Source organism: Tistrella arctica (assembly GCF_039630945.1).
GTDB classification, from domain to species: domain Bacteria; phylum Pseudomonadota; class Alphaproteobacteria; order Tistrellales; family Tistrellaceae; genus Tistrella; species Tistrella bauzanensis.
Genome location: NZ_JBBKTV010000001.1, coordinates 630,072 through 687,742, shown reverse-complemented (window position 1 = coordinate 687,742; position 57,671 = coordinate 630,072). Strand labels below are relative to the sequence as shown.

Annotated in this window: 53 protein-coding genes (1 of these 53 only partly in view); 17 read left to right on the top strand and 36 right to left on the bottom strand. The window is 67.4% G+C overall.

Annotated elements, in window-relative coordinates; all coding sequences use genetic code 11:
* Positions 1 to 129: 129 nt before the first annotated feature.
* Positions 130 to 2,046 carry a peptidyl-prolyl cis-trans isomerase gene (locus tag WG924_RS03175; RefSeq protein ID WP_345931567.1) on the top strand — a complete coding sequence of 639 codons (1,917 nt, stop codon included), beginning with the start codon at positions 130 to 132 and terminating at the stop codon, positions 2,044 to 2,046.
* A 79-nt stretch (positions 2,047 to 2,125) separates the two neighbouring features.
* Positions 2,126 to 3,643 (top strand): anthranilate synthase component I, encoded by a 1,518-nt coding sequence (gene trpE, locus WG924_RS03170; protein ID WP_345931566.1) that lies wholly within the window; start codon positions 2,126 to 2,128, stop codon positions 3,641 to 3,643.
* 19 nt (positions 3,644 to 3,662) lie between these two features.
* On the opposite strand, the gene WG924_RS03165 is transcribed toward trpE, so the two are convergent.
* From WG924_RS03165 to WG924_RS03150, 4 genes are read right to left on the bottom strand one after another with little or no spacing between them, the layout of a single operon-like run.
* Complete coding sequence (locus tag WG924_RS03165) at positions 3,663 to 3,875, bottom strand: heavy-metal-associated domain-containing protein (RefSeq protein WP_345931565.1); 213 nt, start codon at positions 3,873 to 3,875, stop codon at positions 3,663 to 3,665.
* Positions 3,876 to 3,882: 7 nt separating this feature from the next.
* The gene (locus tag WG924_RS03160) at positions 3,883 to 5,640 is read right to left on the bottom strand and encodes a divergent polysaccharide deacetylase family protein (protein ID WP_345931564.1); all 1,758 of its coding nucleotides are present in this window, start codon (positions 5,638 to 5,640) and stop codon (positions 3,883 to 3,885) included.
* A gap of 54 nt (positions 5,641 to 5,694) precedes the next feature.
* Entirely contained in the window at positions 5,695 to 6,186 is a 492-nt protein-coding gene (locus tag WG924_RS03155) for a MerR family DNA-binding protein (protein ID WP_345931563.1), read from the bottom strand.
* Positions 6,183 to 8,489 carry a heavy metal translocating P-type ATPase gene (locus WG924_RS03150; RefSeq protein WP_345931562.1) on the bottom strand — a complete coding sequence of 769 codons (2,307 nt, stop codon included), beginning with the start codon at positions 8,487 to 8,489 and terminating at the stop codon, positions 6,183 to 6,185. Before WG924_RS03150 ends, WG924_RS03155 begins: the two co-directional genes overlap by 4 nt.
* 232 nt (positions 8,490 to 8,721) lie before the next feature.
* Here WG924_RS03150 and WG924_RS03145 point away from each other — a divergent pair, with 232 nt between their 5' ends.
* From WG924_RS03145 to lexA, 6 genes are all read left to right on the top strand, one after another.
* On the top strand, positions 8,722 to 9,333 hold the full coding sequence (locus tag WG924_RS03145) for an anthranilate synthase component II (RefSeq protein WP_345931561.1): 612 nt from the start codon (positions 8,722 to 8,724) through the stop codon (positions 9,331 to 9,333).
* Entirely contained in the window at positions 9,330 to 10,391 is a 1,062-nt protein-coding gene (trpD, locus tag WG924_RS03140) for an anthranilate phosphoribosyltransferase (protein ID WP_345931560.1), read from the top strand. The genes WG924_RS03145 and trpD overlap by 4 nt, the downstream gene beginning before the upstream one ends.
* A gap of 5 nt (positions 10,392 to 10,396) precedes the next feature.
* Positions 10,397 to 11,230 (top strand): indole-3-glycerol phosphate synthase TrpC, encoded by an 834-nt coding sequence (trpC, locus tag WG924_RS03135; RefSeq protein WP_345931559.1) that lies wholly within the window; start codon positions 10,397 to 10,399, stop codon positions 11,228 to 11,230.
* 7 nt (positions 11,231 to 11,237) lie between these two features.
* Positions 11,238 to 11,759, top strand: a complete 522-nt coding sequence (gene moaC, locus WG924_RS03130) for a cyclic pyranopterin monophosphate synthase MoaC (RefSeq protein WP_345931558.1) — start codon at positions 11,238 to 11,240, stop codon at positions 11,757 to 11,759.
* Positions 11,760 to 11,784: 25 nt separating this feature from the next.
* A complete protein-coding gene (locus WG924_RS03125) occupies positions 11,785 to 13,017 on the top strand; it encodes a molybdopterin molybdotransferase MoeA (RefSeq protein WP_345931557.1) in 1,233 nt (410 codons plus the stop codon).
* A gap of 251 nt (positions 13,018 to 13,268) precedes the next feature.
* Positions 13,269 to 14,132, top strand: a complete 864-nt coding sequence (gene lexA / locus WG924_RS03120; protein ID WP_345931556.1) for a transcriptional repressor LexA — start codon at positions 13,269 to 13,271, stop codon at positions 14,130 to 14,132.
* Between the two features lie 160 nt (positions 14,133 to 14,292).
* On the opposite strand, the gene WG924_RS03115 is transcribed toward lexA, so the two are convergent.
* Positions 14,293 to 16,515 (bottom strand): ComEC/Rec2 family competence protein, encoded by a 2,223-nt coding sequence (locus tag WG924_RS03115; RefSeq protein ID WP_345931555.1) that lies wholly within the window; start codon positions 16,513 to 16,515, stop codon positions 14,293 to 14,295.
* 117 nt (positions 16,516 to 16,632) lie between these two features.
* Between WG924_RS03115 and gltX the strand changes: the two genes are divergently transcribed.
* Entirely contained in the window at positions 16,633 to 18,030 is a 1,398-nt protein-coding gene (gene gltX / locus WG924_RS03110) for a glutamate--tRNA ligase (protein WP_345931554.1), read from the top strand.
* A 32-nt stretch (positions 18,031 to 18,062) separates the two neighbouring features.
* Here gltX and lpxB read toward each other — a convergent pair whose 3' ends face one another.
* The 25 genes from lpxB to rplM form a co-directional block, all read right to left on the bottom strand.
* Positions 18,063 to 19,274, bottom strand: a complete 1,212-nt coding sequence (gene lpxB, locus WG924_RS03105) for a lipid-A-disaccharide synthase (protein ID WP_345931553.1) — start codon at positions 19,272 to 19,274, stop codon at positions 18,063 to 18,065.
* Entirely contained in the window at positions 19,271 to 20,089 is an 819-nt protein-coding gene (locus tag WG924_RS03100) for an LpxI family protein (RefSeq protein WP_345931552.1), read from the bottom strand. Before WG924_RS03100 ends, lpxB begins: the two co-directional genes overlap by 4 nt.
* The gene (gene lpxA, locus WG924_RS03095; RefSeq protein ID WP_345931551.1) at positions 20,086 to 20,940 is read right to left on the bottom strand and encodes an acyl-ACP--UDP-N-acetylglucosamine O-acyltransferase; all 855 of its coding nucleotides are present in this window, start codon (positions 20,938 to 20,940) and stop codon (positions 20,086 to 20,088) included. Before lpxA ends, WG924_RS03100 begins: the two co-directional genes overlap by 4 nt.
* 11 nt (positions 20,941 to 20,951) lie before the next feature.
* Positions 20,952 to 21,464 (bottom strand): 3-hydroxyacyl-ACP dehydratase FabZ, encoded by a 513-nt coding sequence (gene fabZ / locus WG924_RS03090; RefSeq protein WP_372045124.1) that lies wholly within the window; start codon positions 21,462 to 21,464, stop codon positions 20,952 to 20,954.
* Positions 21,465 to 21,515: 51 nt separating this feature from the next.
* The gene (gene lpxD / locus WG924_RS03085) at positions 21,516 to 22,541 is read right to left on the bottom strand and encodes a UDP-3-O-(3-hydroxymyristoyl)glucosamine N-acyltransferase (RefSeq protein WP_345931550.1); all 1,026 of its coding nucleotides are present in this window, start codon (positions 22,539 to 22,541) and stop codon (positions 21,516 to 21,518) included.
* Between the two features lie 125 nt (positions 22,542 to 22,666).
* A complete protein-coding gene (locus WG924_RS03080; RefSeq protein ID WP_345931549.1) occupies positions 22,667 to 23,245 on the bottom strand; it encodes an OmpH/Skp family outer membrane protein in 579 nt (192 codons plus the stop codon).
* A 3-nt stretch (positions 23,246 to 23,248) separates the two neighbouring features.
* Positions 23,249 to 25,537: an outer membrane protein assembly factor BamA gene (gene bamA, locus WG924_RS03075; protein WP_345931548.1), complete on the bottom strand. Its 2,289-nt coding sequence runs from the start codon at positions 25,535 to 25,537 to the stop codon at positions 23,249 to 23,251.
* Between the two features lie 133 nt (positions 25,538 to 25,670).
* Positions 25,671 to 26,798, bottom strand: coding sequence for an RIP metalloprotease RseP (gene rseP / locus WG924_RS03070; protein ID WP_345931547.1), 1,128 nt, complete (start codon positions 26,796 to 26,798; stop codon positions 25,671 to 25,673).
* A gap of 144 nt (positions 26,799 to 26,942) precedes the next feature.
* Positions 26,943 to 28,124 carry a 1-deoxy-D-xylulose-5-phosphate reductoisomerase gene (locus tag WG924_RS03065; protein WP_345931546.1) on the bottom strand — a complete coding sequence of 394 codons (1,182 nt, stop codon included), beginning with the start codon at positions 28,122 to 28,124 and terminating at the stop codon, positions 26,943 to 26,945.
* Entirely contained in the window at positions 28,121 to 29,032 is a 912-nt protein-coding gene (locus WG924_RS03060) for a phosphatidate cytidylyltransferase (protein WP_345931545.1), read from the bottom strand. Before WG924_RS03060 ends, WG924_RS03065 begins: the two co-directional genes overlap by 4 nt.
* On the bottom strand, positions 29,010 to 29,732 hold the full coding sequence (gene uppS, locus WG924_RS03055; protein ID WP_345931544.1) for an undecaprenyl pyrophosphate synthase: 723 nt from the start codon (positions 29,730 to 29,732) through the stop codon (positions 29,010 to 29,012). Before uppS ends, WG924_RS03060 begins: the two co-directional genes overlap by 23 nt.
* Before the next feature lie 32 nt (positions 29,733 to 29,764).
* Positions 29,765 to 30,286, bottom strand: a complete 522-nt coding sequence (frr, locus tag WG924_RS03050; protein ID WP_345931543.1) for a ribosome recycling factor — start codon at positions 30,284 to 30,286, stop codon at positions 29,765 to 29,767.
* Positions 30,287 to 30,328: 42 nt separating this feature from the next.
* Entirely contained in the window at positions 30,329 to 31,057 is a 729-nt protein-coding gene (gene pyrH / locus WG924_RS03045; RefSeq protein ID WP_188575510.1) for a UMP kinase, read from the bottom strand.
* Positions 31,058 to 31,350: 293 nt separating this feature from the next.
* Complete coding sequence (gene tsf, locus WG924_RS03040) at positions 31,351 to 32,274, bottom strand: translation elongation factor Ts (protein ID WP_345931541.1); 924 nt, start codon at positions 32,272 to 32,274, stop codon at positions 31,351 to 31,353.
* A 255-nt stretch (positions 32,275 to 32,529) separates the two neighbouring features.
* Positions 32,530 to 33,363: a 30S ribosomal protein S2 gene (gene rpsB / locus WG924_RS03035; RefSeq protein ID WP_188575514.1), complete on the bottom strand. Its 834-nt coding sequence runs from the start codon at positions 33,361 to 33,363 to the stop codon at positions 32,530 to 32,532.
* Positions 33,364 to 33,610: 247 nt separating this feature from the next.
* Complete coding sequence (locus WG924_RS03030; RefSeq protein ID WP_345931540.1) at positions 33,611 to 34,615, bottom strand: LysR family transcriptional regulator; 1,005 nt, start codon at positions 34,613 to 34,615, stop codon at positions 33,611 to 33,613.
* A 257-nt stretch (positions 34,616 to 34,872) separates the two neighbouring features.
* Entirely contained in the window at positions 34,873 to 35,844 is a 972-nt protein-coding gene (locus tag WG924_RS03025) for a hypothetical protein (protein ID WP_345931539.1), read from the bottom strand.
* A gap of 216 nt (positions 35,845 to 36,060) precedes the next feature.
* Entirely contained in the window at positions 36,061 to 39,567 is a 3,507-nt protein-coding gene (gene dnaE / locus WG924_RS03020) for a DNA polymerase III subunit alpha (RefSeq protein WP_345931538.1), read from the bottom strand.
* Between the two features lie 100 nt (positions 39,568 to 39,667).
* Positions 39,668 to 41,095, bottom strand: coding sequence for an amidase (locus WG924_RS03015; RefSeq protein WP_345931537.1), 1,428 nt, complete (start codon positions 41,093 to 41,095; stop codon positions 39,668 to 39,670).
* Between the two features lie 88 nt (positions 41,096 to 41,183).
* Positions 41,184 to 42,218: a helix-turn-helix transcriptional regulator gene (locus WG924_RS03010; RefSeq protein ID WP_345931536.1), complete on the bottom strand. Its 1,035-nt coding sequence runs from the start codon at positions 42,216 to 42,218 to the stop codon at positions 41,184 to 41,186.
* Between the two features lie 94 nt (positions 42,219 to 42,312).
* The gene (locus tag WG924_RS03005) at positions 42,313 to 42,951 is read right to left on the bottom strand and encodes a DNA-3-methyladenine glycosylase I (protein WP_345931535.1); all 639 of its coding nucleotides are present in this window, start codon (positions 42,949 to 42,951) and stop codon (positions 42,313 to 42,315) included.
* Positions 42,952 to 42,954: 3 nt separating this feature from the next.
* Positions 42,955 to 43,257, bottom strand: coding sequence for a YciI family protein (locus WG924_RS03000; RefSeq protein WP_372045125.1), 303 nt, complete (start codon positions 43,255 to 43,257; stop codon positions 42,955 to 42,957).
* A 139-nt stretch (positions 43,258 to 43,396) separates the two neighbouring features.
* Complete coding sequence (locus WG924_RS02995; RefSeq protein WP_345931534.1) at positions 43,397 to 44,302, bottom strand: LysR family transcriptional regulator; 906 nt, start codon at positions 44,300 to 44,302, stop codon at positions 43,397 to 43,399.
* Positions 44,303 to 44,498: 196 nt separating this feature from the next.
* On the bottom strand, positions 44,499 to 44,945 hold the full coding sequence (gene rpsI, locus WG924_RS02990) for a 30S ribosomal protein S9 (protein ID WP_306432587.1): 447 nt from the start codon (positions 44,943 to 44,945) through the stop codon (positions 44,499 to 44,501).
* A gap of 55 nt (positions 44,946 to 45,000) precedes the next feature.
* The gene (rplM, locus tag WG924_RS02985; RefSeq protein WP_188575535.1) at positions 45,001 to 45,459 is read right to left on the bottom strand and encodes a 50S ribosomal protein L13; all 459 of its coding nucleotides are present in this window, start codon (positions 45,457 to 45,459) and stop codon (positions 45,001 to 45,003) included.
* 345 nt (positions 45,460 to 45,804) lie between these two features.
* On the opposite strand from rplM, the gene WG924_RS02980 reads away from it, so the two are divergent.
* The 4 genes from WG924_RS02980 to WG924_RS02965 all read left to right on the top strand — a co-directional run bounded on the left by WG924_RS02980 (position 45,805) and on the right by WG924_RS02965 (position 49,196).
* On the top strand, positions 45,805 to 46,623 hold the full coding sequence (locus WG924_RS02980; protein ID WP_345931533.1) for an enoyl-CoA hydratase: 819 nt from the start codon (positions 45,805 to 45,807) through the stop codon (positions 46,621 to 46,623).
* 4 nt (positions 46,624 to 46,627) lie between these two features.
* Positions 46,628 to 47,146: a CoA-binding protein gene (locus tag WG924_RS02975; protein WP_345931532.1), complete on the top strand. Its 519-nt coding sequence runs from the start codon at positions 46,628 to 46,630 to the stop codon at positions 47,144 to 47,146.
* Positions 47,143 to 48,480, top strand: coding sequence for an O-acetylhomoserine aminocarboxypropyltransferase (locus tag WG924_RS02970; RefSeq protein WP_345931531.1), 1,338 nt, complete (start codon positions 47,143 to 47,145; stop codon positions 48,478 to 48,480). The genes WG924_RS02975 and WG924_RS02970 overlap by 4 nt, the downstream gene beginning before the upstream one ends.
* Before the next feature lie 107 nt (positions 48,481 to 48,587).
* Positions 48,588 to 49,196, top strand: a complete 609-nt coding sequence (locus WG924_RS02965; protein WP_345931530.1) for a histidine phosphatase family protein — start codon at positions 48,588 to 48,590, stop codon at positions 49,194 to 49,196.
* 26 nt (positions 49,197 to 49,222) lie between these two features.
* Here the strand turns inward: WG924_RS02965 and WG924_RS02960 are convergent, their stop codons facing one another.
* Positions 49,223 to 49,852 carry an FMN-dependent NADH-azoreductase gene (locus WG924_RS02960; protein WP_345931529.1) on the bottom strand — a complete coding sequence of 210 codons (630 nt, stop codon included), beginning with the start codon at positions 49,850 to 49,852 and terminating at the stop codon, positions 49,223 to 49,225.
* Positions 49,853 to 49,981: 129 nt separating this feature from the next.
* Between WG924_RS02960 and WG924_RS02955 the strand changes: the two genes are divergently transcribed.
* The 4 genes from WG924_RS02955 (at position 49,982) to WG924_RS02940 (ending at position 53,383) form a co-directional block, all read left to right on the top strand.
* Positions 49,982 to 50,935, top strand: a complete 954-nt coding sequence (locus tag WG924_RS02955; protein ID WP_345931528.1) for a LysR substrate-binding domain-containing protein — start codon at positions 49,982 to 49,984, stop codon at positions 50,933 to 50,935.
* Positions 50,932 to 51,504: a flavin reductase family protein gene (locus WG924_RS02950; protein ID WP_345931527.1), complete on the top strand. Its 573-nt coding sequence runs from the start codon at positions 50,932 to 50,934 to the stop codon at positions 51,502 to 51,504. The genes WG924_RS02955 and WG924_RS02950 overlap by 4 nt, the downstream gene beginning before the upstream one ends.
* A 34-nt stretch (positions 51,505 to 51,538) precedes the next feature.
* Positions 51,539 to 52,561 (top strand): AraC family transcriptional regulator, encoded by a 1,023-nt coding sequence (locus WG924_RS02945; RefSeq protein ID WP_345931526.1) that lies wholly within the window; start codon positions 51,539 to 51,541, stop codon positions 52,559 to 52,561.
* A gap of 72 nt (positions 52,562 to 52,633) precedes the next feature.
* Positions 52,634 to 53,383 (top strand): SDR family oxidoreductase, encoded by a 750-nt coding sequence (locus tag WG924_RS02940; protein ID WP_345931525.1) that lies wholly within the window; start codon positions 52,634 to 52,636, stop codon positions 53,381 to 53,383.
* Positions 53,384 to 53,449: 66 nt separating this feature from the next.
* Here the strand turns inward: WG924_RS02940 and WG924_RS02935 are convergent, their stop codons facing one another.
* From WG924_RS02935 to WG924_RS02915, 5 genes are all read right to left on the bottom strand, one after another.
* Complete coding sequence (locus tag WG924_RS02935) at positions 53,450 to 54,526, bottom strand: nucleotidyltransferase family protein (RefSeq protein WP_345931524.1); 1,077 nt, start codon at positions 54,524 to 54,526, stop codon at positions 53,450 to 53,452.
* Positions 54,523 to 55,791 carry an HD domain-containing protein gene (locus tag WG924_RS02930; RefSeq protein ID WP_345931523.1) on the bottom strand — a complete coding sequence of 423 codons (1,269 nt, stop codon included), beginning with the start codon at positions 55,789 to 55,791 and terminating at the stop codon, positions 54,523 to 54,525. The genes WG924_RS02935 and WG924_RS02930 overlap by 4 nt, the downstream gene beginning before the upstream one ends.
* 51 nt (positions 55,792 to 55,842) lie before the next feature.
* The gene (gene cutA, locus WG924_RS02925; protein ID WP_345931522.1) at positions 55,843 to 56,637 is read right to left on the bottom strand and encodes a divalent-cation tolerance protein CutA; all 795 of its coding nucleotides are present in this window, start codon (positions 56,635 to 56,637) and stop codon (positions 55,843 to 55,845) included.
* Positions 56,634 to 57,035 (bottom strand): response regulator, encoded by a 402-nt coding sequence (locus WG924_RS02920; protein WP_345931521.1) that lies wholly within the window; start codon positions 57,033 to 57,035, stop codon positions 56,634 to 56,636. The genes cutA and WG924_RS02920 overlap by 4 nt, the downstream gene beginning before the upstream one ends.
* Positions 57,036 to 57,120: 85 nt before the next feature.
* Positions 57,121 to 57,671, bottom strand: the 3' end of a protein-coding gene (locus tag WG924_RS02915) for an NAD(P)/FAD-dependent oxidoreductase (RefSeq protein WP_345931520.1). 583 nt of this gene lie beyond the right edge of the window; only the last 551 of its 1,134 coding nucleotides appear in the window; its start codon lies off the right edge, out of view; its stop codon occupies positions 57,121 to 57,123.

The following is a 57,671-nucleotide window of genomic DNA, read 5'->3' as shown; positions in this document are numbered from 1 at the left end:
AAGATTGCGACGCAGGCATACCCGCTTCTATGATGCGCCCCAAACCGGACCGCCCCGCACCGCACCCGAGCGGCATGCCCGGCACATCCTGCCATCGGCGCCGATTACAGAGATCAGGACCTAGCACACATGTTGAACCAGCTTCGCTCCGCCTCTCGCCACTGGTTATTCCGTGTGTTTCTGATCGCGCTTGCGGCCAGTTTCGCGGTCTGGGGCATCGGCGACATCTTCCGCGACCGGCAGACCAACATCATTGCCGATGTCGGCGGCGCCGAAGTGACGCCGGCCGAACTCAGCCGGATCTATCAGGGCGAGATCGAACGCGCCCGCCAGGTCTTCGGCCCGACCTTCGACCAGTCCATGGCCCGCAGCATGGGTCTGCTTGAACGCTCGGTCGGCCTGGCGGTGGGCGACGCGATGATCCGGGCCGAGACCGACCGGCTGGGGCTTGGCGTCACCGACGAGATGATCGCCCGCGCGATCACCGAAGCGCCGGCATTCCAGGGGCTGGGCAACCGCTTCGACCGGCAGGTCTATGAGCAGGTTCTGGCCCGCAACGGCTATACGCCCGCCGATTACGAGACCTCGTTGGCCCGCGATCTGCGCCGCCAGCAACTGATCCAGGCGCTCGCGGCTCCTGTGCCGGCGCCGGAGCCGCTGGTCCGGCTGGACCATATGTTTGCAGCCGAGCAGCGCCGGTTGATCACCGCCCGCGTGCCCGCCGATCCGGCAGCCATCGAAGCCCCGTCCGACGAGGCGCTCACCGCCTATTACGAGGCGAACAAGGGCCGCTATGCCATCCCCGAGCGCCGCGCGGTCAGCTTCGCGACCCTGACACCCGAGGCGCTGGCCGCCGAGATCACTGTCGACGAAGCGGCGCTGCGCGAGGCCTATGACATCCATCTCGACCGCTACACCACCCCGGCCAGCCGGTCGGTCAGCCAGATGACCTTCCCCGACAAGGCCCCCGCCGAGGCGGCACATGCTCGTATCGTGGCCGGCGAGGATTTCGACACCGTCGCCGCCGATCTGGGTTTCGACCGCTCGACGATCGATCTTGGCCGGGTCACCCGCGAACAGATGCTGCCGGAACTGGCCGATCCCGCCTTCGCGCTGGCGGAAGGCGAGGTGTCGGCGCCGGTCGAGAGCCCGCTGGGCTGGCATCTTCTGATCGCGCGCGATGTTGTGGAGGGCCGGGTTCAGAGCTTCGACGAGGTTCGCCGCGGTCTGGACGACGAGTTGAAGCTCGACCGCGCCCTCGACCGCGTCTATGAGGAAGCGACCGGCATCGAGGACAGCCTGGCCGGCGGCGCCACCCTGGAACAGTTGACCCAGCAGTTCGGGCTCGATCTGGTGAAGATCGACGCGATCGCCGCCGACGGTACCGACGGCCTGGGCCGCGAGGTCGAGCGCGCCCCCGAAACCGACCGTTTCACCGCCCTTGCCTTCTCGACCGACCGGGGCGCCACCACGGCGCTGACCGAATGGGAGAACGGGCGCTATTTCATCCTGCGCGTCGACAGCGTCACCGAGCCCGAGGACCGGCCGCTTGACGCTGTGAAGGATCGGGTGATCGCCGACTGGCGTGCCGAGGAAGCCCGCACACGGGCCGAAGCCGCGGCCAACCGCATGGTCGAGGCGGTGAATGCCGGCGGCACGCTCGCCGCCGCCGCCGCCGAGGCCGGCATCGATGTCGAGACCCCGCCGGCGATTGACCGTCGCGGCCGCATCGCCGGTGCCGACGCCGCGGCACAGCCGCAGCCGGTCAATCTGCCGGCCGAACTGGTCCAGGACGCCTTCGCCGCCCGCACCGGCGATGCGGTGATGGCCGAGACCGCCAATGGCGGCCGCATCGTCGCGGTCGTGGCCGATGTGATCACCCCGCCGGCACCTGAGGGCGCCGAGGCCGCCGCCGCCGGCGCGCGGCTGGAGCAGGGGTTGTCGCAAGGCATCCTGTCGCAGTACGAAAAGGTGCTGCGCGCCCGCCACCCGGCCACGATCAACACCAATCTGATCGACCAGATGTATCCGGCGCAGGGCTCCTGAGCTCGTCGCCGCGCCGTCTCGCCACAATCATCCGGCCGGGTCCCGATCGCCCGGCCGCGCCGGAAAGCCTCGATCCCCGATGGATATCGCGCCCGATTTCGACCGCTTCGCCGCCATTTATGACGAGAACCGCGCGCAGGTGGTGTCAACGACCCTGGCCGCCGATCTGGAGACGCCGGTCTCGGCGATGCTGAAGCTGGCCGATCGCCGACCCTACAGCTTTCTGCTGGAATCGGTTGAAGGCGGCGCGGTGCGCGGCCGCTATTCGCTGATCGGCCTGAAGCCCGACGTGATCTGGCGGGTGGTCGACGGGCGGGTCGAGATCAACCGCGACGCCAGGGCCGACCTCGACGGCTTCGTGGTGGAAGACGGCACCGACCCGATCGCCTCGCTGCGCGCGCTGATCGCCGAAAGCCGCATCGACCTGCCGGCGGCCCTGCCGCCGATGGCGGCGGGGCTGGTCGGCTATCTGGGCTATGACATGGTCCGGTTCATGGAGCGGCTGCCCGAGCCGCGCCGCGACGCGCTGGGCATCCCCGACGCCATCTTCACCCGGCCGACGGTGATGGCGATCTTCGATGCCGTCGACAGCACCGTCACCCTGATCACACCGGTGCGCCCGGAACCCGGCTGCACCGCCGCCATGGCCTGGCGGCTGGCGCGCGAACGGCTGATGGATGTGGTATCGGATCTGGGACGCGGCCTGCCGGTGGGGCTGGCGCCATCGGCCGCCGACCTGGCCCCGGCGACCGAGCCGGTGTCGAATGTCGGTCAGGCGCGGTTCGAGGACATGGTCCGCACCGCCAAGGATTACATCCTGGCGGGCGACGCCTTCCAGATCGTGCCGTCACAGCGCTTCACCCTGCCCTTCCGGCTGCCGCCCTTCGCGTTTTATCGCGCCCTGCGCCGGCAGAACCCCTCGCCCTTTCTGTTCTATCTCGATTACGGCCAATTCCAGGTCGCGGGGTCGAGCCCCGAGATTCTGGTGCGGGTGCGCGACGACGTGATCACGGTCCGCCCGATCGCCGGCACCCGCCGGCGCGGCAAGGATGCGGCCGAGGATCAGGCATTGGCCGAGGAGCTGGCAGCCGACCCCAAGGAGGTCGCCGAGCATCTGATGCTGCTCGATCTGGCGCGCAACGATGTCGGCCGCTTCGCCCGCATCGGCACGGTCAAGGTCACCGAGAACATGATCATCGAGCGCTACAGCGCCGTGATGCATCTGGTGTCGAATGTCGAGGGTGAGCTGGCGCCGGCCCATGATGCGCTGGATGCGCTGATCGGCGGTTTTCCGGCCGGCACGGTGTCGGGCGCGCCCAAGGTCAGGGCGATGGAGATCATCAACGAGCTTGAGTCCGACCGACGCGGCGTCTATGGCGGCGGGGTGGGCTATTTCTCGGCCGGCGGCGCCATGGACAGTTGCATCGTGCTGCGCACCGCCGTGATCAAGGACGGCGAACTGCATGTCCAGGCCGGCGCCGGCGTGGTTGCCGACAGCGATCCGACCTCGGAATATGAAGAGACGCGGGCAAAGGCCCGGGCCCTTATCCGTGCTGCCGGCGAGGCCTGGCGATATGCCGGCGGCCTCGCCCGCTGAGCCGGGTCAGAAAGCGGCGTCAGGCTGCCTTGCCGCCGAAATCATAGCCGGCATCGTCGATCGCCTCGCGGACCGTGGCTTCCTCGTGATCACCGGTCACGGTGACCAGGCCGGCCGGCTGGTCCACCGCGATCACAGCGTCGGGCAGGCGGGATGACAGGGCGCGGCGCACCGCCTTGGCACAGCCTTCGCAGGTCATCCCCGCGACGTGATAACGCGTCTGGGCACTCATTCGGGTCTCACTCCTTGACGACGGGCCCATCCATGAAGACGGCGCCCTCCTCAGCCCGTGCGGGGGCTGCTTCCGTCTGGTCCGCTACGGTCCTTGGTTCCTCGGTGCCGGCATCGCCGGGCACGGGGATCAGGGCCGTCAACGGCACCAGTTCGATGCCCCGCGCCCTCGCCGCCGGCAGCCAGCGGGTCAGCACCCGCAGCGTTTCGGGATGCGGGTGGCCGATGGCGATGGCGCCGCCATGGCGGCGTGCGGCGGCTTCCAGCTTGTCCAACTGGCCCGCGATCTTGGCCTCGTCAATCTCGTGATCCAGAAAGATGTCGCGGGTGGCGTTGGGAATGCCGGTCGCGATCGCGCTGCTGGCGCCCACAGATTTCGCGGTGGTGCGGCTGTCCAGGAACAGCAGGCCGCGGGCCTTCAACTCAGCCATCACCGCCTGCATCAGCGGTGCGCTTTCGGTGGCACGGCTGCCCATATGGTTGTTGATGCCGACATAGCCACCGAACATGTCCAGGTTATGCTTCAGCCGGGCGACATTGTCGGCAACCGAAAGCGCAGGATCCAGGGCCTTGGGTCCGGGATCGGCGGGGCCGCTGGGCCGCATCGGCATATGCACCAGCAATTCGTGGCCAGCGGCATGGGCCTTGGCCGCCTGGACGCCGACATCACGGGCATAGGGCAGAAAGGCGAAGGTGATCGGGCCCGGCAGGGCGATGGCGGCGGCGCTCTGCGGCTTGTTCACCCCCATATCGTCGATGACGATCGCGACCCTCGGCCCCTTCGGCACGGCAGGGGCCTTGATCGCAAAGCGCTGCCAGGCGGGCATGCCCCCGCCCTCGGGCGGGCGCACGGCCGCATCCGGCACCGGTGGCACCATGGCTGCGACCTGACGTTCCGGTTCCGCCGGCGGCTGTGGCGCCGCGGCATCCGGCGCCCGTGCCGCCTGCGCCGGGCCGGCCGCGGGCGCCGCAGGTGTCGGCACTGGAGCCGGCGTCGGAGCGGGAGCCGGCATCGGAGCAGGAGCCTGGGCGGCGGTCTGCGCCGGAGCCGGAGCCGGGACAGGTGCGGAAGCCGCGCCCGACGTGGCCGCCTGCGGCCGGGACTCACGGCTCGCATCTTCGCCGGTGATGGTGGCGCCGCTACCGGCCAGATCCGGGCGCCATTCGCGGCCGGTGGGGGGCGGCGGCGCGGACGGCCTTCCGGCGGCGGCATTGGCCGGCGCAGGGGCAGGCGCGGCATCGGGTGCCGGCACCGCGGCACCGGCCGGCAGCGTCGGGCGTGCCACCTGCTCGTAACGCGCGGGCGTGATCAGCGACCCGATCACCGCCCCCGCCACCACCAGCAGGGCGATGCCGACCAGCCCATAAGCGGCGAACTGCCGACGGGCCAGCAAAGCCGCACCGAAGCGTGCCAACAGGCCGGGGCCGGCGGGCCGCTGGCCGCCGGCGGTGGGCCCGCGCAGCGTTTTCGGCCGCGCGCCGGGCTTTGCCGGCGGGGTGCGCGGGCCCGCAGCCTTGGTGCCCGTGCCTTTGGTGCCAGTCCCTTTGGTGCCCGCGGCCTTTGCACCCGTTGTCTTCGCACCGCCGCCCTTGGCGGCAGCCTTTGTGGCCGCCGCCTTCGAGGCGGGGGTCGCGGCCCTGGAGCCCGTCTTGGCCTGGGGCTTCGACGAAGCCGCCTTGGCCGTCTGCTGGCCGCCGTTGGTGCCGGTTCTTGCCTTGCGGCCGGCGCCACTGCCCGTGCGGCTGCCGTCCTCGCCCTTGGTCATCGTGTCTGGTCCGTGTCCGATCTGTTCTGGGCCGGCCCGCGGCCGGCGGGCGCACTATACCGGATCATGCGATGTGTGCCGATCAGATGCGCCTGCGGCCCCGAACTGGTCACCGGCGCCATCATCATGAAGGCCCGCGTCGTCTTCATGAGGATCGGCCAGATCGTCGAGGATCGGGCAGTCCGGACGGCCGTCGCCATGGCATGTCTCCACCAGATGCGCCAGCGTCCGGCGCATGGCCGCAAGCCCGGCCATGCGCCGGTCCAGTTCGGCGATCCGGGCCAGGGCCAGGTCGCGGACATCGCGGCTCGCCCGGTCGCGATCATCCCACAACGCCAGAAGGTCGCGGACCTCGTCGACCGCGAAGCCCAGCCGCCGGGCCCGCAGCACGAACCGCAGCCGGTCGACCGCTGCCCGCGGGTACTGGCGATAGCCGTTCGCCTGCCGGTCAGGCCGCGGCAGCAGGCCGATCTCCTCGTAATAGCGCACGGTCTTAGGGTTGGTGCCGGCGGCTGCCGCCAGGACGCCGATGGTCAGAACACTCATGCCACACCTCGCTCCAAATCCGCCGGGCGCCAGCGCGCCAGCAGCAGGGCGTTGGCCAGAACGCTCACCGAACTCAACGCCATCGCGGCACCGGCAAACACCGGATCCAGCAGCCCCAGCGCCGCCAGCGGAATCCCGATCGTGTTGTATCCAAAGGCCCAGACCAGATTCTGGCGGATCTTCGCCCGGGTCAGCCGGCAGATGTCCAGGGTTGCCGGCAGCAGCGACGGGCTCTGGCGCATCAGCGTGATATCGGCCGCCGCCATCGCGACATCCGTGCCGCCGCCGATCGCCACCGACAGGTCGGCGGCGGCAAGCGCCGGCGCGTCATTCACCCCGTCGCCGACCATCATCACCCGGTGGCCCTGGGTCTTGGCCGCCGTCACCGCATCGGCCTTGGCAGCGGGATCGGCGCCGCCGGTCGCCTCGGCGATGCCAAGTCTGGCGGCAACGGCGCGCGCGGTCGCCGGTGCGTCACCGCTCAACATCCTGACCGTGATCCCGCGCCCGGTCAGGGCCCGCACGGCATCGGCCGCGTCCGCGCGCGGCGCATCGGCCAGCACGAAGCCGCCAAGCAGCCTGGGGGCGGCATCATCGGGCACCGCCGCCAGCCATACCACCGTCGCGCCATCGGCCTCCGCATCGTCGGCCTCGGCGCCGGCCGCATCGGGCAGCGCCATGCCGGCATCGGTCATGAAGCGCCGAGACCCGAGGCGATGCGGCACATCGCCGATCAGCCCTTCCACACCCGCACCGGGCCGGTTGCGGCGCCCCGCCACCACGGCCGGAACCACGTCCCCATCCTCGGCCGCCGCCCTGATCGCGCGGGCCAGCGGATGTTCGCTCGCCTGCTGCAGGCCGGCGGCACGGGCCAGGGCCGCGGCCGCAGCGACCTCAGGGGTGCCGCCGTCGATCTGGCGCAGCAGCCGGGGGCGGCCTTCGGTCAGGGTACCGGTCTTGTCGATCAGCGCCAGATCGATGCCGACGCCATGATCGAAGGCAGCCGGCGACCGCACCAGAATCCCGGCGCGGGCGGCGGCACCGGTGCCGGCCACGATCGCCGCCGGCGTTGCCAGGCCCATGGCACAGGGGCAGGCGATCACCAGCACCGTCACGGCCGCGATCACCGCATCCGGCCAGTCAGCGCCGGCGATCAGCCAGCCACCGAAGGTGCAAAGCGCGATCACCACCACCACCGGCACGAAAACCGCGCTCACCCGGTCGACCACCGCCTGAACCGGCGCCCGGGTCGCCTGGGCATGCTCCACCATCCGCACCACCTGGGCCAGCGTCGTGTCGCGCCCGACCCGCGCCACCCGCGCCAGCAGCGGATCGCTGCCATTGACGGTGCCGGCCGACAGGCTCGCGCCCGGCGCCTTGTCGACCGGCAGGCTTTCACCGGTCAGCATGGATTCATCCGTGCTGCCCTCGCCCTCGATCACCCGGGCATCGGCGGCGATCCGCTCCCCCGGCCGGATCGACAGCACATCCCCCACCCGCAATGCTGTCACGGCCACGTCGCTCTCGCTGCCATCGGCATTGCGGCGGCGGGCGGTGTCGGGGCGCAAGGCCGCCAGCGCGCGGATCGCCGCACCCGTGGCGCGGCGCGCCCGGCCTTCCATCCAGCGGCCGAACAGCACCAGAACCGTCACCGCCGCTGCGGCTTCGAAGTACAGATGCATCGCGTGATCGCGCGCCAGCCACAGATAGACCGACAATCCGAATGCCGCCCAGGTGCCCAGCACCACCAGCAGATCCATATTGCCGACACCGGCCTTCAAAGCACCCCAGGCCGGACGCAGAAAGCGTCGCCCAAGGCCGATCTGCACCGGCGCTGCCAGCAGAAGCTGCGCCCAGCCCGGCAGCGGCGGCACACCGAACGGCATCCAGACCATCTGGCCGACCAGCGGCAATGCCAGCACGGCCCCGATGATCACCTCGATACCCAGACGGCGGCTGTCGGCCACCTCCTGCGCCTGGCGGGCGTCGCGCGGATCGGCGCCGATTCCGCCATCGGCGGCCCCTTCCGTGATGATCGCACCCTCATAGCCGGCGCGGGTCAACGCCGCCAGCAGGGCATCGTCGTCGGGCTGACCATCACCCGGGGCCAGCGTCACCAGCGCCTCGTGCGTCGCCAGACTGACCTCGGCATCGCGCACGCCGGGCAGCTTGCGCAACGCTCGTCCCACCCGGTTCACGCAGGTGCCGCAGGTCATGCCTTCGACCGCCAGCCGCCGTTCAACCGCATCACCGGCCGCATCGGCCGGGCGGTCGAGATCGTGTTCGCCTGCAATCATGGTCATCATCGTCGTCCTGGCTGTTCCGTGCGGCGGCCCCCACCGCAGCGGCGCATCCATCGGCGATGCGGTGGCGTTGGGAACCATTCGACAGGCAGTGTGCAGCTTCCAGCGACTGGAAGGTCAAGCGGCATCGACGGCAAGCCCGGCCGCGGGACATCTTGACGCGGCGGGACGCGCGGGGTTTCCTGTGGCCCGGTCGCGCATGCCGCACATCCTTGGAAGGGGCACAGGCCCGATGATCCTGCTGGTGGACAACTACGACAGCTTCACCTGGAATCTCGTCCATTATCTGGGCGAGGCCGGGGCCGAGGTCGAGGTGGTGCGCAATGATCAGCTGACCGTGGCCGAGGCCATGGCGCGTGCCCCTGAAGGCATCGTGCTCTCCCCCGGCCCCTGCGATCCCGACCGCGCCGGTATCTGCCTGGACATGGTGGCGGCGGCGGCCCGCGCCCGGCTGCCATTGCTGGGCGTGTGCCTGGGCCATCAGACCATCGGCCAGGCCTTCGGCGGCCGGGTGGTGCGTGGTCCCCGGCCGATGCATGGCAAGGTGACGCCGATCCGGCATCTGGGCGGCGTGCTGTTCGATGGTCTGCCGGCGCAGTTTCCCGTCACCCGCTATCATTCGCTGGTGGTGGCGCGCGACGGTCTGCCCGACAGCCTCAGGATCACCGCCGAGGACGATGACGGCGTGATCATGGGCCTGTCGCATCGCGACCTGCCGATCCATGGGGTACAATTCCACCCTGAGAGCATCGCATCGGCTCATGGCCATGCCCTGATCGCCAATTTCCTGACCGTTACCCAGACCCCAACCCTTGCGACCGCATCCGCGACGGAGAGCGTATGAGTTCCCAGACGACCGGCCAGCCGCCCGAGCCCGCCCCTGAAGATTTCCGTGCGCTGATCGCCCGCGTCGCCGACGGACATCCCCTCACCCGCGATCAGGCGCGCGATGCCTTCCGCCTGATGATGGGTGGCGAAGCGACGCCGGCCCAGATCGGCGGCTTTCTGATGGCGCTGCGCGTGCGCGGGGAGACGGTCGACGAGATCACCGCCGGCGCCGAGGTGATGCGCGCGAAGGCGATGTCGGTGCGGGCGCCCGACGGCGCGGTCGACACCTGCGGCACTGGCGGCGACGCCCGGGGCACGTTCAACATATCCACTGCCGCATCGTTGATCGTGGCCGCCTGCGGGGTGCCGGTCGCCAAGCATGGCAACCGGGCGTTGTCGTCCAAATCCGGGTCTGCCGATGTGCTGAAGGCACTGGGCCTGAACATCGATGCCGATCTTGAGCGCGTGGAGCGTGCCGGCCGCGACGCCGGCTTCTGCTTCATGATGGCGCCACGCCATCATGCGGCGATGCTGAATGTCGCAGGACCTCGTGTCGAGCTTGGAACAAGAACCATCTTCAACCTGTTGGGACCACTTGCCAATCCGGCCGGCACCCGCTTTCAGTTGATGGGGGTGTTTGCGGCCCGCTGGGTGGAGCCGGTGGCGCATGTGCTGCGCAATCTGGGCTCCGAGCGCGCCTGGGTGGTCCATGGCCGCGACGGGCTGGACGAGATCACCATCACCGGCGAGACCGATGTCGCCGAACTGGTCGATGGCGAGGTTCGCCGGTTCACGATCGCGCCCGAGATGGTCGGCCTCGACCGCTACGCGCCGGACGACCTGAAGGGCGGCGATGCCGCCACCAATGCCGCGGCGATCCAGGCCATGCTGGCCGGTGCGCCGGGCGCGTTGCGCGATGTGGCGCTGCTGAATGCGGCGGCGACCCTGGTCATTGCCGGGGCCACGCCCGACCTTGCCACCGGCGTCGCCCGCGCCCGTGAGGCCCTCGACAGCGGGCGCGCCACGACCGTGCTCGACAGGGTCATCGCCATCACCAACGGCCGGGAGGGCTGACCGCCATGACCGGAACATCGCCGGCGACCGCCGATACCCTGGCCCGGATCTGCGACGACAAGCGTGTTCACATCGCCGCCTGCAAGGCGCGGCGGCCTCTCTCCACGCTGGAATCCCTGTTGCCGGACGCGGCTCCGCCGCGCGGCTTTCGCGCGGCACTTGCGGCCCGCATCGCCGCCGGCCAGCCGGCGCTGATCGCCGAGGTGAAGAAGGCGTCGCCGTCCAAGGGCCTGATCCGGGCCGATTTCGACCCGGCGGTGCTGGCGCGTGCCTATGAGGCGGCAGGAGCCGCCTGCCTGTCGGTGCTGACCGACACGCCGTATTTCCAGGGCGAGGACGCCTATCTGGTCGCGGCGCGCGCGGCCACCGCCCTGCCGGTGCTGCGCAAGGATTTCATGCTCGATCCCTATCAGGTGGTCGAAGCGCGCGTGCTCGGCGCCGACTGCATCCTGCTGATCATGGCGGCGCTCGACGACGGGCGCGCGGCGGAACTGGAAGCGTTGGCGATGAACCTGGGCATGGATGTTCTGGTCGAGGTTCACGACCGGGCCGAGCTTGATCGCGCGCTCAAGCTGACCAGCCCGCTTCTGGGTATCAACAACCGCAATCTCAAGACCCTGGTCGTGGATGTTCAGACATCGATCGATCTTGCGGCAGGGGTGCCGGCCGATCGGGAACTGGTTTGCGAAAGCGGGCTCGACGGCCCGGCCGTGCTGGAGCGGATGATGGCTCATGGCATGCATCGTTTCCTGGTCGGTGAAAGCCTGATGCGGCAGGCGGATGTGGAGGCGGCCACCCGCCATCTGCTCAGCGCCCGCGCGCCGGCCGTGGCTGAGTGAGGGATTGATGACCGACAGCACGAATAACGGCGGCGCCAGTGGCCTGACCCATTTCGACGCGACGGGTGCGGCGGTCATGGTCGATGTCTCGGCCAAGGATGTGACCGAACGGGTCGCGATCGCGGAAGCCCGAGTGCGCATGGCGCCCGAAACCCTGGTGGTGGTGCGGCGGGGCGATGCCAGGAAGGGCGATGTCATCGGCATCGCCCGGCTCGCCGGCATCATGGGCGCCAAGCGCACTGCCGATCTCATCCCGCTCTGCCATCCGCTGCCGCTGCAATCGGTGACAGTCGATATCGAGCCGGACGACGCCCTGCCCGGCCTGGTGATCCGGGCCACCGCCAGGGTCACCGCGCGTACCGGTGTCGAAATGGAGGCATTGACCGCCGCCAGTGTCGCAAGCCTGACGGTTTACGATATGCTGAAGGCGATCGATCGTGGCATGACCATCGAAGCCGTGCGGCTGATCGAGAAACGCGGCGGCCGTTCGGGTCACTGGACGGCGCCGACCCTCATTCCGGAGCCCTGAGCCCCATCATGCTGAGAGCCCGATCATGCTGACCGTCGACGACGCCCGCGCCCGCATACTCGACGAGGCCAGACCGCTTGGCACGGAAACAGTCGCCCTGGCCGATGCCCGCGGCCGGGTTCTGGCGGGTGATCTGGTGGCGCGGCGAACCCAGCCGCCGCAGGCGATGTCGGCGATGGATGGCTGGGCATTGCGCACAGGCGATCTGGCCGCCGGGCGCACCGAATTTCATGTGGTCGGGGTGTCGCGGGCCGGCAGCGGCTTTACCGGCATGGTCGATGCGGGACAGACGGCGCGCATCTTCACCGGTGCCCCTGTCCCGGACGGGGCCGATATCGTGGTCATCCAGGAAGACACCCACGTTGCCGCTCATGATGATGACGGCCAGCCGCTGCGGATGGCCCTGACCGACAGGGTCGAGCCGGTTGCCGGCGCGAATATCCGCCCCGCCGGCATCGACTTCGCCACCGGTGCCGTCGGCCTGCAGGCCGGACGGGTGATGGATGCCCGCGCCATTGCCCTTGCGGCCGCCATGGGCCATCCATGGTTGCAGGTCATCAGGCAGCCACGGGTCGGCGTGCTCGCGACCGGCGACGAACTGGTCCGGCCCGGAGAGCCGATGGGCCCCGACACCATCGTCGATGCCGTGACCCCGGCACTGATGGCGCTGATCCAGGATGCCGGCGCCGTGCCGGTCGATCTCGGCATCGCGCCCGATGCTCGCGACCGGATCGATGCGGCGCTGACCGCCGCCCATGGCTGCGATCTTCTGCTCACCATCGGGGGCGCCTCGGTCGGTGATCACGATCTGATGCAGGCAGCATTGATCAGCCACGGCGCCAGCATCGATTTCTGGAAGATCGCCATGCGGCCAGGCAAGCCGCTGATGTATGGCCGGATGGGCGGCATGCCGGTGCTGGGCCTGCCGGGCAACCCGGTGTCGGCCTTCATCTGCAGCTGGTTGTTCGCCCTGCCGCTGATCGACCGGCTGGCCGGCCGCACACCGCGTGATCCGGCACCGGCGCGCCTGCCCCTGGCGGCACCCGTGGCGCAGAACACCATGCGCCAGCATTACATGCGCGCCCGGCTTCAGACCGACGCGGACGGACACCAGACCGTGCTGCCGGTGCGTGATCAGGACAGTTCTCTGCTTTCGGCGCTGGCCGATGCCGATGCGCTGATCCTGCGTCGGCCGCATGCGCCGGCCGCAGAGCCGGGAACCGAGGTCGAGGTTCTGCGCTTGTCGCCCATGGGTTGATCGCATGCATCGGCACACGAAACGTGTGGCGCAGTACTCATTGCGCGCACCAATTGCATTTTGCGAACAGCCGTGAACAAGACTGAAACAAAACAGCGACACCGCGCTTGACGCTCGCCCTGACCGGGCGTAGCTTCAATTCGATGTTGCGTCTTTGTTCTGGGCGCCGACAGACCGACAGACAGGCGGGCCCGCCATCCCCATCGGCGTGGCGTGAGGCCGGCTTGCGATCGATTTCGGGGGAGGTGCTGGTGCTCACACGCAAGCAGCATGAACTGCTGCGGTTCATCCTCGACCGGGTGCGCGCCACCGGCGTCGCCCCATCCTTCGAGGAAATGAAGGATGCGCTGGATCTGAAGTCCAAATCGGGCATTCACCGCCTGATTCTGGGGCTGGAGGAGCGTGGCTTCATCCGCAGGCTCGCCCATCGCGCCCGCGCGATCGAGGTGATCCGTCTGCCGGACGGCGCCGCCTTCCAGATGCCGGGGGATGTGCTGCCCGGCGCCCATCATGGCGGCCAGGTCAGCAATGCGCCGGCAGGCGGCCCTGCCGGCACGGCCATGCCGCAAGCGCAGCCGCGCGGGCCCCGGCTGGTCGACGTCACCACCGGTCGCGGCTTTGTGGCCGAGGGTGGCGACGGCAGTGGCGCCGGAGGTGCCCGGTTGCGCAGCATCACCCGCCCGCCATTGAGCGCGCCACCACGCAGCACCCAGGCCGATGACGCACACAACATCGTCCTGCCGCTCTATGGCAAGATTGCCGCCGGCACGCCGATCGAGGCACTGTCCGATGCCGAACGCACGGTTGAGGTGCCGGCCGGACTGGTGCCGTCTGGTGCCGACTATTTCGCACTGGAAGTCGACGGTGACTCGATGATCGAAGCCGGGATCATGAGCGGCGATACCGTCATCATCCGTCGCGCCGATACGGCCGATAACGGCACCATCGTGGTCGCCCTGATCGATGGCGGCGAGGCGACGCTGAAGCGCCTGCGCCGCCGCGGTCAGGCGATCGCGCTGGAGCCCGCCAACAAGGCTTATGAGACCCGGATCTATCGTCCTGATCAGGTGAAGGTTCAGGGTCAACTGGTGGCCTTGTTCCGTCGCTATGCCTGACGGCAAGCCTGTCCGCCATCATGACAGGATGACAAGGCCGCCCGCCGGTTTCCGGCGGCGGCCTTGTGTCGCTGGTGGCCACGGCGGCGCCGACGGCCCGCGTTGCCGATGATGATCACCGACGCCGACCTCATCCGGTCGGCTATCGGACGGCGCGGCATCATCGACCGGCATCATCGACCGGTGTCACGGCGGCACGCACCCAGGGGCGCTGCCCGCGCACCGATCCTGTCTCGTCGATCGCCACCCCATCCGAGCCCAACCTGATGGCGATGCTGCCGGCAGTCTGGTCCGGTCGCCGCCGGTCGATCAGCCGGGCGGCGCAGGGCGGGGTTCCGGTGTCGTCGGGCCCGGCGGCGCTGGCGGCGATCACCACCAACTGTGCCGTGGCGCAGGCTTCGGCGAGCCGGCCGCCATCCATCACCAGGGTAGCCGTCAGGTTCTGTCGGGTCATGCGGCACAGGCCCGCGCGGCAGGCAAGGCCCGGCTCCGTCGTATCGGCCGTGAGCGGGCGGATCGCATCGGTGCCCAGCGCCTCTGCCCATTGGTTCAGCACGAAGCGGTTGCGGCGGTAATCGGTCGCCAGCAGCGCGCCGTCATGGCCGCGGACGGCAAGGCTTCGGCCATCATCGCTGACCAGGATGTCAGGCAGAGCCGGATGCGCCGCGATGATCACGCCGGCCAGCACCGGCACCAGCCCGGCCCAGCGCCACGGCCGCCGCCAGATGGCCAGCCACAATCCGCCAAAGGTCATCAGCAGCAGCGCGCCGGCGCCGAATGCCGGCACCAGCACCACGGCACCGGACCACGAGGCGATCATGGTCGCCGTGGCAATCACCAGATCCATGCCACGCGCCGACAGGGTGAACAGCAGGTCGGCGTTGAAGCCGTCCGGCAGTGGCAACAGCGTCGCCAGACTGCCGGCCAGGGCCGTCGGCATGATCCAGAACCCGGTCAGCGGCACCGCGATCAGGTTCGATACCAGCCCATAGCCGGTGGCGCGTCCGAAGGCATAGGCGGCATAGGGTGCGGTGGCGAGGCCGGCGATGCTCGACGTCGCCAGCATGCCGAAGATCCAGGCGCCGGCCCGCGACAACGCCGGCCGGCCTCCGCCCGCATCCATGCCGGCCAGTCGCCGGATCGCCGCGCTTTCATACAGCGCGATCAGCGCCACCACCGCCGCGAACGACATCTGAAAGCTGGGGCCGATGATCGCCGCCGGTTGAACCGCCAGCACCACGATGGCCGAACTCGCGATCAGCGACATCGACAGCACCGGTCGATTGGCCAGAATCGCGAGCAGGCCCAGCCCGGTCATGATGAAGGCGCGCTGGGTGGGAACCGCGAAGCCGCCCAGCGCCAGATAGCCGGCGGCACCGGCAAGGGCCGCGAGGCTTGCGACCTTGCGCCCGGAAATCCGGTCGGCCACTGCCGGCAACAGCGCCATCACCAGCCGGACCACGCCGAAGATCAGCCCGGCGACCATGGTCATGTGCAGGCCCGAGATCGAGATCAGATGGGCCAGACCGCTGTCGCGCATCGCCTGATCGACCGGGTCCGGAATCGCGCCGCGCAGGCCCGTGACCATGGCCGAGAGCACGGCGCCACCGGCGCCGGGCGCCGCCTGCCGGATACGGCGGTCCAGGGCCAGGCGGCCGCGCTCCACCGCTTCCCGCGTGGTCTGCAGGGTCAGGCGCGGTGCCGGTGGGCGGGTGACCATGGCTGATCCATAGGCGTAACCAATGGCGCCAAGCTGCTGAAAATAAGCCGCACGGGCAAAGTCATACCCACCAGGTATTACCGGTGCCGACGGTGGCGACAGATTAACCCGCATCCGCACGCCATCGCCCGGCGCGGGCAGCCCGCCCGCCTGCGGCCGCACCGTCACCCGCACCCGTGCCGGCAGGGTGTCGCGGGTCAGGCCATCGATCCAGGCCGGCACGATCAGCAACCGGCCGCCGCCGGCACCATCGGGCTCCACAGCCAGAACCCGGCCGGCCAGTGGCCCGCGATAGGGCTGTTCCAGCACCGGTGCCGTGACCAGCGCGGTGCCGAGCCCCGACACGGCCATACCGCCGGCCATCCAGGCAAATCCCAGGCAGGTCAGGGCCAGCCATGGCCGCCGCGCCCGCGCCATGACCGACAGCGACCAGATGGCGGCGGTTGCCGCGAACAATATCCAGAGCGGCGGATCGCGGACCAGATCGACATGAATGCCGCAACCGGTGGCGAACAGCACCGCACCCCACAGACGCCAGCGGTCCTGTTCCGCGCCAAGGCAGGTCTGGATCCAGCCGGTCAGGCGGCCGCCGCTCTGCCGCCACAGCCGCCGCAATCGGCCATCGTCCTGGTCGGCGCCGCCATCTACGCCAATCAGGGTCATGGCAGCCGCCCACCGGATAACGACCCGCGGCATCCGGGATGCGCGGTGCGGTTTTTCATGCTAATCAGGGGGCCACTCGCCGTGCCCGGCGCGGCGCCCATTCGAAAGCCGTGTTCCATGACCGTCGTCACCCGTTTCGCCCCCTCGCCCACCGGCTATCTGCATATCGGCGGCGCACGCACTGCGCTGTTCAACTGGCTGTATGCGCGACATACCGGCGGTGTCTTTCTACTGCGGATCGAGGATACCGATCGCCAGCGGTCAACCAAAGCGGCGATTGATGCCATTCTGGATGGATTGCGCTGGCTGGGCCTGGATTGGGACGCGCCCGAGACCTATCAGGCCGCCCGTGCCGATCGCCACGCCGCCGTCGCCCATGACATGCTGGCGCGCGGCCGGGCCTATCACTGCTGGTGCACACCGGAAGAGCTTGAGGCCCAGCGCGCCGAGCAGCGTGCCGCCGGCAGGCCGGTGCGCTATGACGGCCGCTGCCGTCACCGTGACCCGGCGACCGTTCCGGCCGGGCTGAAGCCTGTGGTGCGGCTGCTGGCGCCGTCCGAAGGCGAAACCGTGGTCGAGGATCAGGTTCAGGGCACGGTGCGGTTCGCCAACGACCAGCTCGACGATCTGGTGCTGCTGCGCGGCGACGGCACGCCCACCTATATGCTGGCGGTGGTGGTCGACGATCACGATATGGGCGTCACCCATGTCATCCGCGGCGATGACCACCTGACCAACACCGCCCGTCAGATCCTGATCTCTCAGGCCAACGACTGGGCGCTGTCGGTGTTCAGCCACATCCCGCTGATCCACGGTCCCGACGGTGCGAAACTGTCGAAGCGCCATGGTGCGCTCGGGGTCGATGCCTATCGCGATATGGGTCTGCTGCCCGAAGCCGTGCGCAACTATCTGCTGCGTCTGGGTTGGGGCCATGGCGACGATGAAATCATCTCGGATGCCCAGGCCATCGAATGGTTCGACCTGTCGGCGATCGGCCGCAGCCCGTCGCGCTTCGACATGGCGAAGCTGACCAACCTGAACTATCACTACCTGCGGAATACCGCGGATGACCGGCTGGTCGAACTGGTCGTACCGTTTATCGAGAAGGCTCTGGGCCGCGGTCTGACCGAGGATGCACGGGCACGCCTGCTCGCCGGTATGCCCGGATTGAAGGATCGCGCGAAGACCTTGATCGAACTGGCTGATAGTGGCGTGTTTTATGCCGCCGAACCACCATTCGATTTCACGCCCAAGGCCGCGAAGATTCTGGATGACGGCGGTCGTACCGTCCTGGCAGCCCTCCGCCCGGCGCTGCTCGCGCTTCCCGACTGGGACGATGCCGCCCTGGAAGAGGCTGCCCGCGCCCATGCCGACACGAACGGCCTGAAGCTTGGCGCGGTGGCCCAGCCGCTGCGTGCCGCCATGACCGGTACGACCGTGTCGCCCCCGATCTTCGAGGTGCTGCGCGTGCTGGGCCGCGCCGAATGCCTGCGCCGGCTCGACGCGGCGCTCTGATCACCCCAGCCGGCGATCACGACAACTGGCGATTACGACAGCCGGCGGCGGCGGCGGCCTGCCAGATCGAGCACCACGGCGGCGGCCCGCGCGCTGGGCTTCAGGCCGTCATCGGCGGGGCCGCCCAGGCGCGCCAGGGCCTCACGCAGCAAAGCGGCCTGAGCCTGACGCGCCGCCGGCTGGTCGATCAGCGGCGCCGCCAGCGCGATGATCCGGTCCGCCGTCACCTCGGCCTGCAGAAGCTCGGGCACGATTTCCCGCGCCATCACCAGATTGAGCAGGCTGACATGCGGCACCCGCACCAGCCGGCGGGCGATCGCGCCGGTCAGGGCGTTCACCCGATAGACCACCACCATCGGCACGCCCTGCCGGGCCAGTTCCAGTGTGACGGTGCCGGATGCCGCAATCGCCATATCGGCGGCGGCAAAAGCATCGCGCCTGCCGGCGGCATCGTCGACCACCACCGCCGGCTGCGGCAAGGCCCACTGCGCCACCGCCGCCCGCACCCGATCGGCCTCGGCCCGGATCGCCGGCACCACCACGCGCAATCCCGGCCGGGTCGCGGCCATCATCGACAAGGCCTGGCCCATCGGCCCCTGAAGCCGGCTGATCTCGCCCTTGCGGCTGCCGGGCAGCGCCAGCACCACCGTATCCTCCACAGCGATACCATGCCGGGCGCGAAAGCCCGGCCCGTCGCCCGTCGTCACCGCATCTTCGACGGCCGGATGGCCGACAAAGGTGCAGGGCAGACCGACGCGGGTGAACCAGGGCGGCTCGAACGGCAGCAAGGCCAGAAGATGATCGAAGATCGCGGCGAATTTCTCCGCCCGCTTCGGCCGCCACGCCCAGACGGTCGGTGCCACGTAATGCACCAGCACCAGCCCCAGCGGCTTCAGTCGTGTGGCCAGCCGGCGGTTGAAGCCCGGGCTGTCGATGGTCACCACGATGTCCGGCCGCGCCTGCGCGATCGCGTCAGCGGTCTGATCCAGGCGGCGGCGCAGATTGCGCAGATGCGGCAGCACCTCCAGCAACCCGAACAGGCTGAGTTCCTCCATCGGAAACAGGCTGTCGAAGCCCTCGGCCGCCATCGCCTCGCCACCCACCCCCATCAGCCGCATCCGGCCGCCGGTCCGTTCAACCAGCGCCCGGATCAACCGTGCGCCGATCAGGTCGCCCGACGCTTCACCGGCGATGATGGCAATCAGCGGTCCTTGGTCGGAACCGGCGGAGGATGCCGGCTTCATGTCGCCCCCATGATGAACAGCCCGCCCCGATCGGCCGCGGCGATCAGCGCCGGCCGATCGATCACCAGAACCCGCCCGGCGCCGACCGCCAGGCCGGCAAAGCCCGCACGGGCCAGTTGATCGATGGTCTCGCTCCCGATCGTCGGCCAGTCGACACGCCGTTCCTGACCGGGCTTGGCGGTCTTGACCAGCACCGGACGCGCGCCCGGACGGGCGAGGTCGCCGGCGCGGGCAATCAGGGCCGCCGTGCCCTCGATCGCCTCCACCCCCAGAACCACACCCTGCTGCACCACCACGGCCTGTCCGATATCCAGCCGGCCCAGCGCCTCCAGCACCTCGATGCCACGGCGGATATCGGCGCGCGCCTGATCATCGGCCTGGACACGGCCCCAGATGCCGGGGGGGGCGTTCAGGCCGTCGACCACCTGATCGGCGCCGACCACCCGGAAACCCTCGGTCTCAAGATCGGTGATCACCGCCTTCAACAGCGCATCATCGCCCTGCCCGATCCGGGTCGCGACCCGGGCCAGCAGCCGGGCGCCGCGCGCATCCGGCATCACGGTCGAGAAGGACGGACGCTTGATCCCACCCGCCAGAACCAGATCGCCGACACCGGCCTGCTTCAGAGCCGCGATGATCCGCCCGGCCGCACCGATGCGGATGACGGCATGGGGCAGATCCGCGAACCGTGCCGGATTTTCGGTGCCGTCCAGCACCACCACGAAAACCGCCCGCCCGGCATCACGCGCCGCCTGGATCACCAGTTCAGGCAGTCGGCCATTGCCGGCGATGACACCGAGCGTATCGCCGCTCACGATGCGCCATCCGCCCCGGTCCTGGCGCGGGGGCGGGTCAGCGCCCGGTCGGCCTCGGCGCGGACGAAATCGATCAGTTGATCGACCACAGGATTGCCGCCGAACTCAGCGACCACAGCCGCCAGACGGTCGGCCTGGGTGCCGTCTCCCTGGAACAGGCGTCGATAGGCCGCTCTGAGGGCGTGCATGTCGTCGCGCGAAAATCCACGCCGCTTCATGCCGACGATATTGAGGCCGGCCAGATGCGCCCGATCGCCGGTGACGGTGCCGAACGGGATCACGTCGGCCTCGACACCGGACATCCCGCCGATCATCGCATGCGGGCCGATGCGGACCCATTGATGCACCGCCGACAACCCGCCGATGATCGCATGGTCGCCGATGCGGACATGCCCGCCCAGCGTGGCGTTGTTCACCAGGATGCAGTCATTGCCGACATGACAGTCATGAGCGACATGGGCGCCCACCATCAGCAGAACCCGGTCGCCGACGCTGGTCACAGCCCCGCCACCTTCGGTTCCCGGATTGATGGTGACATGCTCGCGCACCGTCACGTCACGGCCGATCTCGATCCGGTTGGGCTCGCCCCGATACTTCAGATCCTGGGGCTGATGGCCGATGACCGCAAACGGAAACGCCCGGAAGCCACTGCCGATCCGGGTGGTGCCGGTGATCACGACGTGGCTGTGGAGCACGGCGCCGGCGCCAAGCTGCACATCGGAACCGATCAGGCAGAACGGCCCGATCCGGCTGCCCGCGCCGATGATGGCGCCCGGCTCGACAATCGCCGACGGATGGATCTGGGCCTCAGGGGCATCGGCAGCGGGATGGTCCGGATTGTCTGCGCTCATCGGCTCCACATTCATGCGCGGTCGACGATCATGGCGGCGAAGGTTGCCTGCGCCACCACCTTGTCGTCGACGGTCACCCGGGATTCGAACTTCCAGACATTACCACGGCTCTGTTTCTTGATGACGATGACACGCATCACATCCCCCGGCTTGACGGGGCGGCGGAATCGGGCTTCCTCGATGGTCATGAAATAAACCAGCTTGCCCTCGCTGTCGGGCCCCAGCGTGCGCACCACCAAGACCGCAGCGGTCTGCGCCATGGACTCGATGATCATCACACCAGGCATGATCGGCGCGCCAGGGAAATGGCCCTGGAACTGCGGCTCGTTCATGGTCACGCACTTGATACCGACAGCGCTGACGTTCGGCTTCACGTCGACGACCTTGTCGATCAGCAGGAACGGATAGCGATGCGGGATCATTTCCATGACCCGCTCGATCTCGATCACCTCGGACGGCGCGTCGATCACAGTGGACGCAGTATCGGGCGACACGGTTGCATCTGGCATGGGGGCCTCGCTCATCTTCGTCGACATCCCTCGTGTTCTCGTCGTCTGACCTGCGGTCTGTTGATGTCAGTCTTCGTGTTTGCGTTTGGCCAGCCGCGCGAGAGCGACCGTCTGGCGATGCCAGTCCCGGATGGGGATGGCCGGAAAGCCCCCCATTTCCGAGCCGGGTGCGATGGCGCGGGTGACCCCGCTGCGGGCGGCGATCCGGCTGCCGCTGCCCACCTTCAGATGACCGGCAAAGCCCGATTGACCGCCCGCGACCACATAATCGCCGAACTCGGTCGACCCGGAAATGCCGACCTGGGCCACGACCACACAGCCGCGCCCGAGACGGACGTTGTGGCCCAACGTCACCAGATTGTCGATCATGCAGTTGTCGCCCAATACGGTATCCGGACCGGCGCCACGATCGACGGTGGAATTTGCCCCGATCTCGACGTCATTGCCGATGATCACCCGCCCCACCTGGGGAATACGCACATGGCCGGCGGCGGGATCGCTGGCGAAACCGAAACCGTCCTGGCCGATCCGCGCACCGGTGTAGATATAGACCCGGTCGCCCAGGCAGGCAAAGCCGACATAGGCCCCGGCCCCGATCACACAATTCCGCCCGATCACCGTGCCCCGGTCGATGACGGCATTTGCCTGGATAATGGTGCCGTCGCCGATCTCGGCCCCCGCCATCACCACAGCACCCGGACCGATCTCGACACCTTGCCCGATCACGGCGCCATCTTCAACTATAGCGCGAGGATGCGTGCCAGGATTCGCTGAAAGCGGCGGATGAAAGCAGCGTGACACCCGGGCAAACGCCATATAGGCGGCCGGTGCCACAAGAAGCGGCAGATGTTCGGGCGCGCGCGGCACATCGGCTGCCGCCATGATGCACAGCCCGGCCCGGCACTCGGCCAGCTTGGAAATATAGCTGCGATTGCTGAGAAAAGTGACGTCCCCGGGACCAGCACTGTCGATGGAGGCAACGCCGGTCAGAAGCCCCGCCGGCGGTGCACCGTCGAGCACGCCATTCGCTGCTGCGGCAAGCGCCTCGGCGGTGAACGGACCTGCGGTTTCGAAAAAGCGCGGATCGGCCATCTCTGCCTGTCCCTCATGTCGGCTGCGGCACCGTGACGTTGCCATCACGATGCCGCGACCGGTTCGATCGACCTTCGACGCCGCAGGACACAAAGCCCGCCTGGCGTCGCCATGAGGTCGTGTGTCTACTTGCCCTGAGCCTTCGGCAGATCCAGCCGTGGCACCGCCTTGTTCATCCGCTGGATGACTTCGTCGGTCACGTCCAGGCTGTTGTCGACAAGGATGGTGGTCTGACGCGGCAGCACCAGCGTGTAGCCGCGCTCCTCGGCCAACGAGGCCAGGATCTGCAGAAACACCCGGTCGATTTCCACCTGAGCACGGGCGCTGGTTTCGTCGAAAGACCGGCGACGCTCGGCAACCGCCTTCTGCATTTCGCCGAACTTACGCTCGAAATCCTCACGACGTTTCTGGAAGGCCTCGGGCGACAACAGAGACCGCTGCTTCTGCAGGTCTTCCTGCTCCTTGCGCAGCGCCTCCTCGTCCTTGGCGATGCCGTCACGGAAGCCGGCGCGAACCTTGCCGAGCTGTTCCTGAAGGCTCTTCGCGGCGCTGGTCTCCTCCATCACCTTCTGAACGTCGACCACAGCGACATTCAGGGTCTGCTGTGCGGCGGCAGGGCCGACGGCCAGCAGGGAGGTGGCGCTGAAGGCAAGCCCGGCGGCGAGCGCAATTTCACGCAGGCGCCGGCCGATCATGGGAGTCATGGGTTAGAACCTCGTGCCGAAGCTGAAACGGAAGACCTCGGTGTCATCGAAGTCCTCCTTGAGAACCGCCTGGGCGGCATCCAGGCGGATAGGGCCAAATGGCGAAATCCAGGTCAGGCCGACGCCGATGGAGGCGCGGATCGAGTTGACGTCCTGAATCTCGGAGCCACTGTCATCGATCTCGGTCACCGTGCCGAAATCGGAGAACACGCGGCCGCGCACATCGTAATCATCCGGCAGGCCAAGCGGGAAGCCCAGCTCGACCGAGCCCGCATAGAGCAGATTGCCGCCCAGCGCATCGTCGGCCACCGAATCGCGCGGGCCCACGCCGGCCGTCGCAAAACCGCGCAGACTGTCGCCACCAAGGAAGAAGCGATCGTTGATCGGCACATCGTCGCCCAGGCCGACGATATAGCCCACCTGCCCCGAAAGACTGCCGACCACGTCATCGGTGATCGGATAGTACCAGCCGGCTTCGGCGCGATGGCGGGCATAGCGCGCATCGCCGCCAAGGCCTGCCAGATCCTGCGTGAAGCGCAGCAGATAGCCGGATCGTGGATCGATGCGGCTGTCGCGCTTGTCATAGGTGAAGGTCTGACTGACGATAGAACTCAGCCGCTCGCCTTCCTGTTCCCGAATGAAACGCGATGCATTCTCGCCGACATCGGTCACTTCGTCGTTGCGCAGAGTGTATTTCAAGCCGTGGCGCAGGCTTGGCGTCAGCCAGTAGTCGGCGCGGAGCGCGCCGCCGGTGGTCTTCTGAACGTAGTTCGATTCATCCTCGCGATCGATCTCGCGACGGAAGAGGTCAAAACCGGCGGCGACGTCGCGGTTCAGGAAATAGGGCTCGGTAAAGCTGAGATCAACCAGCTGTTCATCGCCCGACAGGGTGAAGCCGACGCGCAGATCCTGGCCGCGCCCCAGAAGGTTGCGTTCGCGGATGCCGACGTCACCCAATGGACCTGAGCCGGTTGAATAGCCGACACCGAACGAGATTTCACCGGTCGACTTCTCGGCGACGTCGACCTTCACCACGGTCTTGTCGGGATCGCTGCCGGGCTCAGTCGTGACCTCGACCTTGTCGAAATAGTCGAGGTTGCGCAGGCGGTCGCGCGATACCCGCACCCGCTCGGCATTGAAGGGATCACCCTCGGCCACCCGGAACTCGCGCCGGATGACCTCGTCCAGCGTCCGGGCATTGCCGTTGATCTCGATCCGCTCGACGAAGCTGCGCGGCCCTTCATCGATCTGGTAGGCAACGTTGATGGTCTGGGTCTCGCGGTCGCGGGTGACCGCCGGCTCGACCCGCACAAATGGAAAGCCGCGATCAGTGACTTCGGTGGTCAACGCCTCGACAGTGGTCTCGACCTTGCTGGCGTCGTACCAGTCTTCCGCCTCAAGCTGAACCAGATCCTGAAGGGTCGAGGTATCGAGCCCCGGCAGGGTCGTCTCCACATCGACCGAACCGATCTTGTAGCGCTCGCCCTCATCGACCACGAAGGTCACAAAGAACTCTTCGCCATCGGGCGCCAGTTCGGCCACGGCCGACTGCACGGTGAAATCCGCATAGCCGTTCTTCAGATAAAAGCGGCGCAGCAGTTCCCGGTCATAGTTCAGACGGTCGGGATCGTAGGTGTCGTTGGAGGTGAAGAAGTTGTACCAGCGCGCCTCGGTGGTCAGCACCACGTCGCGCAGCGCGCCGTCGCTGAACCGGTCATTGCCGACGAAGCTGATCTTGCGCACCTCGGTGCGCGGCCCTTCCTCGATCTCGAACACCAGATCGACGCGGTTCTGATCCAGCTGAATGATCTTGGGATCGATCCGGGCACCATAGCGGCCATTGCGCCGATAGACTTCCTGCAGCCGCTCGACATCCTGAGAGACGCGGGTGCGGGTATAGACCGTGCGCGGGCGCAGCAGCACCTCGCGTTCAAGATCCTCATCCTCAAGCCGTCGATTGCCCTCGAAGTCGATCCGATTGATCACCGGGTTCTCGACCACATCGACGATCAGGGTGCCGCCCTGCACCCTGAGCGCGACATCGGCGAACAGGCCGGTGCCATACAGGGTCTTCAGACTGTCGTCGATCAATGCCGGATCGGCCGGGTCACCAGCGCGCAGCGCAAGATAGGACCGGATGGTCTCCGCCTCGATGCGCTGATTGCCGTTGACCTCGATCCGGTCGATCCGGGCGGATGCGGCTTGCGGCGCCACCGGCGCCTGTGCATGCGCGATTGCCGTGCTGGCGAGCAATGTCGCCGTCAGGGTCATGGCCAGCCAAGAACGCGGCACGCGGGGCCTCCCACCTCAAGCCTGTTGTCGGACAGGCAGTGTCGCCCGTCCGACGCGATCAGAACATTCATGTCTTCCGCCGGGACGCCCCGGCGGAATGGCCGTCCGGCAGAGCCCGCGCCGAAGCGCCGGGTCAGCTGAACAGGCCGGAAAGATAATCGACCACCCGCAACCTGACGAGGTCGTTCCAGGTGGCAACCACCATCAACGTCAATACCAAGACCAGCCCAAGGCGGAAACCATATTCTTGCGAACGCTGGCTCAATGGCCGGCCGCGCACCGCCTCGGCGGCATAGAATGCCAGATGTCCGCCGTCTAGCAAGGGGACAGGCAAAAGATTAATCAGACCCAGATTGATCGAAAGCATCGCCGTGAACCAGATCACCGTGGCGACACTCATGCGGACCACCTCGCCCGACATCTGTGCGATACCGATCACACCAGCCAGTTCTTCGGTGCCGCGGTCGCCGGCGATCATCTCGCCGACCGAGGTGAAGGTCAGGACGACGATCGATATAGTCTCACGCGCCGCACCACCGATGGCCTCCACCGGTCCCTGACGGACCCATTCGGTGCCCGATGCCGCGATGCCTATGCGCGGCATCTGATGGGTGTTGCCGAAGCGGTCGTCCACCGACACCATTTCGGGCGTCAGTCCGATGGCGAGCATACGGCCGTCCCGGTCGACGGCCAGCGTCACCGGCGCTCCGTTTCCAGCCATCACAGCGGTCTGAAGCTCTTCAAATCGCGTGACGGGCTGGCCGTCGATGCCGATGACCCTGTCTCCAGGTTCCAGGCCCGCGGCCGCGGCGGGGCTGTTCTCGACCACCGTGCCGATCACGGCCGGCGTGGTCTGCTGGCCCCAGATCATGTACAGCGCCGCCAGCGCCACGATCGCATAAATGAAATTGAACACCGGACCGGCGGCAACGATGGCTGCCCGCGCCTTCAGCGGCCGCCCCTGGAACGACACCTTGCCGTTCTCAAGGTCGTCGGCGGCACTGCCGCCGGCACTGCTGGCATTGGTATCGCCGTACATCTTCACGTAACCGCCGAGTGGCAGGAGCGACACCTTCCAGCGGGTGCCGGATCGGGCGGTCCAGCCGAATATCTCGGGGCCGAATCCGATCGAGAACGTCTCGACCGTCACGCCGCACCGCCGCGCCACCCAGTAATGACCAAACTCATGAACGAAGACGACGATGCCAAGCACCACGGCAAAGCCGATAGGGTAGCTCAGCGATTGGATCAATTGGTCCATCTGTGGCTTCAGGTCCAGCGATTAAGTGGGCGACAGCCTGTGGGCGCCGGCGCAAAGGGTGGTCCGAGAGCGACGAGGGCGAGCGGCACGGATCGGGCAGGTCTCGGCGCGCGCGCCGCCTGACGCCTTGCCGGGCACGTGGGGTCAGCGTGCCGCCACCAGATCCGTCGCGCGCCGGCGTGCCGCCTGATCGAGCGCGATCACCTCGTCGATCGATGTTGGCGCACGCCTGGCTTCGCCATCAAGCGTATCTGCAACGATGCCGGCGATGTCGAGGAAGCCGATGCGCCGGCTCAGGAAAGCCGCCACCGCCACCTCGTTCGCAGCATTCAGGATTGTGGCGGCGCCATCCCCGCATTTCAAGGCATCCCGGGCCAGCGCCAGACAGGGGAACCGGCGGTCGTCCGGCGCCTCGAACGACAATGTCCCGACCCGTGCCAGATCGAGCCGGTCGCTCGGGGCGTGACGCCGGTCGGGCCAGGCCAGGGTCCAGGCGATCGGCGTGCGCATGTCGGGCGCGCCCAGATGCGCCAGCACCGACCCGTCGGCATAATAGACCAGACCGTGGACGATCGATTGCGGGTGTACCAGGATATCCAGGCGATCGATGCCGACCGGAAACAGATGATGGGCTTCGATCAGTTCCAGCCCCTTGTTCATCATCGTCGCGCTGTCGACCGAGATCTTGGCGCCCATCGACCAGTTCGGATGGGCCACTGCCTGCTCAGGCGTCACGCGCCGCATCTCGTCGAGCGGCATGGACCGGAACGGCCCGCCCGACGCCGTCAGAACCACGCGCTCGACCGCATCGATCCGGTCGGGCTCCAGGATCTGGGCGATGGCATTATGCTCGCTGTCGGCCGGAAGCAGACGAGCGCCGTGGCGTTGGACCTCGGCTGTGAACAGGTCGCCGGCACAGACCAGGCACTCCTTGTTGGCCAGCGCCACCAGCGCGCCACGCCGCACGGCGGCAAGCGTGGGCGCCAGCCCGGCCGAACCGACGATCGCCGCCATCACCCATCCGGCCGGTCGCTCCGCGGCCTCGATCAACGCATCGGGACCGGCGCCGACCGCAATGCCGGTGCCGGACAGGCGCTGCTTCAGCTCCAGATAGCGCGCCGGGTCGGCGGTCACCGCGAAGCGCGCCCTGAGCCGGATCGCATCCTCGGCCAGTTGGTCGATATTGCCGTTGGCGGTCAGTGCCTCGACCGGATACCGCTCAGGGTCACGGGCGATCAGGTCGATGGTCTGTCGGCCCACCGATCCTGTGGCCCCCAGGATCGAGACATGGCGGGCGGTCGACGCGGTCGCGGATGTGTCGGTCATAATCCCTCGGCAATCAGACCACCGGTCAGAAGCAGCATGATCACCAGCGCGGGTGCTGCAAACAACAGGCCGTCCAGGCGATCGAGCAGACCGCCATGGCCGGGAAGCAGCCGGCCGCTGTCCTTGACGCCGAAATGGCGCTTCACGCCGCTCTCGACAAGGTCGCCGATCTGTTCCACCACGGCAAGCATGGCGCCGGCCGCCGCGATCCAGCCCAGATCCGACAGTTCGCGCCCGCCCGCCAGAACGGCGATCAGCATCGAGACGACCGCCGCAGAAAACATGCCGCCGCCAAGCCCCGCCCAGGTCTTGTTCGGGCTGATCCGCGGCGCCAGACGAAAGCCGCCGATCGCCCGCCCGAACACGAAGGCGCCGATATCGGTCGCCCAGACCACCAGCATCAGCCAAAGGGTGAGTTCCAGCCCCTGTGGCCGGGCGCGCAGCCAGATCAGCGCCAGAATCGGCAGCCCGACATAGACCACGCCGGCACCAAGCCAGCGCCGGCGTGCGCCCTGGATATGAACGAAGCCCGCACAGGCCGCGGAGGTGGCGACAAGCGCCAGCGCCACGTCGAACCGCCCCTGCCCGGCCATCCAGGCCGCTGCCCCCAGAACCGCGCCCAGGGCCAGCCCGATGGTGGTCCACAAACCGCCCTTGAGGTCGACCAGCCGGCGCCATTCATTCAGCAGCAGCACCGCAAGCACGCCACCGAACAGATGGAAGGCAGGCCCGCCGACATAGATCAGGGCCAGGACCGGCGGCCCCAGCACCAGCGTCGTCAGAAGGCGCAGTTCCAGGGTCCGTCTGCGCTCGGCCTTCAATCCGGCCGCCGCGGCGCGTTCCTCGGCCGTGAGCTCGGTATCGGCGGCGGCCAGGGCCGCCGGGTCACGCCGGCGAAACAGCGCCATAGCGACGTTCGCGGCGTTTGTATTCATCGATCGCGGCATCGAAGGCGGCCGCATCGAAATCGGGCCACAGCACCGGCAGGAAGATCATTTCGGCATAGGCCAGCTGCCAGAGCATGAAATTGCTGATCCGCTGCTCGCCGCTGGTCCGGATCACCAGATCCGGATCGGGCAGCGTGTTGGTTTGAAGGTGGGCGGTGATCGCATCCTCGTCGATCTGGTCGATCGACAATGTACCCGACGCCACCTCGGCCGCCATCTGGCGGGCCGCCTCGGCAATCTCGGCGCGCCCGCCATAGCTGATCGCAATGGTCAGCACCATGCCGGTGCAATGCGCGGTCCGCTCGGTGGATCTCACCAGCAGATCACACATATCCTTGGACAATCGAGACCGGTCGCCGATGAAATTCAGGCGCACGTTGCGATCGGCCAGCAACCGCACTTCACGATCCAGATAGAAACGCAGCAGCCCCATGAGGTCGCGGACCTCATCCATGGGGCGCTTCCAGTTCTCGGATGAGAAGGCGAACAGCGTCAGATAGGCGATGCCGTGGTCGATCGCCCGATCGATCACTTTGCGGACCGACTCAGCGCCACGGTAATGGCCGACCGTACGCGGCAGGCCACGGGACTTCGCCCAGCGGCCATTGCCGTCCATGATGATCGCGATGTGGCGCAGGGTGGGCTCAGTGGCCAGCGCCATGGGGCTCGGCTCCATCGACGTTGCCTCTGGGTTCAGACCTGCATGATCTCCTTTTCCTTCGCGCTCACCAACTCGTCGATCTGCTTGATCCGCTCATCCGTGACGGTCTGCACCCGATCCGACGCGCCGCGAAGCTCGTCCTGACTGATTTCGCTGTCTTTTTCCAGCCTCTTCAGCTTGTCAAGGCCATCACGGCGGACATTGCGCACCGAAATCCGGGCCTGCTCGCCATAGCGGGCGGCAACCTTGCCCATTTCACGGCGGCGATCCTCGGTCAACTCCGGAATCGGCACCCGGATGACAGCACCTTCGGCGATGGGGTTCAGGCCAAGACCGCTGTCGCGGATTGCGCGGTCGACGGCTTTGGCAAGGCTCTGGTCCCAGACCTGTACCGACAGCATCCGCGGTTCGGGAACGCTGATCGTCGCCACCTGTGACACCGTCATCTCGGAACCATAGGCGTCGACCCGGACGGGCTCCAGCATGTTCGTCGATGCGCGACCGGTCCGCAGACCCGCCAGTTCGTGCTTCAGGGCGTCGATCGCGCCGTCCATCCGACGGCGGACGTCCTTGATGATGTCATCCTTGGACACGGTTCAGGCCTCGTTGGCAATGATGGTGAACGGCCCCCGACCATGGATCACTTCGGCGAAGCCGCCGGCGTGATGCAGGTTGAACACCACGATCGGGATATTATTGTCGCGTGCGAGCGTGATGGCAGAAGCATCCATCACCTTGAGGTCGCGCGAAAGCACTTCCAGATAGCCAAGGCTGTCATAGCGCTCGGCACGCGGATCTTTCTTGGGGTCGGCGGTATAGACGCCGTCGACCTGCGTTCCCTTCAACAGGGCATCGCAGCCCATCTCCACCGCCCGCAAGGCTGCCGCCGTGTCGGTGGTGAAGAACGGATTGCCGGTGCCGGCTGCAAAGATGACCACCCGCCCCTTCTCCATGTGGCGGACGGCACGGCGGCGGATATAGGGCTCGCAGATGCTCGACATGGGGATCGCCGACTGCACACGCGTGGCGACGCCGATCCGCTCCAGCGCACTCTGCATGGCCAGGGCGTTCATCACGGTCGCCAGCATGCCCATATAATCGGCCGTGGCCCGCTCCATGCCGGTCGCGGCACCCGAGATGCCGCGGAAGATGTTGCCGCCGCCGATCACCAGGCAGACCTGCACACCCATCGCCTGCACGCCGCGGATCTCGCCGGCGACCCGCTCGACCATGTCGACGTCCAGGCCGTACTGGCGGTTGCCCATCAGCGCTTCGCCCGAGACCTTCAGAAGGACCCGGCGGAACCGCGGGGTGGAGAACGACATGGGATGTCTCCTGTTCGACGACGCTCATCGGCGGCCTGGTGGCGCGCGCACGTTCGGGGGCTGACGTCCGGCAATCCGGCGGTGATGGCGCCCGCCGGCTCATGGCATGGGCACGGCTTACCTGCCACGGCGGATACGCCGGGCACGGGCCGTGTAACGTATAGCCGCGCCGGCCCGGCATGGCAACCGCCGCAACCGCCGATCCGCGCCGGATGGCGGCGACAAAAAAGGGGCGCCCGATACGGGCGCCCCTCTCCGGCCCGGTTTGCACCGGACCCTGCCTGTTCAGGCGATCACGCGCCCAGGGTCTTCTGGACCTCGGCGGCGAAATCTTCCTGCTTCTTCTCGACACCCTCGCCCAGCTCGAAGCGGGCAAAGGCGGTCAGGGTCACCGGCGCACCGACAGTGGCCTTGGCGTTCTCGACCACCTTGCGGATCTTGGTCTCGCCGTCGATCACGAACACCTGCTCCAACAGGCAGACCTGTTCGTAATACTTGCGGATGCGACCCTCGACCATCTTCTCGATGATGCTCTCGTTCTTGCCGCTCTCGCGGGCCTGTTCGATCAGAACGGCACGCTCACGGTCCAGCGCATCGGTGCTGACATCGCCGATATCCAGCGCCTCAGGGCGGGCGGCGGCGGCATGCATCGCGATCTGGCGGCCCAGCTCTTCCAGCTTGGCCTTGTCGCCGGTCGATTCCAGCGCCACCAGCACACCGATCTTGCCCAGGCCATCCGTGACCTGATTGTGGACATAGGCCGCGATCACGCCATCCGAAACCTCAAGCACCGCGGCTCGGCGCAGGTTCATGTTCTCGCCGATGGTGGCGATCAGGTCGGTGAGCTTCTCGGCGACGGTGCCGCCATCCGGGAACGACGCGGCCTTCAGCGCCTCGATCTCGGCGCCAGTGCTCAGGGCAACGCCGGCGACCTTGGTCACGTAATCCTGGAACTTCTCGTTGCGGGCGACGAAGTCGGTCTCGGAATTCACCTCGACCACGGCGCCGCGGGTGCCGGCGACCTTCAGGCCGACCAGGCCCTCGGAGGCAACGCGGCTCGCCTTCTTGGCCGCCTGCGACAGACCCTTGGTGCGCAGCCAGTCGATGGCGGCATCCAGGTCGCCGCCGTTCTCGGTCAGCGCCTTCTTGCAGTCCATCATGCCGGCGCCGGTCTTCTCGCGAAGCTCCTTCACCAGGGCAGCGGTGATCTCAGCCATAATCCACCTCGTGTAAGTTCTATCGAGCGCAGTCGCGTTGTGTGCGTCGCGTCACGGAAATCGTCGCGGGCTGGATGCCATACAGCGTGATGCCGCCGGCACCCACCCGTCTTGTGCCTTGTCAAGCTCTGGCCCCGCCCAAGAGGCCGGGGCGTCCGGTTGCCGGAAACACGAACGGCGGCACCCCCGGGGCGCCGCCGCATCGCCGGTCGCACTCTGGGGAGAGGCGACCGCTCATCCGAACCGCCGGATGCGTCAGGCCTGGGCCGGCGCCTCACCAGCGGGCGCCTCGGCGGCGGCCGGCTCTTCAGCAGCGGCCTCGTCAGCCATGCCCTCGTCGTCGAGATCGACCGCGACCGGATCGGACAGCGCGCCCATGTCGGCGCCCGAGCGGATCATCTCCTGCTGGATGCCGTCGAGAACCGCGCCCGACATCAGCTCCAGATACAGCTGGATCGCCTTGGTCGAGTCGTCATTGCCGGCAACCGGGAAGGTGACGCCATCGGGGTTGGAATTGCTGTCCAGGATCGCGATCACCGGAATGCCCAGCTTCGTCGCCTCGCGGACCGCCAGCTCTTCCTTGTTGGTGTCGATCACGAACAGCGCGTCCGGAAGGCCGCCCATGTCCTTGATGCCACCAAGCGAGGATTCGAGGTTGTCGCGCTGACGGGTCAGCTTCAGCAGTTCCTTCTTGGTCAGGCCCAGATCGGCCTGCTGGTCGAGGAGCTGCTCGATCTCGCGCAGACGCCGGATCGAATTCGAGATGGTCTGCCAGTTGGTCAGCATGCCGCCCAGCCAGCGCCGGTTGACATAATACTGGCCGCAGCGCTTGGCGCCTTCGGCAACCAGATCCTGTGCCTGACGCTTGGTGCCGACGAACAGAACGCGGCCGCGGTTGGCGACGATGTCGCGCACCGCTTCCATCGCACGATACATCTGCGGCTGGGTCTCGCGCAGGTCGATGATGTGGATCCCGTTGCGGGTGCCGAACAGATACGGCGACATGCGCGGGTTCCAGCGGCGGGACTGATGCCCGAAATGGACGCCGGCTTCAAGCAGCTGGCGCATCGTAAAGGTGGGGAGTGCCATGGAAAACGGTCCTTTTCCGGTTCGGCCTCCGCGAGGTTGAGATCTTCGCCGGCATCGCACGACCTGAAAAGACGTCGTGCGACGGGCCCCGACGAAGACACCGGAGCGACACCGATAACCGGACCGCGCCGGACATCCGGCTGATCCACTGCATCGGGCCGCGGGCCTCGCGTGCGTGTGAACGCCCCGGCGATAAGGTCACCGGGACGGCCGCTCTATAGCCCGCCGGGGCGCATTTGGCAAGAGTTTAGCGGCCGGATCGCAGCCGAACCAGTCCCGGGTCGACGGATTCCCGTCGGTCGGTCGTGATCTGCCCGGCCGGGGGTGCCTCCGGTCCGCCGAGCCTGCCCGCCACAAGATCCTGCCAGAATGCTTCGGCATCGGCGGACAGGCGCGCCTGACGCCGGATCGCCTGAACGACGAGCGGCACATCGAATTCAGGACCGCCGGCGCGCACGAGGTGCCGCTCCGCCCGATCGGCCGTCGTGATGCTCCGGGGCAGCCAGGCGACACCGAGGCCCCGTCTCGCCATGAGACGCAGCCCGTCGGAATAATGCGTGGCCCCTGCGCGGCAGAGATCGACGTCCGGCCAATGCACCCGCGCCAGATCGAGCGACCAGTTCAGGGAACAATCCTCCGGATAGTCCAGCACCGGCACCCGACCGATACCCAGGCGATATCGTGGCCGCTGCTCCTCGTCGCAAGCGGTGAACGGTATGAGAACATCGTGCGCCAGAAGCGCACGGACCGCGGGATCGGGACGCAGCGCCTGAGGCAGCCGCTGGAACAGATGCCCTGCCTGATCGGCGAGGCAGATGACGACATCGACCTCGCCACGATCAAGGGCCGCGAAACATGGCAGAACGTTCAGCGACGTCACCACCAGTGGAAGATGGCCGAGAACGGCCTCGACCTGCGGGAACCAACCCTGAAAGAAATTGACACTCATGAGATGAGGGGCGGCGATCCGGATCGTCGATCGCCCGCTTGCCGCATGAGAGGTGAGCCGGTCGCGGAGATGCGTCACCTCGCCGACAACCGATTGCGCGACGCCCAGCACCTCGTAGCCGGCATCGGTCAGACGAAGCGGGATGCCAGCCCGGTCGACAAGCGGTGCGCGCGCCCACCGCTCCAGTGACTGGATCCTGCGGCTGAAGCCGGATTGCGTGACATTGCGCCGGTCCGCGGCCCGCGTGAAGCTGCCGGTCTCGGCCAGGGCAATCAGGTCTTCCAGCCAACGGATATCGAGCATCGGTCGATCCCTCTGCTGTGGCGCGCCAATGCAGGATGGACATGGTGCCACGGAACAGCCGGTCTTTTCCTCGCCCATTCCTTATGAACCACGCCGGCCTTATGAACCACGCCGGCCTTATGAACCACGCCGGCCTTATGAACCACGCCGGCCTTACGAACCACGCCGGCCTTACGAACCACGCCCGCTGTCATGCACCACACCCGAACGCGGTCGACGGGGACATGTCCTCGCCGACGGGTGCGCCCGACGCCGGATCAGGTCGCGGACCTGGTCCGGCGAGCCGCTTCCAGACGATACAGCACCGACTGGATCACCCTGGGCAGCGTGAAGATCGGCAACTGACTCGCCGCGAAATAGAGCGCCATGGTTGGTGTGACCGCAGCACCCAACGCCGACCACAACAAGCCGACATTGCGATTGCCCGCGATCAGCCCGGTGGTGAACCGCATCCGCAGATTGCCGGGAAACATCAGCGCCGCAAAGAGTTGAAGGAAGATATTGCACCCAAATGCCAGGGCGACGACCCCCATGGCGAACTCGGGGTCGTTCTCGATCATCGCCCGCGCGCCCGACATTGTCCCAAGGGCAAACAGGATCAGCGCGGTCACCACCACGGCATCGACCGCGCGGGCGTGGCGGTTCAGCGCGCGCCCCACGAAACGACGCAGCAGAAGTGCCACCCCTTCCGCCGAGCCGATCAGCAACACCAGACGGAGCGCGAGGTCAAGGGGGGCAACCGCCAGGGAACTGCCGGCTGAGAACAGATCGGCGATCACCGGCGCCGTCAGGGGGGTCAACGCCATCGATGCCAGCGTCGCGACCAGGGGCACCGCCGGATCGAGACCCAGCATGCGGGCCACCGCCGACGTGCCCGAGGATGGCGGCGCCGACACCGCCAGCACCAGCGCCAACACCAGATCCGTCCGCAGCCCGGCCGCAATCGCGGCGACACCGACAAGGATCGGACAGGCGATCATCACGAAGACCGGAAGAACCACCGACACGCCGGTGCGCCGGGCGGTGGCGATCACCACCGGCGGCTCCACCCGCAGCAGGGTGCCCAGCACGAAGATGAAGACCATCACCGGCATGGCCGGACGCACCGTATCGGCGGCGGCCGGCCAGATCAGGCCCAGACAGACGCAGCTCGCCAGAAGCGTCGTGCCATGGCGGGTCATGCGGTCGATGAGCAGAACGGCAAATCCGGCAAGTCTGCGCGAAGGCATCGAAAGGCGGTCCTCAAAGCGCGTGCGCCACCGATCATGTCGGCAGACGACGTTGATGGCCTCCGCATCCTATCCGCCGGACACAGCTTCGGGACAATGCGCTCTCAACACATCGTCATGCGAGATCCGCATGACCCACCCGACGCATACCCCCGCCGGCCACAGCCGCCGCACAAGCGGCAAGTCTCATGATCGCGCCAAAATAACACCTAGCTCTCAGGTCTCGATCGCATCGGTCACACCGGGCGTCAGCTTCAGCGCCGCACGCAGGGCCGGGGTGATCGAGACCGGCTTGGGCAGTTCAAGCCGGACCACCTGGCGTTCGCCCTCAAGATCGATGTCGAGTTCCAGGGTAATGCGGCCGCGACCTTCGGGTTCGCGCTCGATGACCCGGCGGATCTGAGCGAGCGCGCGTTCCTCCGCCACCTGGATGGTCAGGCGTGACGACGACGATGCGGCGACGTCGTCGAGCGAGCGGACATTCTGCGCCGTCAGCCGCACGGTATCGTCGCGCCATTCGCCGCTGGCCTCGATCAGCAGCGGCACGCCCGGTTCAAGCAGATCCCGGGCCTGGGACAGCACCTCCGAGAACAGGGTCACCTCGAACACTCCGGTCGGGTCCGACATCTGGGCGAAGGCGAAGCGGCTGCCTTTGGCGGAGCGACGCTCCTGCTTGGCGATCAGGGTGCCGGCCAGCTTCAGCCCCGCCGCCCCTTCCCGTTCGAGCTTCGCCGCCAGATCGCCGGCGCGCACCACCCCCAGCCGGTCCATGACCTTGTCATAGGCATCCAGCGGATGGGCGGAGAGATAGAATCCCACCGCCTCAAGCTCGCGCTTCAACTGCTCCATGGGCATCCACGGGTCGATCGCCGGCATCGGCGGTTTGGGAACCGCCTCGCCGCCCGGGCCGCCGAACAGGCTGACCTGATTGCTCTGGCGTTCCTCCTGCGCCGCCTGGCCATAGCGCAGCACCATGTCGATGGCGTTCATCACCTGGGCGCGGTTGGCGTTCAGATGATCGAAGGCCCCGGCCTTGGTCAGGCTTTCCATCATCCGCTTGTTGATCACCTTGGTGCCCAGCCGCGCCGACAGGTCGAACAGGTCGCCATAGGCGCCGCCCCGCCGGCGTTCCGCCACCAGTTCGGCCATCGCCTGCGGACCTACCTGCTTCAGCGCGCCCAGCGCATACAGGATGTCGCCGCGCGGCGCCTTGGCCGTCCGGCGCACGGCGAACATGGCATCCGACTGGTTCACATCCGGTGGCACCACGCCGATCTTCAGCCGGTTCAGCTCCTGGCGGAATCCGGCGAGCTTGTCGGTGTTGTGCATATCCAAGGTCATCGACGCCGCCATGAACTCGACCGGCCAGTTGGCCTTCAGATAGGCGGTCTGATAGGCGACCAGCGCATAGGCGGCGGCATGTGATTTATTAAAGCCATAGCCGGCGAACTTCGCGATCTGATCGAAGATAAGGCCGGCCGTGTCCTTGTCGACGCCATGGGCGACGGCGCCCTTGGTGAAGCTTTCGCGCTGGGCGTCCATCTCCTCCTTGATCTTCTTGCCCATCGCGCGGCGCAGAAGATCCGCCTGCCCCAGGCTATAGCCGGCCAGCACCTGGGCCGCCTGCATCACCTGCTCCTGATAGATCATGATCCCATAGGTTTCCTCAAGGATCGGCTTCAGCAGCGGGTGCAGATATTCGGCCTTCTCGGAGCCGTGCTTGACCGCGATATAGCGCGGGATGTTGTCCATCGGACCCGGACGGTACAGCGCCACCACCGCGATGATGTCCTCGAACTTGTCGGGGCGGAGCTTGCGCAGCACATCGCGCATGCCGGAACTTTCCAACTGGAACACGCCGACGCCCTCGCCGCGCGCCAGCATGTCGAAGCTGGGCTTGTCGTCGAGCGGCACCCGGTTGATGTCGAAATCCGGATCGACCTCGCGGATCAGCCGTTCGGCGGTGGTGATCACGGTCAGGGTCTTCAGACCCAGAAAGTCGAACTTGATCAGCCCGGTCTGCTCGACATATTTCATCGAGAACTGGGTGACCGGCATGTCGGAGCGCGGATCGCGATAGAGCGGCACCAGTTCGTCGAGCGGCCGGTCGCCGATCACGACGCCGGCGGCGTGGGTGGAGGCGTGACGATAAAGTCCTTCCAGCTTCAGCGCGATATTGATCAGCCGCGCCACCTGCTCGTCTTCATTCCGCGCCCGCTGCAATGCCGGCTCGCCATCGATCGCCTCCTGCAAGGTGACCGGATTGGCCGGATTGTTCGGCACCAGCTTGCAGATCTTGTCGGTCTGACCGAAGGGCATACCCAGCACACGGCCGACATCGCGCAGCACCGCGCGGGCCTGAAGTTTACCGAAGGTGATGATCTGGGCGACCCGGTCGTGGCCATACAGGTCACGGACGTGCTGGATCACCTCGTCGCGCCGGTCCTGGCAGAAATCGATATCGAAGTCGGGCATCGACACGCGTTCCGGATTCAGGAACCGCTCGAACAGCAGCCCGAAGCGCAGCGGGTCGAGATCGGTGATGGTCAGCGACCACGCCACGACCGACCCGGCGCCCGATCCGCGTCCAGGGCCAACCGGAATGCCATGGGTCTTCGACCACTGGATGAACTCGGCGACGATCAGGAAATAGCCGGGGAACCCCATCTTGATGATCACGTCCAGCTCGTAATCCAGCCGGTCGCGATAGGGCTTGGCCGCCGCCTCCCGTCCGGCCGCATCCAGGCCGGGGGTATAGGTATAGACGATGCTGTCCAGCCGCGCCTCCAGCCCCTCACGCGACAGGCGCCTCAACTCGTCTTCCTCGCGCGCATTCGGATCGCGGGTGGATTTGGGCAGGATCGGCTTGCGGAAGGGTGCCTTGGCGGCACAGCGCCGCGCGATGACCAGCGTGTTATCAACCGCTTCCGGCAGGTCCGCGAACAGGTCCCGCATCTGCCGGGCCGATTTGAAATAATGATGCGGGGTCAGTCGGCGCCGGTTGGTGTCTTCGATATGCCGGCCCTCGGCGATGCACAGCAAGGCATCATGGGCCTCGTACATCGCCTCGGTGGTGAAGAACACGTCATTGGTGGCGACCAGCGGCAGATCCAGGTCATAGGCGATATCGACCTGGCCCGGCTCGCTGTCGGCTTCCAGGGCTGGCGGGGTTTCCCCCGGCCCGCAATGGCGCATCAGCTCGATATAGAACCGGCCGGGGAAGATCGCCGCCAGCCGTTCGGCCTGGGCGCGGGCCTCGTCGTCGCGGCCTTCCAGCACGCGCGCGCCCACCGGCCCCGCCGGACCACCCGACAGGCAGATCAGATCGGTCGCGAACTGCGCCAGCACGTCTTCCGACACCTGCGGCGTGTCGCCGGTAGGTGTCTTCATGAAGGCATGGCTGACGATCCGGCCCAGATTGTCATAGCCGGTGCCAGACTGGGCCAGCAGCACCAGCGGCTCGGGCTCGGGCCTGCGGCCGAAGCGGTCTTCGCCGGCACTGCGGGTCAGCCGGATCACCATGCCCAGGATCGGCTGGATGCCCTCTTTCGGCAGGGTCGACGAGATTTCCATGGCGCCGAACAGATTGCCGGTATCGGTGACCGCCACCGCCGGCATCTTCTGCGCCTTGACCATCTTGACCAGATCCTTGGTCTTCACCGCCCCTTCCGACAGCGAATAGGCGGTGTGAACGCGGAGATGGACGAAATCGGCATGCGACACGGGACCGGGCACTCCTGACGGCGGCGGGGATCGGCCCTCGAAATCTGGACCAAATCCCCGACCGCTGCAACCTCGCCCGGCCCCGCTGATACGACCCGTGTCAGCCGGCGAAGACCCCCGGCCGGCTGTCCCGCCAGGGCTGCTGCCGTTCCAGATCATGGGCCAGTTGCAGCAGAACGTCCTCGCGCCCCATGCCCGCCGCCATCTGGATCGGCACCGGCATCGCATCATGCATGCCGGCCGGCACGGTGATCGCCGGCAGCCCGGTCATGTTGAACTGGGCGGTGAACGGAACCGCATCGAACAGGCGGTCATACCAACCCTGGGCATCCAGATCCGGATCGTTCTGATCGAGATAGCCCAGCGGCAACGGTGTGCGCCTCAGGGCCGGCATCAGGATGACGTCATACTGCGTTAGAAACGCGCCAAAACTTCTGGATACTGTGTTCATCACCGAAAACACGTCTTCGATATCCATGGCGGTCAGCCGGTTGCCGGCGCGCGCGCAGGCCAGGGTGACCGCTTCCACCGTATCCGGCCCCGGCTCGCGGCCGGTGGCGGCGGCCACGCCGTTGAGGCCGACGGCCAGGAACGACATCCATGCGGCGAAATTCGCGCGATTGAAGGCATCGACATCGTATTCCGGCGCGGCCTCCTCGACCATGTGGCCGTTTGCCTCCAGCAGACGCGCGGTGCGCGACAGCGCCTCGTCGATCTGCGGCTCAACCGCCGGCGCCTTCGGCCAGTCCCGCACCAGCGCCACCTTCAGCGGCCGGGTGTCGGCGGCGATGGCACGGGTATAGGGCATGGTGGGCGGCGCGATGCCGAGGGTTGCGCCAATATCGGGACCGGAGACGGCATCCAGCAGCGCCGCGCAGTCGCGCACCGTGCGGGTGACGGCGAATTCATTGGCCATGCCCAGCAGCGGCATACCGTAATACGGCCCGAACGGGATCCGGCCCCGCGACGGCTTCAATCCGACCAGTCCGCAGGACGCCGCCGGAATCCGGATCGAGCCGCCACCATCATTGGCATGGGCCACAGGCACGATCCCGGCCGCCACCGCGGCGGCAGACCCACCCGACGAGCCGCCGGGCGAGCGTTCGGTGTTGTACGGATTGCGTGTCGGTCCGTTCAGCACCGCCTCGGTGGTGGCGTTGAAGCCGAATTCCGGCGTGGCCGTGATTCCAATGGTGTTGAGGCCGGCCTTGCGAAAGCGCGTGAACAGCTCGCTGTCGACTGGCGGCACGAAAGCACCCTCGGCCAGCATGCGCGTGCCCATCATCTGCGGCACCCCGCCCACAGCCAGAACCAGATCCTTGACCAGAAACGGCACACCGGCGAACGGCCCGGTGTCGTCTCCAGCCACCGGTGGGTCCAACCTGCGGATGACGGCATTGATCGTGCCGTTCACCGCATCGATCGCCCGGTTGGCGCAATCGGCAAGCTCGGCGCCGCTGACCTCGCCGGCCTTGACCAGGGCCGCCAGGCCGGTTGCGTCCTGTGCGGTATAGTCTTTCAGATCCATGGGTGGCTCCTCCCTGTTGTCTGCCGGTCTGGTGCCGGACAGGGTGATCTTCGGCCGCCCGCGATCAGAGGACCATGGTGCAAATGACCTATGCCGACCCCTGGCCGTTGCCGCCGACCGGGGCCGCGCCCCCCAGGGCTGCGGCCAGGGTCGCGCGGTTGCCGACCCCCAGCTTGTCATAGATCCGGCTGGTCTGGTTGCGCACGGTTGCGGGGGCCACACCCAGTTGCCGGGCGACCTGCTTGTGGTTGAGCCCCTGCACCAGAAGCGCCGCGACCTCGGCTTCACGCCGGCTCAACCGGCTGGCCGGAGACAGGGCTGTCACCCGCACCGCCCGTAGGCCGGCATCGTCACCGGCGGCTGTCGGCATGGCCGTGACGACCAGCCCCAGATCGTCCATCACGACCGGGCCGGGGCCGGCCAGCGCCCCGCCGAACGCCGCCTTCAGCCGATAGCGCAGCGGACCGTCGATATCGATCCCCAGCGCGCGCAGCCGCGCGCCGCCGAAGATGCAATGGCCGGTCGCCGAGACCAGCAGCTCGACACCCGCCTCGTCGGTGGCGACGGGTCGCTCGGCCCGGTCGCGGATCTGCCGGTCCAGCACCTCCACGGCGGCGTAGATGAAGTCCTGTTCATCCGCATGCCAGTTGCGAAGCCGCGCGCCGCCCCGGCGATAGCAGGCGAGAAACAGCGCCCCCTGAACATCGGGGCGGATCTGTGTCGCCGAGGCGACGGCGCCAAGATCGTAGCGATCGGCCATGGCGACCAGCCCGTCTGTCTCCCGGCTCTGGCCGCGGCGCCAGGTAGCCACCTGTCCCGGTGCCCGGCTGATCTGGTCGAGCAACAGGTCATCATGACGCATTGCCTGCCAGGCCTGGAAATACCCGCCGGGCAGGTTCAGCGTCGCCGTGCCATGAACAACCACGCCCGGCCCGGACAGACCGGCCCCGGCGCCGCCACCTCGCGGTCCCCAGCTCATGAACCCGTACCACGCGGAATCGAAGCCGAGCACCTGCGCCAGCCGGTCGACACAATGATCGAGGGCCGCAAGCGGCGGTGCCTGTTCAAGAAACCCGTCGGCATCCTTGAGATAGGCCGAGAAGGTCCGGATACCAAAGGTCATCGGCCTGTCCCAGATTGCGGAACGATCGCCGGCTATCGTGACATGCGGCGCCGGATGCCGCAACCGGGCTATCCGGCTGGCAGGCTGGGAGAAATCATCGCGGGCCGGGGGAAATAATCGCCGACACGGGCGAGGTGAAGGCCGCACGCGCCCTGGCCACGGCCGCACGGGTCACACAACCCGCGACATGATCGTTGACCAGCCCCATCGCCTGCATGAAGGCATAGACCGTGGTCGGCCCGACAAAGGACCAGCCGCGCCGCTTCAGCTCCGCCGACAAGGCGACCGATTCCGGCGAGGTCGCCACCGCCTCGATCGGGGCCGCGCGCTCTGGGTCGGCTTCATAGCGCCACAGACAGGCGGCGAGCGAGCCTTCGGCATCGATCAGGTCGGCGGCACGCCGGGCATTGTTGATCACCGCCATGATCTTGGCCCGGTTGCGCACGATGCCCGGATCTCCGAGCAGGCGTTCGACGTCAGCAGCCGTAAAGCCGGCCACGCGCGCGATGTCGAAGCCATGAAAGGCGGCACGGAAATTCTCGCGCTTGGCCAGAATGGTCCGCCAGCTCAAGCCCGACTGAAAGGTCTCAAGGCACAGCTTCTCGAACAGACGCTGATCGTCGCCGACCGGAAATCCCCATTCGGTGTCGTGATAGCGCAGAAAATCCGGCGCCGCCGCGCACCAGCGGCAGCGCGGCAGGCCGTCCGGCCCCTGGATCGTTGCCATGGTCATGGGCTACGCGGCCAGGAAGGCGAGCCGGGCATCGGAACGCGCCGGCGCCACCTCAACGATCCGTGGCGTGACCACGCCGCCAGCCACGAAGGGATCGGCCATCACCCGCGCCTCGATCTCGTCGCGTGAGACGCCGTGGGCCAGAATGGCGCCACCCGCCGCCGGCTTCAGGCTGCCGGCGAGCAGAAACACGCCATCGTCGAATCCCTGGGCAAGCCATGCGTTGTGATCCGCCATCAGACGACGCGCGGCCTCGCCATTGCCGGGCGCAGGGCCGGCCGCGACTGTCAGAAGCACGATGAACACGATCGGATATCTCCCGGTCATTTGCCCCGCGGCACCGCGCCGCGGCTGTATTCGTGCATCAGTCTGCCATCAGGGCGGCGGACGGAAGACACAAGAAACTGAACAGGCCCCTGCAAGACTGTTTCAGCATCCTGTCATCTCAGAGACCGTCATCACCCGACAGACGCGGCGCCAGCGCCTTCAAGGCACCGGCCAGCGCATCGCCGACTGCCCGCACCCGGGGGGGCACACGGGCCATCTGGGGATGAACCAGCAGCCACAGCTCGGTCGACAGCTCGGGAACCGGCGGTGCGACCCTGACGACATCCGGCAGGGCCGCGCCCACGAAACAGGGCAGCAGGCCGAAGCCGATGCCGGCACGGATCGCCTGAGCGGCACCGGGTAAGGTATTCGCCCGGAAGCGGATCGCGTCTGGCGGCAGTTCTGCCGTGATCCACGCGCCCGGACCTGAACAGGCAAGAGCGTCGTCATAGCCGACCCAGGGGCCATCGACCGGATCGGCATGCCGCGCCGCCAGTGCCGCCTCTGCGTGAACGGCCATGGCAATGGTGCCGACCCGTCGGCCTTTCAGGGCCGGATCTGGGCTGTTGGTGACGCGCAAGGCGATATCGGCACTGCGCCGGGCAAGTGGCAGTGTCTGATTGTTCACCACCAGATCGATGGTGATCCGCGGCAGCTCCCGGCACAGATCGGCCAGAATTGCCGGCAGAAGATGATCCGACACCGCATCGGGAGCCGTCAGCCGCACACTGCCGTGCAGATTGTCGTCGCGCCCCGCGATCCGTTCTTCAAGGGCGGCGATATCGCCGCGCATGCGCAGGGCCAGCACGCACATGTCCTCGCCCGCATCAGTCAGCGTCCAGCCACCGGGCATGCGCTCGAACAGGCGCACGCCAAGCCGGTCTTCGACCAGCCGGCAGCGTCGCGACAGGGTCGGATGGCTGATCCGCAGCGCCACCGCCGCGGCAGAGAGGGTGCCATGTTCGGCCACCGCCAGCACGAGCCGCAGATCGTCCCAGTTCAGGCCGGTCGCAGACGACGCCATGCAAAGTACCGCGGTTGATGATGGTTGGCGGACGACGGCCGCCTGTCACGATCGCTATAGCGCAGATCGTCCCATACCCGCCAGCCCCTGCACGTTCGGCACGCCACAACGAAAAACCGGCAGCCCCAATAAGGACTGCCGGCTTTCCGTACAAGGCAGAGGCGGCCCGCACCCTTGGAAAAGGGCGCGTCCCGGATCAGCGCTTCGAGAACTGGAAGCTGCGGCGGGCCTTGGCCTTACCGTACTTCTTGCGCTCGACGACGCGGCTGTCGCGGGTGAGGAAGCCTTCCTTCTTCAGCGGCTTGCGCAGGTTCGGTTCGTACAGCATCAGCGCCTTGCTGATGCCGTGGCGAACCGCGCCGGCCTGACCGGAGAGACCACCACCGACCACGGTGGCAACGATGTCGAAATGATCGACGACGTTGGCAACCGAGAACGGCTGACGGATGACCATCATCAGCACCGGACGCTTGAAATAGGCGTCGGCTTCCTGGCCGTTGACGGTGATCTTGCCGGAACCCGGCTTCACCCACACGCGGGCAATCGCGTTCTTGCGCTTGCCGGTGGCGTAGGCCCGGCCTTGCGCATCGCGCACCGGCTCGGGAAGCTGCTCGTCCGCCATCAGACCGGCCGCCTGGGCCATGTCCTTCAGCGCGCCAAGACCCTGGGCCTGAACGTTGGTTTCGGTCATGGCTCGATTACCCCACGTTCTTGCGGTTCAGGGCGGCGACATCCAGCGGCTCAGGGGTCTGGGCCACATGCGGATGCTCGGGGCCGGCATAGACATGCAGCTTGCGCATCACGTCGCGGCCCAGCGGACCACGGGGCACCATGCGGCGCACGGCAGCCTCGATCACACGCTCCGGATAGCGGCCGTCGAGGATCTTGTCCGCGGTCCGCTCCTTGATGCCACCGGGGTGACCGGTGTGCCAGTAATAGGTCTTCTGGGCACGCTTGCGACCGGTCAGCACCACCTTTTCGGCATTGACGATCACGATATGATCGCCGCAATCCATATGGGGCGTGAACATCGGCTTGTGCTTGCCGCGCAGACGATTGGCAACAAGGACGGCGAGACGACCGAGAACGAGACCGTTCGCGTCGATCACCGACCACTTGTGCTCGATGTCTGCCAGCTTGGCGGTATAGGTCTTCATGAGCCTGGGCACCGAGATGGGTTCGGGAAACTGGAGGCGGAGTATGCCACGGATCTTTCCGCCGTCAACGGCAAAGAATGCCGTATTTTCAATGACTTGTGAAATCGGTATTATTTTACCACATCTCTGACGTCAGGCTGAGCGCCGGTTTGAGGCCGATCGGGTGCGATCTTGCCCCCGCGCGCGGTGCTTGGACGCGGCGCTCTTGCGGCGTTATGATGGCCAGCGAGGGCCGATCCGCAACCGCCGGATCAGGGCCCAATTCGACCACATCCCCAGGCAGCCCCGGCAACCATTGACGACCGGGGATGGGTGTGGCGCCCCCAGGGTTCAAGGATGCGACCAATGACCGATCAGACCCCCGCCCGCACCGAGGCTGCCGCAGCCGATACGCTCGTCCGTCTCGATGTCCACGACGATGGCGTCGCGGTCCTGACCCTGAACCGCCCGGCCCAGCGCAATGCCCTGTCGCTGGCGATGATGAGCGCGATCGAGGCGGCGCTGGACGAGATCGCGGGCAACCCGGCCGCGCGCGCCGTGGTGCTGCGCGGTGAGGGCCCGGCCTTCTGTTCCGGTCATGATCTGAAGGAGATGCGGGCCGATCCCGACAAGGCATCTCATGCCGCGCTCTTCGCCCAGTGCAGCCGGATGATGACCCGGATCGTGCGCCTGCCCAAGCCGGTGATCGCCGAGGTGGGTGGCATCGCCACCGCCGCCGGCTGCCAGCTTGTCGCAAGCTGCGATCTGGCGGTCGCCGCCACCACCGCCCGCTTCGCGACCCCGGGCGTCAATCTGGGCCTGTTCTGCTCGACACCGATGGTGGCGCTGTCGCGGGCCGTCGGCCGCAAGCACGCGATGGAAATGCTGCTGATGGGCGAGATGGCCGATGCCGAAACCGCGCACCGCTTCGGGCTGGTCAACCGGGTGGTGGCACCTGAGGCGCTGTCGGACACCACCATGGGCATGGCCCGGCTGATCGCCTCGAAATCGCCACTGACCCTGCGCACCGGCAAGGAGGCATTCTACGCCCAGGTCGAGATGACCCTGGACGACGCCTATGCCTATGCATCGAAGGTGATGACCGACAACATGCAGACCAACGATGCCGTCGAGGGCATCGATGCCTTCCTTGGCAAGCGCAAGCCGGTCTGGCAGGGACGCTGAGCCGATGACCGCCGATACCATTCCGCCAGCCACCGTCGTGAACCACGACCGCTATCCCGACGCCTATATCCGCGACATCCTGCGCCAGTGCCGGGTGATCGCCATGATCGGTGCCAGCCCCAACTGGAACCGGCCCAGCTATTTCGCGATGAAATATCTGCAGGAAAAGGGCTATCGGGTGATCCCGGTCAACCCGGTCGCCGCCGGCCAGACCATTCTGGGCGAGCCGGTTTACGCGACGCTCGACGATCTGCCGGTGGTGCCCGACATGGTGGATATCTTCCGCAATTCCGAAGCGGCGGGACCGGCCACCGACGATGCTATCCGCATTGGCGCCAAGGTGGTGTGGATGCAGCTTGGCGTGCGCAATGATGCCGCCGCCGCCCGCGCCGAGGCCGCCGGGCTCAAGGTGGTGATGAACCGCTGCCCGAAGATCGAATATGGCCGCCTGTCCGGCGAACTGGGCTGGAGCGGCGTGAACACCGGCGTGATCAGCGCCAAGCGCATGGGGCCACCGCGATGACCGATCAGTCGAAGACGCCCGACAGCGCCCGAGACCCAAGGGAGAGGCCTGCATCCGGCGGCGATTTCGGCTTCGCGACCCTGGCCGTCCATGCCGGCAACCGGCCCGAGCCGCATACCGGTGCCCGGATCACGCCGATCTATCAGACATCGTCCTTCGTGTTCGACAGCGTCGATCACGCGGCATCGCTGTTCAACCTTCAGACCTTCGGCAATATCTATTCACGCCTGGGCAATCCGTCGGTGTCGGCGCTGGAGGAACGGGTGGCGGCGCTGGAAGGCGGCCGCGGTGCCACCGCCTGCGCCAGCGGCCATGCCGCCCAGTTCCTGGCCCTGACCAGCCTGATGGAAACCGGCGACGATCTGGTTGCGTCGCGCTTCCTGTATGGCGGATCGTTCACCCAGTTCAGCCAGAGCTTCAAACGCTTCGGCTGGGGCTGCACCTTCGTGGACGCGCGCGACCCCGATCAGGTTGCCGCGGCCATCGGGCCGCGGACCAAGGCGGTGTTCGTGGAAAGCCAGTCCAACCCGTCGGGCATATTGACCGACATCGCGGCACTCGCCGATGTCGCCCATGCCCACGGCCTGCCGCTGATCGTCGACAACACCATCCCCAGCCCCTATCTGTGCAGGCCCTTCGACCTGGGCGCCGACCTGATCACGCATTCGCTGACCAAGTTCCTGGGTGGACACGGCAATTCGCTGGGCGGCGCGATCGTGGAAAGCGGCCGGTTCGACTGGAAGGCCTCTGGCAAATTCCCGTCGCTGTCGGAACCCAATCCCGGCTATCACGGCCTGCGCTTCGACGAGACCTTCGGCGATTTCGCGTTCACGGTGCATGCCCATGCCGTGGCGCTGCGCGATTTCGGGCCGACCCTGTCGCCGTTCAACGCCTTCATGATCATGACCGGCATCGAGACCCTGCCATTGCGCATGGAACGCCATGTCGCCAACGCCAAGCTGGTCGCCGCCTGGCTGCACGATCATCCGAAGGTCGCCTGGGTATCCTATGCCGGCCTGCCCACCAGCCCGCAATACGATCTGGGTCTGCGCCAGATGCCGCGCGGCGTGGCGCCGGTGTTCACCTTCGGCCTGACCGGCGGCTATGACGCCGGCATCCGGCTGGTGGAGGGCGTGGAGCTGTTCAGCCATCTGGCCAATGTCGGCGACACCCGGTCGCTGATCCTGCATCCGGCATCGACCACGCATCGCCAGATGTCGCCGGAAGACCGGGCCCAGAGCGGCGCCGGCGACGATGTGGTGCGGATCTCGATCGGCATCGAGTCGGTCGAGGATCTGATCGCCGATCTGGATCAGGCGCTGACGCGCTGCTGACGCGCTGCTGACGCGCTGCCGCCACCTGCATCCTGCCTGCCGCCCGCCTCTGTCCGCCACCCGCCTCTGTCCGCCACCCGCCCTCTGTCCGAAAGCCCGCCATCGCCATGCCGACATCAATCCCGGCCGCCGCCGGGCCGGCCGCCCCTGCCCTTGCCGCCGTTGACCGCCTGATCTTTCTGCGCCACGGCCGCACCGCCTTCAACGCCGAAGGCCGTGTGGCCGGACAGACCGATATCCCGCTGGACGATACCGGCCGCGCCGAAGCCTGGGCGGCGATCGAGGCCCTGCGGCCACTCGGCGTCGATGCGGTTGCGGCAAGCCCGATGCAGCGGGCGCGGGTCACCGCCGCTATCGTCGCAACCGGTCTGGGTTTCGGCGACGATGCGGTGCAACTGGTGCCGGGCCTGCGCGAACGGAACTGGGGCATGTATGAAGGTGCGCCGCTGGGCGAGCGGCCGCCTTACGAGGAGACCCCGCCGGGCGGCGAGCCCTGGCCGGCCTTTATCGACCGCACCGCCCATGCCGTGGCCGGCGCCCTGAAGATGATGGGCACACCACGCCGGCCGCTGATCGTGGCGCATTCCGGGACCGCGCTGGCCCTGTCACGGCTGCTGGATTGCCCGATGCCGGTCGACAAGGCCCAGAACGCCGTGCCGCTGATCTTCCAGCGCGCCCGCGACCGCTCGTGGCGCTGCTGGCTGCCGGGCCGCTGACCCGGCAGCCAGTCAAGATCATGCGGTCAGGCAGCCACAGCCGCCGGGGCCAGGGCCGCGATCTCGGCCTCTGCCGCGGTGAAGGCCGCGGCAAGCGCGTCCGGCCCCATGCCGACGCCCTCGACCCGGACGATCCTGACATCGGTGATGCCGATGAAGCCGAAGACCAGCTTCAGCCAGCTTTCCTGATGATCGGCCGCCTGACCGGCGGCACTGGTCGAATAGACGCCGCCACGGCTGGACGCGATGATCACCTTGCGGCCGCCTGCCAGGCCCTCAGGCCCGTTCGGGCCATAGCGGAAGGTGCGGCCGGCACGGGCCAGGCGGTCGATCCAGGCCTTCAACTGCGACGGCACGGCGAAATTGTACATCGGCGCGCCGATCACGATGATGTCGGCGGACAGGAATTCCGCCAGGACCGCTTCGGCCAACGCATATTCCTCGGCCTGCACCGGGGTCAGATCCTCGGTCTTGCCGGCGCGGACCACCGGCAGGCGTTCGCCCGACAGATGCGGCAGTTCATCGGCGGCGAGGTCGCGGCTCACGATCTCCAGCCCCGGCATCGCATCGGCAATGGCATTGGTGATGCTGTCGGTCAGCCGGCGCGACAGCGACTGAGCGCCAGCGACGCTGGAATGGATCTGAAGCAGCTTCATAGGTCAGGTCTCCGGGTATGATCAGAACTTTGTTTCCTGCCCTATAGCTACGAGTGGAACGATCATGACGCCAGATGGCAAAACCTGGATGATAGGTTCCATATATGGAACGACACCGGATTGGCGCCCATGCATGACCTGAACGATCTGATGATCTTCGCCCGCATCGTCGAGCATGGCGGTGTCGCGGCGGCGGCGCGGGCCATGGGCCTGCCGAAATCGACCGTCAGCCGCAGGCTGTCGGCGCTGGAAGACCGGCTGGGCGTCCGCCTGATCCAGCGCACCAGCCGGGCATCGATGGTGACCGATGTCGGCCGCGCCTATCACCGCCATTGTCAGGCGATGATTGCCGCCGCCGATGCCGCACAGGAGGTGATTGCCCATAATCAGGCCGAACCGCGCGGGCTGATCCGGATGAGCTGCCCGCTGCCCTTGCTGTCGACGGCCATCGCGCCGATCCTTGCGCGGTTCATGATCGATTTCCCCGAGGTGCGCATCGAGGTCGACGCCACCCAGCGCCGGGTCGATGTCGTCGAGGAAGGTTTCGATCTCGCCTTGCGGGTGCGGCCACTGCCGCTGGAGGACAGCGATCTGGTGGTGCGCATCCTGGGGCACAGCACGGTCGCGATCGTGGCGGCACCCACCCTGCTCGACCGCCATGCCCCGGTTCGTCATCCGGACGACCTCGCCCGCCTGCCGACCGTCGCCCAGATGCCAGCCGGGGGACGCGGCAGTATCGAGGCCGTCGCGCCCGCGATCCGCCATTGGACGCTGACCGGCCCCGGGGGCGAAACCGTCCGGATACCGCACGAGCCGCGATTCGCCGCCGACGACCTGCCGACCCTGCACCACATGGTCCGTGCCGGTCTTGGCATCACGATCCTGCCGCATTATCTGGTTCAACACGATCTGAATGCCAGACGGCTGGTCACGCTCCTGCCCGATTGGCGGCCACCATCCGGCGCCGTCCATGCGGCCTTCCCCTCGCGCCGCGGGCTGGTTCCGGCAGTGCGCCACCTGATCGATCGCCTGGCCGACGAGTTCAATGGCGAATCCGGCCTGTCGGAGACTGCCGCCGAATGACTGCCGACCAGCACCGCCGCTTCGCCAAGTCACCACTGCCCGTCCATCTGGTGCGGCGCTATCTGGAGCCCGGGCCGGTGGTTCTGGTCACCTCGGCCCATGATGGGGCGACCAACATCATGACGCTGGGCTGGCACACGGTGATGGAGTTCACGCCGTCGCTGGTGGGATGCATGATCTCGGCCGGCAATCACAGCTTCGATCTGATCCGGCGAAGCGGCGCCTGTGTGATCAACCTGCCGCCGGCCTCGCTGATCGACGCGGTGGTCGGCATCGGCAACACCAGTGGTGCGGCGATCGACAAGTTCCGGACCTTCGGCCTGACGCCGACACTCTCCGCCGAAATCGAGGCGCCCGCGATCGCCGAATGCTTCGCCAGCTTCGAATGCCGCATCTCGGATGACCGGCTGGTCGACAGCCATAATTTCTTCGTGTTCGAGGTGGTCACAGCACATGTGACGACACGGCGGCGCCGACCTGCGACCCTGCACTATACCGGTGATGGCATCTTCATGATCTCAGGGCGGCGGATCGACAAATCGGCCATGTTCGACCCGCGCATGCTTTGAGGATGGCGCCGCGACCGGCAATCGGGAGGTCCATATGCCTGTGGATGACATGCCGACAGGAGCGGGCACCCCTGAGCGGACGTCGCCGCTGGGGCTGGAACGGCATATCGCCGGCAGCAGGTTGATCAGCGGCGACGGGCCAGCCTGGAAAGACGTTTTCATACAGGTCTTCGCACGCAATCGCGTCCAGCATCCCTTTCTGGTGCCCGCCGTCGCCGAACCACTGCTCGTCTGGGTCATGTCTGGCAGGGCCGTCGTCGAGGAACGGGATATCGGCGGCGACTGGCAGGCGAGCCACGCGCAGCTCGGCGACTTCTTCCTGACCCGATCGCCGGCGCCCTATGAAATGCGATGGCAGGCCGAAGCTGATCAATCGTTTCAGGTGATGCATCTATACGTCTCTGTGCCGCTGTTCGAAAAAGTGGCGCGAGAGATGCCGGGCGGGGCCGGCGGCGTCATCACCCTGAAGGACGTATCAGGTGGTCGCGACCCGACGATCTCTCATATCCTGAGCCTCCTGCACCGTGAACTGATCGCCGACAATGCCGGTGGCAGCAGGCTGTTCGTCGACGGGCTGGCGCAGAGCCTGACCGTGCATCTTCTGCGCCATTATGCCGCCGTGGATACTTCGGCGCGGCCGCGAAATGCCTTGCCCGGCGCGAAACTGCGCCGCGCGATCGCCGCCATGGCCGGTCGGCTCGATCGGCCATTCGATCTCGCCAGTCTGGCACATGAGGTTGGAATGAGCGCGTTCCACTTCAGCCGGTTGTTCAAGGCCGCGACCGGGTTTCCACCCTCGCGGTATTTCATCCGGCAGCGTGTCGCCAGGGCACAGAGATTGCTGCAGGAAACCGACATCAGCATCATCGAAATCGGGATGACGGTCGGCTATTCAAGCCCAAGCCATTTCGCGCAGGTTTTCCGGCGTGAGACGGGTCTCTCACCCAGCGCCTATCGCCAGGCCGACGCAACGCGATCGCCCTTTCCGTCGTCAATTGCGCAAGATCCCGACAGCGTGAGCAATCCACCGCGAGATGGAAAAGTCGGGACGTCATAGATGTCCTCCTGTCGAAGGCAACGGCCCACCCTCCGCTCGGGATGGGCCCGCCTGCAACAAGGAGGGACACCAATGACCACCGTCAACGGAAAAATCGCCCTGATTACCGGCGCATCGAGCGGTATCGGCGCAGCCACAGCGACAAGGCTGGCCGAGGCCGGCGTAACGGTAGGCCTCGCGGCCCGGCGCACCGATCGCCTGGATGCGCTGAAAGCCGACATCGCGGAACGGGGCGGCAATGCCCTGGCGATCGAGATGGATGTGGTCGACCCGGCCTCTGTCGAGGCCGGCGTCAGGGCACTCGTCGATGCCTGCGGCTCGATCGACATTCTCGTCAACAATGCCGGTCTGATGCCGCTTTCCGATATCGACCAGTTCAAGACCGACGAATGGCACCGCATGGTCGACGTCAACGTCAAAGGTCTTCTCAACACAACCGCGGCGGTTCTGCCGCAGATGATCAGACAGCATGCCGGCCACATCTTCAACACGTCGTCGATTGCCGGCCGCAAGATCTTCAAGGGCCTGTCTGTCTATTGTGCGACGAAGCATGCGGTGACCGCCTTCTCAGACGGGCTGCGCATGGAGGTGGGGCAGAAGCACAATATCCGCGTCACCTGCATTCAGCCTGGAGCCGTCGCCACCGAACTCTATGATCGGATCACCGACCCCGGCTACCGCAAGCAGATGGACGACCTTGCCCGGCAGATGACCTTCCTGCAGGGCGCGGACATCGCCGCCACGATCCTGTTCGCGCTCCAGGCCCCGGGCCATGTCAACGTCGCGGAACTCTTCGTTCTGCCGACCGAACAGGGCTGGTAGATCAGCGCTCATGCAGCCGCCGGCCACCTCGGGCGACCGGCGGCAGGTTTACGTCGATACGCGACTTTATAGCACCAGCCGCAATTGCAGCGGGTGATCGGCCGGGTAGCGGCTGTTGATCAAGGTTAGAAGATCACGGCTGAAGCCGGCCGCCTCGTCCTTCAGCATGCGATAGAGCGGCAGGCCGCGCGCCTCGGCCGGCGGCACGTCGAGTGCTGCGCGGTTGGCCGGATCGTCCAGAGCGGCCAGGAAGCGGTCATAGCGGGCCAACGCCGGCAGCAGGGGGCCCGGGCCATAGATGTCGAGCAGCCGGTCGATCGGCGGCCGGCCCAGAAGCCGCGACAGCAGCGCACGCTTGGCGGGCACGTCCAGCCCCGCCGTCTCTCCCGCCGCGACCACGCCCGAGACATAGAGCAGCTTGCGTGAGAACACCAGTTTCACATTGCGCAGGCCCCAGCCCTTGGCGGCGGCACCCCGGGTCTTCATTTCGAAATCGACGCAGATGCTGCGGTAATAGCGGATCACGTCGTTGAGCAGAAAGGTCGCCGGATCGTCGCGGCCATGATGATCCTGCACATACGTCGCGATCAGGCCATCGAGGCTGCGACGGAACACAGGCGCCCCGGCCAGGGCGCGGCCTTCCAGCAGCATCAGCAGCCGACGGGTGGTGATCTGGTTGCCGTCTTCGACCCCGCCGATGGTGTTGATCAGCGCGTCGGCGGATTGGGTGGCCTCGAAGGCTCCGCCATCGGCGGGCTGGCGGATGCCGGCAATTGCGGCCGCGCGATGCACGCGTCCGGCCAGTTGCCGCGCGGCCATCTCGCAACCGTCGCCGCGCTTGCCGGCCGCGGCTCGCGGATCATACAGCACATAACTATCCAAATCCGCCTGCGGTCCGGCCTCGCCACGGCCATAGGATCCACAGACAACCACGCCCAGACCGGCGGTTGCGGGCGGCCGCGCGGTGTCGGCATCACGGAACAGGTCGTCCTCGTCCAGCACCGGCATGGCCGGCAGCGCCGCCGCCAGACCGGACAGCAGATCCTCGGTCCGCCGCCGCAGCCGTACCAGATGCGGGGCGGCATCGGTGAGCGCGGTCCAGTCGCGTGCCATGCCATCCACGGCCAGGTCGCCGGCGATCATGCGGCGGCGAACAGATCATGCTGGCGCCGGCCCCCGCCATCGCCCGCGATCGCGGCCAGGGCCGACAGGCCATAGAGCGGCCGTCTGCGCCGGGCCTTGATCTCGCGATACCGCCGGGCATAGGCCTCCGGGCTGTCCAGCACCACATCGGGTTCGATGGTGAAGCGACGCTCGCGCCCCATCACCGTCTCGATCGCCGGCGCCGGCGCCGGCGCGCCACGCCGCCGTCCGGCCGCGGCCGCGGCATGCGCGGCCCGGAAATCGGCGTGGATATGGCCGACCAGGATGGTGATCAGCGTCTGAAGGTCACGGGCCCGGCCCAGCAATGCACGTTCCGACAGAAAGAAATCCTCAGGCCGATAGCGATCGATGGTCTGATCGACATGGCGCTGGACCAGCGCATCCGCCGAGCGGCAGACATCGCCATAGATGAAGGTCTCGTAGATCTGTTCCTTCAGCCGCCAGAACCCGTCCAGCCGCCGCACGCCGGCCCGATCGACCCGCGCCAGCGCCAGCACCGAAATCAGCGGATGAGCATCGACCGGGGCCCGGTGCAGATAGGTATTGGCCCGGCAGATGCCATCGATGGTGTCGATATTGATCGGGCCCGAGAACAGATGGGCGTGGAGACGGCTGGACCGGCGGGCGATCAGCCCCACCACCTCGTCGGGATCGATGCCATGACGGCCGAGAGCCGCGCGGATGTCGAGGCCCAGCGGCACCTCGCCGCGAATGATCGACGCTGTCGCCGCGTGATGATCGATCCCGAACCGGTCGGCGAAAACCGGCTCCAGCGTATGCGACAGCGGACCATGGCCGACGTCATGCAGCAGCGCCGCCGCGATCAGGATCTCGCGGTCGCGCGGTGCCACCGCCGCCATCCGGCAATAGCTCACCGCCAGCAGCGCCACGCCCAGCGAGTGATGAAAGCGGTTGTGGCGGACGAAGGACGGCCGGCCATTGGGGTGAAACAGCCGGTCGATCACGCCCAGGAACGAAACGTCGCGCAGCCGCTGAAACCCGGCGCTGGCGATCAGGTCGCGATGCAGGCTGTGCGGGAACGCGGCAGCGATCGCGGCGTCGTCCAGCCGGAAGCGGAAGCGCGGTGCTTCAGGGAACAGGTCGCCGGCGGTGGTGCCGGCGTCAGGCCACGACACCGGTGCCCAGTCGGCCAGATCATCGAAGGCATCGACGGCCGGTGGCACATGCGGCGCTTCGACCGTCTCGACGCCGAAGTCCCAGATCGTGATCTGCCGTCCGCTCATGCCTGCTCCGCTCACTGACCCCATCCGCCGATCATGCACCGGACCGGCCCGTCATGCACGGCATTCGGCGGCGATCCAGTCCAGGAAGTCCGGATTGCCGCCGGTGATCGGCCAGGCCGAGATGCCCGGCAGGTCATAGCTGTGCAGCGTCCGCACCCGGTCGGTCAGCGCCGTGACCAGGCGATCGACGGTCTTGGCCAGCAACACCACCTCGGCCCCGGTCTCGATCGCGCCCTGCCAGCGATAGATCGCGGTCATGCCGGCGATCAGATTGCAGCAGGCCGCCAGACGCTCGTCGACCAGCGCCCGGCCGATGGCCGTCGCCTCGTCGCGGCTGCCACAGGTGATGTAGACCACCATCGGCTGATCGCCGCCCGGCCCGGCCCGCATTTCCGGCCCTGCCCGCATATCCGACCCGGCCCGCGCATCCGGCGCCGCCCCGGATACGGCGTCCGGCCCGGTGGCCGGTGGTTGCGTGGACATGCCGGACCCGGCGGTACCCACCGGCGCACCTGCCACCGTGTCGATGGCGGCCTGCAGATGGCCGATGGCATGGTCGATGGCGCCGGCATCGGGGTGGCCGGCCTGCGCCGCCTCCAGCAGCCGCTCCAGGATACGCGCGGCATCGCCGATATCGGGGAAGCCGAAGCTGCCCGCGGCCCCGGCCAGGGAATGGGTCGCGCGCTCGGCCTCCTCCAGCGCCTCGCGATCGCCCGACACCCGCCAGCCGATCAATCCGCCACGCACCCGCTCGAGCCGTGCCGGCAGGCCCTGGCGGAATTCCTCGGTCAGTGTCGCGATGATATCGCCGGCCGTGGCCATGGCCGTCTCAAGCTTGTCGCTCACGCGTCCTCTCCCGCGACACCGGCCTGTTCCCACAGAACACGCAGCTGATTGGCCAGGGTCATGGGATCAAACGGCTTTCCAATCACGTGCAGCGCCCCCATTGCCAGAAAGGCCAGATTGTCCTCGGGCTGCTGGCGGGCGGTGAGAAACACGACCGGCACCCGCTCACCGCCGGGCAGACGGCGCAGCCGTGCCAGGGTTTCGGGCCCGTCGATGCCCGGCATGGTCACGTCCAGCACCACCAGGTCATGGCGGCCGGCATCGAAAGCCGCCAGGGCCTGGGCCCCGTCTTCACAGACCGTCACCTCAAGCCCGCCGACCACCGCCAGCGAGATCCGCACCAGTTCGCGCAGATCCGGCTCATCTTCCGCCAGCAGAATATGTGTCAGGTCAGCCATCACGGCCCCCACGCCATCGACCCCATGTGGATGAACGAAGAATAGGCCGGGACGCGCGGCGGGGAAAGCGGTGCGCCGCCGCCCGTCATATTTCAGGCGACACGACGCCCAGCGCCAGCGCCACACGCTCGGCCAGGGCCAGTGCCGCGGTCAGCCCCGGGCTTTCGATTCCCAGCAGATGAACCAGCCCGTCGACGCCGTGATCCGCCGGACCATCGACCCGGAAATCGGCATCCGCCTCGCCCGGCCCCACGATCTTGGGCCGGATGCCGGCATAATCCGGCACCAGCGGCAGGTCGGGCATGGCGGGCCACCAGCGCCGGATGGCCTCGGCGATCCGTGGCGCCCGGCCGGCATCCACGGCCAGATCGGCCGGGTCGTCGACCCATTCGACATCGGGCCCGAATCGGGCCTGCCCGGCCAGATCCAGCGTCAGATGCACACCAAGGCCGCCGGCCTCGGGCACCGGATAGATCAGCCGGCGAAACGGCGCCCGGCCGCTGTCGAGGCGGAAATAATTACCCTTGGCGAACCGCAGGGGCGGCGTGACCGCAGCCGCCGCCGGTCCCTCGATCGCCCGCGACAAGGCGGGCGCGCCCAGCCCGGCCGCATTGACCAGGATGTCGCAGGTGATCT

Coding starts and splice junctions, on each gene's coding strand:
- WG924_RS03155 (WP_345931563.1), bottom strand. CDS start 6,186: ATGAGTGTTCTGACCATCGGCGTCCTGGCGGCAGCCGCCGGCACCAAC.
- WG924_RS02950 (WP_345931527.1), top strand. CDS start 50,932: ATGACTGCCGACCAGCACCGCCGCTTCGCCAAGTCACCACTGCCCGTC.
- lpxB (WP_345931553.1), bottom strand. CDS start 19,274: ATGAAGCCGGCATCCTCCGCCGGTTCCGACCAAGGACCGCTGATTGCC.
- WG924_RS03060 (WP_345931545.1), bottom strand. CDS start 29,032: ATGGCGCTGTTTCGCCGGCGTGACCCGGCGGCCCTGGCCGCCGCCGAT.
- frr (WP_345931543.1), bottom strand. CDS start 30,286: ATGGACGGCGCGATCGACGCCCTGAAGCACGAACTGGCGGGTCTGCGG.
- WG924_RS03080 (WP_345931549.1), bottom strand. CDS start 23,245: ATGACTCCCATGATCGGCCGGCGCCTGCGTGAAATTGCGCTCGCCGCC.
- WG924_RS03015 (WP_345931537.1), bottom strand. CDS start 41,095: ATGGATCTGAAAGACTATACCGCACAGGACGCAACCGGCCTGGCGGCC.
- WG924_RS02945 (WP_345931526.1), top strand. CDS start 51,539: ATGCCTGTGGATGACATGCCGACAGGAGCGGGCACCCCTGAGCGGACG.
- WG924_RS03150 (WP_345931562.1), bottom strand. CDS start 8,489: ATGACCATGATTGCAGGCGAACACGATCTCGACCGCCCGGCCGATGCG.
- WG924_RS02920 (WP_345931521.1), bottom strand. CDS start 57,035: ATGGCTGACCTGACACATATTCTGCTGGCGGAAGATGAGCCGGATCTG.
- WG924_RS02970 (WP_345931531.1), top strand. CDS start 47,143: ATGACCGATCAGTCGAAGACGCCCGACAGCGCCCGAGACCCAAGGGAG.
- fabZ (WP_372045124.1), bottom strand. CDS start 21,464: ATGAGCGAGGCCCCCATGCCAGATGCAACCGTGTCGCCCGATACTGCG.
- WG924_RS03005 (WP_345931535.1), bottom strand. CDS start 42,951: ATGACCATGGCAACGATCCAGGGGCCGGACGGCCTGCCGCGCTGCCGC.
- WG924_RS03175 (WP_345931567.1), top strand. CDS start 130: ATGTTGAACCAGCTTCGCTCCGCCTCTCGCCACTGGTTATTCCGTGTG.
- WG924_RS03145 (WP_345931561.1), top strand. CDS start 8,722: ATGATCCTGCTGGTGGACAACTACGACAGCTTCACCTGGAATCTCGTC.
- WG924_RS02930 (WP_345931523.1), bottom strand. CDS start 55,791: ATGAGCGGACGGCAGATCACGATCTGGGACTTCGGCGTCGAGACGGTC.
- lpxD (WP_345931550.1), bottom strand. CDS start 22,541: ATGGCCGATCCGCGCTTTTTCGAAACCGCAGGTCCGTTCACCGCCGAG.
- WG924_RS02995 (WP_345931534.1), bottom strand. CDS start 44,302: ATGGCGTCGTCTGCGACCGGCCTGAACTGGGACGATCTGCGGCTCGTG.
- WG924_RS03160 (WP_345931564.1), bottom strand. CDS start 5,640: ATGACCAAGGGCGAGGACGGCAGCCGCACGGGCAGTGGCGCCGGCCGC.
- pyrH (WP_188575510.1), bottom strand. CDS start 31,057: ATGTCGTTCTCCACCCCGCGGTTCCGCCGGGTCCTTCTGAAGGTCTCG.
- WG924_RS02965 (WP_345931530.1), top strand. CDS start 48,588: ATGCCGACATCAATCCCGGCCGCCGCCGGGCCGGCCGCCCCTGCCCTT.
- WG924_RS03065 (WP_345931546.1), bottom strand. CDS start 28,124: ATGACCGACACATCCGCGACCGCGTCGACCGCCCGCCATGTCTCGATC.
- trpD (WP_345931560.1), top strand. CDS start 9,330: ATGAGTTCCCAGACGACCGGCCAGCCGCCCGAGCCCGCCCCTGAAGAT.
- WG924_RS02960 (WP_345931529.1), bottom strand. CDS start 49,852: ATGAAGCTGCTTCAGATCCATTCCAGCGTCGCTGGCGCTCAGTCGCTG.
- uppS (WP_345931544.1), bottom strand. CDS start 29,732: ATGGCGCTGGCCACTGAGCCCACCCTGCGCCACATCGCGATCATCATG.
- trpC (WP_345931559.1), top strand. CDS start 10,397: ATGACCGGAACATCGCCGGCGACCGCCGATACCCTGGCCCGGATCTGC.
- rseP (WP_345931547.1), bottom strand. CDS start 26,798: ATGGACCAATTGATCCAATCGCTGAGCTACCCTATCGGCTTTGCCGTG.
- WG924_RS02975 (WP_345931532.1), top strand. CDS start 46,628: ATGACCGCCGATACCATTCCGCCAGCCACCGTCGTGAACCACGACCGC.
- WG924_RS03125 (WP_345931557.1), top strand. CDS start 11,785: ATGCTGACCGTCGACGACGCCCGCGCCCGCATACTCGACGAGGCCAGA.
- WG924_RS02935 (WP_345931524.1), bottom strand. CDS start 54,526: ATGATCGCCGGCGACCTGGCCGTGGATGGCATGGCACGCGACTGGACC.
- trpE (WP_345931566.1), top strand. CDS start 2,126: ATGGATATCGCGCCCGATTTCGACCGCTTCGCCGCCATTTATGACGAG.
- rpsI (WP_306432587.1), bottom strand. CDS start 44,945: ATGGCCCAGGCGGCCGGTCTGATGGCGGACGAGCAGCTTCCCGAGCCG.
- WG924_RS03030 (WP_345931540.1), bottom strand. CDS start 34,615: ATGCTCGATATCCGTTGGCTGGAAGACCTGATTGCCCTGGCCGAGACC.
- WG924_RS03165 (WP_345931565.1), bottom strand. CDS start 3,875: ATGAGTGCCCAGACGCGTTATCACGTCGCGGGGATGACCTGCGAAGGC.
- WG924_RS03010 (WP_345931536.1), bottom strand. CDS start 42,218: ATGACCTTTGGTATCCGGACCTTCTCGGCCTATCTCAAGGATGCCGAC.
- tsf (WP_345931541.1), bottom strand. CDS start 32,274: ATGGCTGAGATCACCGCTGCCCTGGTGAAGGAGCTTCGCGAGAAGACC.
- WG924_RS03025 (WP_345931539.1), bottom strand. CDS start 35,844: ATGCCTTCGCGCAGACTTGCCGGATTTGCCGTTCTGCTCATCGACCGC.
- rpsB (WP_188575514.1), bottom strand. CDS start 33,363: ATGGCACTCCCCACCTTTACGATGCGCCAGCTGCTTGAAGCCGGCGTC.
- WG924_RS02955 (WP_345931528.1), top strand. CDS start 49,982: ATGCATGACCTGAACGATCTGATGATCTTCGCCCGCATCGTCGAGCAT.
- WG924_RS03115 (WP_345931555.1), bottom strand. CDS start 16,515: ATGACCCTGATTGGCGTAGATGGCGGCGCCGACCAGGACGATGGCCGA.
- WG924_RS02980 (WP_345931533.1), top strand. CDS start 45,805: ATGACCGATCAGACCCCCGCCCGCACCGAGGCTGCCGCAGCCGATACG.
- gltX (WP_345931554.1), top strand. CDS start 16,633: ATGACCGTCGTCACCCGTTTCGCCCCCTCGCCCACCGGCTATCTGCAT.
- WG924_RS02940 (WP_345931525.1), top strand. CDS start 52,634: ATGACCACCGTCAACGGAAAAATCGCCCTGATTACCGGCGCATCGAGC.
- rplM (WP_188575535.1), bottom strand. CDS start 45,459: ATGAAGACCTATACCGCCAAGCTGGCAGACATCGAGCACAAGTGGTCG.
- lpxA (WP_345931551.1), bottom strand. CDS start 20,940: ATGAGCGCAGACAATCCGGACCATCCCGCTGCCGATGCCCCTGAGGCC.
- moaC (WP_345931558.1), top strand. CDS start 11,238: ATGACCGACAGCACGAATAACGGCGGCGCCAGTGGCCTGACCCATTTC.